Consider the following 57,426-nt stretch of genomic DNA (forward strand, 5'->3'; position numbering starts at 1 on the left):
TTATAAGAAAGCCGATAAATATGATCTTTACGATGGCGGCAAAGATAACTATGAATATAACTTCAGAACTGCCTATATTATTGACCAATGGTCGCCATTCGTTGAGGTAGGTAATGTTTCCGTCAATAGCAACAGCGATGAAAGACAAACCCGTTTCCGCGTGGGTATAGGCTACACATTCTAATCATTATCCCTGTTTATTATTTATTCCCTTTTCCGGCTACTTTATAGGTAGCCGGTTTTTTTTACCTGGTGATGACCTGCGGATAATTATTATCGTGCGTTGGCCGGATAAGACGCGAATCGCCATCCGGCCAACGAGATGTGCAGGAAACTATGCGCTTACATGATGCCCAGTAGACGGGGTAAGAACAGTGTGATTTCCGGAATGTAGGTAATTAATAACAGAACGCCGATAATCGCGCCGTAAAAAGGCAGCAACGGTTTAATCACTTCCTCAACTTTGACCTTACCGACGCTCGCCCCGACATATAAACCACTGCCAACTGGCGGCGTAATGGTGCCAATCGCCAGGTTATAGATCATGATAATGCCGAAATGCACCGGATCGACGCCCAGTTTAGCCATGATCGGCAGCAGAATCGGGGTAAAAATCAGAATGGCCGGACCGATATCCATAAATGCGCCGATAATCAACAAAAAGACGGTAATGACTAACAGGATAACCAGTTTATTGGCGGAAATACCGAGGATCATATCGCTCAGCGCCGCAGGAATATTGGTGATCGACATCGAGAAGGACATCGCCGAAGAGGTTGCCAGCAGGAACATGATGACCCCGGTCATTACCACTGTCTGGAGCAAAATCGAAGGCAAATCCTTAATTTTCAGCGTGCGGTAAAACACCATCGTCAACAATAATGTATACACCACGGCAATCGCGGAGGCTTCAATGGCGGTGAAAATCCCCTGCACAATGCCGCCGACGATAATCACGATCAGCAGCAGGCTGGGAATGGCCTCAACGGCAACTTTTAGCGCCATGCCTTTTTGGACGGTGAAGAAAACCCGATAATTTCGACGCTTAGCGACCACCAGCGTGACCAGCATACAGCCAACGCCCCACAGCACTCCCGCGACCAGACCGCCGGCGAACAGAGCGGCAATCGATGTTCCCCCGCTTGCCAGCGCATAAAGGATAAAAGCCGTGGTGGGCGGAATTAACATTCCCGTCGGCGCGGAGGCGATATTCACCGCGGCCGCAAAGCCGCGATCGTAACCTTCGCGCGCGCTCATCGGCACCATCACGCCGCCGATGGAGGTTGAGGCGGCAATCGCCGATCCGGAAATTGCACCGAACATCATATTGCCGACGATGTTGGTATAAGAGAGCGAGCCGGGCAGTTTGCCAGTAAACAGTTTGGCAAAATTGACCAGCCGGGCGGCAATTCCCCCGCTATTCATGATCACCCCGGACAAAACGAAGAACGGCACGGCCAGCAAGGCAAAACTGTCCAGGCTGGAGAACATTTTTTGCGCGGTGGCGAACATCGAAATATCGAAAGGCAGTACCAGCATCATGGTGCTGAAAGAGGCGATAACGATGCAGATCCCAATAGGCGCGCCCATGGCCAGTAAAACAACAAAGACGGCAATTAGCGTACAGGACGCAAAAATAGGGTCAATCATGTGATTTCTCCAGAGTGTGCTCAGTGGTATCCGTGGCGGAATGGATAGCTTTCAGGGCGTCAACGATATTCAGCAGCCCATAGAGGATGATCAGTACGCCTGCGCAGGGGAGCGCGTAATAAATTTTCCCCATCGGAATGCCCAGCGCAGGGGAGATTTGCAGCATAGAAATCGCAGAAATCTTTAAGCCGCCGATAATCAATACCCAAATGGAAAACGCGATAAAAATGACCTGCAGAATAATATCCCACCAGCCACGAATCGTCGGCGACACCTTATCCAGTAAGAGAGTCAGGCTGATATGCTGTTTCTGACCGGCGACAAAAGCCATGCCCAGCATTGATACCCACACCAGGAGAAATCGCAGCATCTCTTCGGTAAGGGTGCTGGGAACGCCCAGAATGTAGCGGCTCACCACCTGCCAGCAGGCGATGCCAACCATTATCGCCAGCACCAGGCAACAGATAGCGCCCAGCAATAAATCAAGTCCTTTTCTGAATGTGTTCATCTTAATTTCCTGATTAGATTAATTTTTTGCTGTCTGGATACGTTGATACAGCCCGTAAAGCCGCGGTTTGTTTTTCAGGCCGTCGTAAATAGGCTGTACTGCCTTCTGGAAGGGTTTTTTGTCGATCTCGTAGAATTCAACGTTGAAATCTTTTACCGCCGCCAGCCTGGTTTTCTCTATTTCCTTGTCCCATGCGGCTTTCTCAAATTCGATCGACGCCTTGATGGCGGCTTCGACGATGCGCTGCTGTTCCGGCGTCAGCTTTTCCAGCGTGAGGGTACTCATTAGCAGGATATCGGGAATGCGGGTGTGCATATCGTAGGTGTAATAACGGGCGACTTCGCCGTGGCGGGCGATGGTGAGAGCGAACTCATTGTTTTCCGCGCCGTCGAGAATGCCTTGTTGTAACGAGGTATAGACCTCCGCCTGGCTCATGGCGATGGGCGAAGCGCCCAGCAGTTTGAGAGTTTGGATCGCCGTCTCACTCTGCATGACGCGGATCTTCTTCCCGCGTAAATCCTCAATGCGTTTAACCGGCGCTTTGCTCATATAAAAATTACGCGCGCCGGAATCATACCAGCCTACGCCGACAAACCCCTGTGCGGCGGTGGACTGATAAACAGGCTCCATCACCTGTGGGTTATCCATTACGCGGTAGTATTCATCGACGGTGGCAAACAGGTAGGGAAGTGAGAACACGCCGTACTCAGGCGAAAAACTTTCCATCAGCCCGGACGACACTTTAGTGATGTCGACGACGCCGACCTGCGTCAACTCCACCAGTTCGCGCTCGCCGCCAAGCTGTCCGTCCGGGAAGTACTGTACTTTGATATCGCCGCCCGTTTTCTCTTCAACTTGCTGCCCCAGGAAGTGCAACGCATCTTTTACCGGCTGGCTATTTTCAGCGTAGGCCAGGCGCAAAATGGTTTCGCCGTGGGAGAAGAAAGAGAGTGTGGAGAGTAAGGCCAACGTAGCCAGACGTATAAAACCAGGTTGCTTCATAATTCCCTCGCAATTGTAATAATTTACCGGGAATGTAATTGCATGGTGAAATTATAACCTTCTTGATTTTGCCACCGCTGACAAAAATTGGCACCAAAAGAAAGATTTTGAAACCCTGTTTCACATTTCATGATTTCCAGGAATTCATCAACAGGCGGTTTCGGTTGGAGGCGTAAAAAACGATTTTTTTCAGCGGATGCCGTAACGTTTATAACCCTGGAAAAAGTACGGCATTGATAATCATTTTCAATATCATTTAATTAACTATAATGAACCAACTGCTTACGCGGCGTTAACACTGTGCCGCTCGACAATAATGGAGATGATTATGAGTTATACACTGCCATCCCTGCCGTACGCTTATGATGCACTGGAACCGCACTTCGATAAGCAGACGATGGAGATTCACCACACCAAACACCATCAAACCTATGTCAACAACGCTAACGCGGCGCTGGAAAACCTGCCTGAGTTTGCTGACCTGCCGGTTGAAGAACTGATTACTAAACTGGATCAGGTGCCAGCGGACAAAAAAACCGTGCTGCGTAACAACGCTGGCGGCCATGCTAACCACAGCTTCTTCTGGAAGGGCCTGAAAAAAGGCACCACCCTGCAGGGTGATCTGAAAGCGGCTATCGAGCGTGACTTCGGTTCCGTTGACAACTTCAAAGCTGAATTCGAAAAAGCAGCAGCAACCCGTTTCGGCTCCGGCTGGGCGTGGCTGGTGCTGAAAGGCGACAAACTGGCTGTGGTTTCTACCGCAAACCAGGATTCCCCGCTGATGGGTGAAGCCATTTCCGGCGCTTCCGGCTTCCCGATCCTGGGTCTGGACGTGTGGGAACACGCTTACTATCTGAAATTCCAGAACCGCCGCCCGGACTACATCAAAGAGTTCTGGAACGTGGTGAACTGGGACGAAGCAGCAGCGCGTTTCGCCGCTAAAAAATAATTTGCATTGCACGTCTGTAGAAGCGAGTCTGATGACTCGCTTTTTTTGTATCCGCGTAAGGAGCAGCAGATGCATTATCCGGTTGACGTGTTTATTGGCAAAATTCGTGACTATGACGGCAGCCGCCCGAGCGCTATCGCCAAGGTGCAAATCGACGGCGAACTCATGCTGACCGAGCTGGGTCTGGCAGGCGATCAGCAGGCCGAAAAGAAAATCCACGGCGGCCCCGACCGCGCGCTATGCCATTACCCCCGCGAACACTATGCTGATTGGATTCGCCAGTTCCCCGAGCAGGCGACGCTGTTTTGCGCCCCGGCGTTTGGCGAGAATCTGTCGACGAACGGAATGACCGAACACAACGTGTTTATTGGCGATATCTACCGCTGGGGCGAGGCGTTGATCCAGGTCACTCAGCCGCGCTCTCCATGCTTTAAACTTAATTTCCACTTTGCCATCAGCGACATGGCCCTCCTTATGCAGAACAGCGGAAAAACCGGCTGGCTGTATCGGGTCATTGCGCCAGGTAAGGTCTCCAGCGATGCGCCGCTGGAACTGGCGTCGCGTCTGAGCGATGTCTCGGTTCATGAAGCGGGTGTTATCGCCTGGTCTATGCCGTTTGATGACGAACAATATCACCGGCTGTTGAGCGCCGCCGGGCTGTCGGCGAGCTGGAGCCGCACCATGCAAAAGCGTCGTTTGAGCGGCAAAATTGAAGATAGCGCCAGACGACTGTGGGGGGATAAAACTCCGCCAAAATGAAAGGAAGGATTATGACTGAAGCTGAAAATGCGGTGGCGATCGTAAAAGAATTTTTGGTGGCCTCGATGATTCCCGATGCTGAACGTGCCGCAACGTATATGCACCCGGAGGTGAAAATTACCTTCACCGGAGGCCGGGCGATGGCGGGCGCGGCAGATATCGCGCAGTTTAACGGCGCTCGCTACAAGTGGGTGAAGAAGGCGCTGGGCGAGTTTGATGCGGTGCAGCATGATGATTACGTTGTGATTTATTCCAACGGTACGTTGTATGGCGAATGGCCCGACGGTCGCCCGTTTGCCGATAACCGCTTTATCGACCGCTTCGAAGTGCGCGATGGCAAAATTACCCGGATGGACGTGTGGAACGACAGCGCCGAGTGGATTCTGGCGCCAGACATTTCCCGGTAAATCTCGACGGCGAGATAAAAAATCGGCCTGCATTCGCAGGCCGATGGTTTTTAGGTTCGCTTGTACAGCGGTAGCCACAGCGTGAGCCGCAACCCACCCAGCGGGCTATCGTCAGCCTTAACCCAGCCGCGGTGCTGCTGCATGGCGCTTTCGACAATCGCCAGCCCCAGCCCGGTGCCGCCAGACTCGCGGTCGCGCGCCTCATCAGTGCGATAGAACGGACGGAAGATCTGCTCGCGGTCTTCAGGGCTGACGCCCGGCCCGTCGTCATCGACCGTGATCGTAATACCGTCTTTATCCACCGAGAAGCCGACTTCAATCTTCGTATGTGAATAGCGCAGCGCATTACGAACTATATTTTCCAGCGCGCTTTCCAGCGCGTTTGGGTTGCCATAGAGCGGCCACGGCCCTGGCGGATAATTTACCGTTAACGACTTGCCCATCTGTTCGGCTTCAAAGGCGGCGTTATCCAGCACTTCGCCCCATAGTTGATTGGCTTTCATCGTTTCGCTGACCAGCGCGTTTTTCTGTTGGTTACGCGACATCACCAGCAGGTCATTGATCATGCTGTCCAGACGCTGCGCTTCGGTTTCAATACGCTCCAGCTCTTTGCTTTCGCCGCCACGACGACGCAGCAGCGCGGTACCCAGTTGCAGGCGCGTAAGGGGCGTTCGCAGCTCATGGGAGATGTCTGACAGCAAACGCTGCTGCGAGGTCATCATCCGTTCCAGCGCCGTCACCATCTGGTTAAAACTGGCGCCAGCGGCGAGGAACTCCTGCGGACCCGCCTCCAGCTCCGGATGCTGACGCAGGTTGCCTTGCGCCACTTCATCAGCCGCGTTTTTCAACTTACGCGCCGGTTTCGCCAGACTCCATGCCAGCCATAGCAAGAGCGGCGAACTGACCAGCATCGTGACAATGAGCAACAGGAGCGGGCGGTCAAACAGCAGATTAATAAAATCGGATTGCGAACTGCTGGCCGGTCGAATCAGGTAAAGCTGGTAATTATCCTCTCCGTCGCGAACGGAGAACGGCCCCACCATCTCTACGCGGCCATATTTTTTCTTCTGCGGATGATCGGCGTTATCCGCCTGACCAATGAAGTTACGAATGATCTGCATTTCGCTGCGTTCAGCGCCGATCACGCGTCCTTCAGAGGTCACCAGTAATAACCGCTGTCCAGGCGGCGCCCACTTATCGATCGCGCGGAACAGGCGACGCCACCACATCAGGTCGTTGGGCGGATCGTTCGCAAGTTCAGCTTCTACATGTTGCTCTATCATCAATCCCTGGCGCTGTTCGCTGTCCAGCAGCTCGGTCATCTGGCGTGAATCGAGCTTGGGCAACATCAGGACCAGCATTAGCACCAGCGCCAGCGTCAACCAGAAGATGGCGAAGATGCGCGCGGTTAAACTTCCTATCATGAAGCGGAAACCATCAGATAGCCGCGACCACGCAATGTTTTAAACCACGGGTGACCGTCTTTGCGTTCCGGCAGTTTGCGGCGCAGGTTAGAAATATGCATATCAATGGCGCGATCGAACGGCGTCAGGCGCTTACCCAGCACTTCCTGACTTAAATGTTCACGGGAAACCACCTGGCCGAGGTGTTGCGCCAGCAAATAGAGCAGGGTGAATTCCGTACCGGTCAGCTCCAGCGTTTGGCCATCGAAACTGGCTTCCTGGCGACCCGGATTAAGGCTTAGCGCATCGACTTCCAGCGTCGGCGAGCCGTTGTCGCTGCTCTGCTGCTGCTCGCTCCAGTGGGAACGGCGCAAAATAGCCCTGATACGCGCTACCAGTTCGCGGTCGTTAAACGGTTTGGGTAAATAGTCGTCCGCGCCCAGCTCAAGGCCGAGAACGCGATCCAGCTCGCTGCCGCGCGCGGTCAGCATAATGACAGGCGTCTGGTGTGTCTGGCGAAGCGCTTTCAACGTATCGATACCGTTTTTCTTCGGCATCATGACGTCAAGCAAAAGTAAATCGATGCTGTCATCCAAAAGCTCAAGCGCCTGCTCGCCGTCGTGGGCCACCAGGACATTAAAACCTTCCATTTCGAGGAGCTCTTTTAACAGGGAAGTCAGCTCTCGGTCATCATCAACTAACAGGATTTTATTCATTGTTTACGTACCTCCGAGGCAGAAATTACGTCATCAGGCGTCGCTAATCCATGACTTTACGTTGTTTTACACCCCCTGACGCATGTTTGCAGCCCGAATCGTAAACTGTCTCTCGTTGAATCGCGACAGAAAAGATTTTGGGAGCAAGCGATGCGCAAAGTTACCGCTGCTGTTATGGCCTCAACGCTGGCATTCAGTTTTTTAAGCCACGCAGCTGAAGTTGTTACAAGCGATAACTGGCACCCCGGTGACGGGGCCACGCAGCGTAGCGCGCAAAATCATATGTTTGACGGCATAAGTTTAACCGAACATCAGCGTCAGCAGATGCGAGATCTTATGCAACAGGCAAGGCATGAACAGCCTCCTGTTAATGTTAGCGAAATGGAGACAATGCATCGGCTTGTCACCGCAGAAAAATTTGATGAAAGCGCTGTGCGCGCTCAGGCAGAAAAAATGGCGCAAGAGCAGGTTGCCCGCCAGGTCGAAATGGCCCGCGTGCGTAACCAGATGTATCGCCTGTTAACGCCGGAGCAGCAAGCGGTTTTGAATGAAAAGCATCAGCAACGAATGGAGCAACTGCGCGACGTGGCGCAATGGCAAAAAAGTTCATCGTTGAAATTATTGAGTAGTAGCAACTCACGTTCCCAGTAACAACCCTGTTTTCCTTGCCATAGACACCATCCCTGTCTTCCCCCACATGATGTGGGGGTTTTTTTTATCTCCAGTTTGTCATTCTGTTATTAGCTTACTGTTTTAAACCATCCGTTATACTACCGGCAGAAGATAGCGGGAGTATTTATGAATCAAACCTATGGACGGCTGGTTAGCCGGGCGGCTATCGCGGCAACGGCGATGGCATCAGCGTTACTTTTGATCAAAATTTTTGCGTGGTGGTATACGGGATCGGTGAGTATTCTGGCGGCGTTGGTGGACTCGCTGGTGGATATTGCCGCGTCATTGACGAATTTGTTGGTCGTGCGTTATTCGCTGCAACCCGCAGATGATGAACACACGTTTGGGCACGGTAAAGCGGAGTCGCTGGCGGCGCTGGCGCAAAGTATGTTTATTTCCGGTTCGGCGTTGTTTCTGTTTTTGACCAGTATTCAGAATCTGATTAAGCCGACGCCAATGAACGACCCCGGCGTGGGGATTGGCGTTACCGTCATCGCTCTGATATGCACTATTATACTGGTCACGTTTCAGCGCTGGGTGGTACGCAAGACCCAAAGTCAGGCGGTACGGGCGGATATGCTTCATTATCAGTCTGATGTTATGATGAACGGAGCGATTCTTATCGCGCTGGGGTTATCCTGGTACGGTTGGCATCGTGCGGATGCCCTGTTTGCGTTAGGTATCGGCATCTATATTTTGTATAGCGCGTTACGTATGGGGTATGAGGCGGTGCAGTCATTATTGGATCGCGCGCTGCCCGATGCGGAACGACAGGAAATTATTGATATCGTGACGTCATGGCCGGGAGTCAGCGGCGCGCACGATCTCCGCACGCGGCAGTCAGGGCCGACTCGCTTTATTCAGATTCATTTGGAAATGGAAGATAATCTGCCGCTCGTTCAGGCGCATTTTGTGGCTGACCAGGTAGAGCAGGCGATTTTACAGCGTTTTCCGGGTTCAGATGTCATTATTCATCAGGATCCCTGTTCAGTCGTTCCCAGGGAAGGCAGGAAGTTCGAGCTTGTATAATTGATTGTTAAAAAGTGAGCCAGGCCAGCATTTTGTGTATAAATTACCGCCATTTGGCCTGACCTGAATCAATTCAGCAGGAAGGGATTGTTATACTATCTGTATATTCGTTGGATCGTTTCGAAGTGCGAAATCGGCTTCCGGCAATAGATTTCATTTTGCATTCCAAAGTTCAGAGGTAGTCATGATTAAGAAAATCGGTGTGTTGACAAGCGGCGGTGATGCGCCGGGCATGAACGCGGCAATCCGCGGTGTTGTGCGCGCAGCGTTGACGGAAGGGCTGGAAGTCATGGGCATTTATGACGGCTATCTGGGCCTGTATGAAGATCGTATGGTTCAGCTTGACCGTTACAGCGTATCTGACATGATCAACCGTGGCGGTACTTTCCTCGGTTCTGCCCGTTTCCCGGAATTCCGTGACGAAAATATTCGCGCTGTCGCGATCGAAAACCTGAAAAAACGCGGTATCGATGCGCTGGTAGTTATTGGCGGCGACGGTTCTTATATGGGTGCAAAACGTCTGACTGAAATGGGCTTCCCGTGCATCGGTCTGCCAGGCACTATCGATAACGACATCAAAGGCACCGACTACACTATCGGCTATTTCACTGCTCTCGGCACTGTAGTGGAAGCGATTGACCGTCTGCGTGACACCTCCTCTTCTCACCAGCGTATCTCTATCGTTGAGGTGATGGGCCGTTATTGCGGCGACCTGACGTTGGCGGCGGCTATTGCTGGCGGCTGTGAGTTTATCGTGGTGCCGGAAGTTGAATTTAATCGCGAGGATCTGGTGGCGGAAATCAAAGCCGGGATCGCGAAAGGGAAAAAACACGCTATCGTCGCTATCACCGAACATATGTGTGATGTTGACGAGCTGGCGCACTTTATTGAAAAAGAAACGGGCCGTGAAACGCGTGCGACGGTGCTCGGCCACATTCAGCGCGGTGGTTCCCCGGTACCTTACGATCGCATTCTGGCTTCCCGTATGGGCGCGTATGCTATTGACCTGCTGCTGGAAGGCCATGGCGGTCGTTGTGTCGGTATCCAGAACGAGCAGCTTGTTCATCATGACATCATCGATGCGATTGAAAACATGAAGCGTCCGTTCAAAAGCGACTGGATGGAGTGCGCGAAAAAACTGTACTGATTGTTTTTGCGCGCCTGATGGCGCTACGCTTATCAGGCCTACAGGTTGCAGAAACGTGTAGGCCGGATTAGGCGCTAGCCGCCATCCGGCAATCCCTCAGATTTATTCCTCGAAGTTATAGCCAATCTTTTTTTATTCTTTAATGTTTGGATCTCTTTCTGGCACGCTTTGCTCATCACAACACAACATAAGCGAGTCGGGCGATGAAAAAGTGGGGCGTGGGGTTCACATTATTGCTGGCGTCAACCAGCATTCTGGCAAAGGATATTCAGTTACTTAACGTATCATACGATCCAACGCGTGAGCTGTACGAGCAGTACAACAAAGCGTTTAGCGCGCACTGGAAGCAGGAAACCGGCGACAACGTCGTGATCCGTCAATCGCACGGCGGTTCGGGTAAACAGGCGACTTCCGTTATTAACGGCATTGAAGCCGATGTCGTGACGCTGGCGCTGGCTTACGATGTGGACGCTATTGCGGAACGTGGTCGTATCGATAAAAACTGGATTAAGCGTCTGCCGGATAACTCAGCACCTTACACCTCCACCATCGTTTTCCTGGTCCGTAAAGGCAATCCAAAACAAATTCATGACTGGAACGATCTGATTAAACCCGGTGTGTCGGTGATTACGCCAAACCCGAAAAGCTCTGGCGGCGCACGCTGGAACTATCTGGCGGCATGGGGCTACGCCCTGCACCACAACAATAACGATCAGGCCAAAGCGCAGGACTTTGTCAAAGCCCTGTTTAAAAACGTTGAAGTGCTGGACTCCGGCGCGCGCGGCTCAACCAATACTTTCGTTGAACGCGGTATCGGTGATGTGCTGATTGCCTGGGAAAACGAAGCGCTACTGGCGACGAATGAACTGGGTAAAGATAAATTCGAGATAGTGACCCCGAGTGAATCTATTCTCGCAGAGCCGACCGTTTCCGTGGTCGACAAAGTGGTGGAAAAGAAAGACACCAAAGCGGTAGCGGAAGCCTACCTGAAGTATCTCTACTCGCCGGAAGGGCAGGAGATAGCAGCGAAAAACTTCTACCGTCCGCGCGATGCTGACGTGGCGAAAAAATACGACGATGCGTTTCCGAAGCTGAAGCTGTTCACCATTGACGAGGTGTTTGGCGGCTGGGCGAAGGCGCAAAAAGATCACTTCGCTAATGGCGGTACGTTCGACCAAATCAGCAAACGCTAAACCGTTTATAAACCCGGTAACGTATTATGTTACCGGGTTTTTTCTTTGCCACAATTTTGCGTTACTCTTCCCCGTCTATGGGTCACAGGGAACGCATATCATGAAAAAAACAGGCTACTTTTTACTGGCGGTGATAGTGATTGTCGCCGCGGCGGGCGTCGGTTACTGGAAATTTTCCGGCAACCCTGATGCATTACGGGAAATCGTGCTTGAACAATGCCTGCCCGATCAGTTACAGCATCAAAACCCAGCGCCGTGCGCGGAAGTCAAACCTCGCGCTGGCTATGTCGTCTTTAAAGATCGTCACGGTCCGTTGCAATATTTATTGATGCCCACCTACCGTATCAACGGTACAGAAAGCCCGCTATTGCTGGAACCCGCTACGCCCAACTTTTTCTGGCTGGCCTGGCAGGCTCGCGGCTATATGAGTAAAAAATACGGGCATGATATTCCGGATAGCGCGGTCTCGCTGGCGATTAATTCGCGGCTTGGTCGTTCACAGGACCATTTGCATATCCATATTTCTTGCATCCGTCCTGACGTTCGGGAACAACTGGATAACGATCTCACGCGCATCAGCACTCGCTGGCTTCCGCTGCCGGGTGGCCTGATGGGGCATGAATACCTGGCGCGCCGGGTAACCGAGAGCGAACTGGCGCAGCGTAGTCCGTTTATGATGCTGGCGGAAGAGGTGCCGGAAGCGCGCGATCATATGGGACGCTATGCGCTGGCGGTGGTACGCCAAAGCGACGACTCTTTTGTTCTGCTGGCGACCGAGCGTAACCTGCTGACGCTTAATCGCGCATCGGCGGAAGAGATTCAGGACCATAGTTGCGCCATTTTGTCTTCCCGCTGATTTTCGTTACACCCCCTGCTCATTATCTTATTGATTCTTATCCCGGTTTAAAACTGGGGTAAGATCGTGTCTATAAAAATATGTGAAACCGATCAAAAGATATAAAGGTATACCTTTATATCTTTTGGTGGTTAGTTACACTCTCTTCATAGCCTCCATAGATTGTCTGGTGGATGGCTTATATAAAAACGTTTTTATTTCATGTAGTGACATCATTAATTGTTCACCAGATTTGCGCTGTTAAGCGTAAAGGAATATCAACATGAAACTTTCTATCGTGGAAAAAATCGGCTTCGGCGCGGGAGATATGGCGATAAACGTTGTGATTATCGCCATGCAGCTGCTCCTCGCCTATTTCTATACCGATATCTACGGCCTGAGCGCCGCTGATGTTGGCGTACTGTTTGTAGTTGTGCGGATGATTGATGCCATTATCGATCCGGCCATGGGGGTTCTTACCGATAAACTGAATACGCGCTGGGGGCGTTATCGCCCGTGGCTGCTGTGGTTTGCTATTCCTTTTGGTTTCGCCGTGTATTTGATGTTTATTACGCCTGATATGGCTTATATGGCCAAGCTGGCGTGGGCCTATGGCACCTATATTCTTATGACCCTGGTCTATACCGCGATCACCATTCCCTATATTTCGATGATTGGCGTGATTACCAGCGACCCCGTCGAACGGTTAAGTGCCAACGGCTATCGTTTTGTGATGACTAAGATTGCCGCTTTCCTGGTGACTATCGTCGTACCGATGCTTGCCGTCTGGCTGGGGCAGGGTAATAAGGCTTTGGGCTATCAGTTTTCGATGGGCTTAATGGGGGCAATGGGTGCGCTGCTGTTTATCTTCTGTTTTCTCACCACGCGTGAACGCAGCGAGCCGGAGATTACCTCGCTATCGGTGGGGAAACAGTTTAAATATCTGTTACGTAACGATCAGTGGATTATTCTCGGCGTTGTTATTCTGCTGCTGATGTGCGGTTATGTTATTCGCGGTTCCGTTGCCGCTTATTACGCCAAGTATTATCTGAACGGCGGAGATAGCCTGATTTCACCCTTCCTGACTACCGGCGTCGTTGCCTCTATTTTAGCGATGATTGCCACCACCTGGATAACCAAGTTCTGGGACAAAATTAAGATGTTCCGCTACACCCAGATTATTACCTTTATTCTGAGCGCGCTGATGTATTTCTCCGTCGGGCGTGAAAATCTTATCCTGGCGTTTGCGTTCTATTTTCTTATTAATTTCTTCTGCGATATGCAAATGCCGGTGTTCTGGTCCTCTATCGCCGAAGCGGTGGATTACGGCGAAAAGAAAACCGGTCTGCGCGTTTCCGGGTTGGCGTTTGGCGGCATCCTCTTCTTCCAGAAGTTTGGGATGGGGATCGCGGGCGGGATACTCGGATTCCTGCTGAGCCACTTTGGCTATCAGGCCGATGTTGAACAGAGCGCGCGTTCGCTCACCGGTATTGCGCTGATGATGACGCTCATTCCGGCACTGTTCCATCTTGCGGTTGGGCTGCTTATGAAAAAGTATCTGATTAATAACGAATATTATCGTGATATTCAGCTTGCCCTGGCGCAGAAGCAGGCATAAGGAGGCGCAAATGAAGGCCATGAATAAGGTTTGGGTTATCGGCGATGCCTCCGTTGATCTGGTGCCGGAAAAACAGAACAGCTATCTGAAATGCCCCGGCGGAGCGTCGGCGAACGTGGGGGTATGCGTTGCCAGGCTGGGCGGAGAGTGCGGTTTTATTGGCTGTCTTGGTGACGATGACGCCGGCCGCTTCCTGCGCCAGGTTTTTCAGGATAACGGCGTGGATGTCACGTTTCTAAGGCTGGATGCGGACCTGACCAGCGCGGTGCTGATCGTCAACCTGACGGCTGACGGGGAACGCAGCTTTACCTATCTGGTGCATCCGGGGGCTGATACCTACGTTTCGCCGCAGGATTTGCCGCCGTTCAGGCAGTACGAATGGTTTTACTTCAGCTCAATTGGCCTCACCGACAGTCCCGCTCGCGAAGCATGTCTGGAAGGGGCGAGACGCATGCGAGAAGCCGGTGGCTACGTGTTATTCGACGTCAACTTACGCAGCAAAATGTGGGGGAATACTGATGAAATCCCTGAACTGATCGCCCGGTCCGCCGCACTGGCTTCTATCTGCAAAGTCTCGGCAGATGAGCTGTGCCAGCTCAGCGGGGCCAGCCACTGGCAGGATGCGCGTTATTACCTGCGCGATCTGGGCTGCGACACCACCATCATTTCGCTGGGGGCCGATGGCGCGCTGTTGATTACCGCCGAGGGGGAATTCCATTTCCCCGCACTGCGCGTCGATGTTGTCGATACCACGGGAGCCGGCGATGCTTTTGTCGGCGGGCTGTTGTTCACCCTTTCCCGCGCAAATTGCTGGAATCATACCCTACTGGCGGAGGCCATCAGCAATGCTAATGCCTGCGGCGCTATGGCGGTGACGGCAAAAGGCGCAATGACCGCTTTACCGTTTCCTGACCAACTCAACACTTTTCTTTCCAGCCATTCGCTGGCACAAGCCATGACCGTGAAATAAGGAGTCATCATGCACGTTGATCAAAACAAAATACTGGGATGCCTGGTGGGCGCCGCCGCCGCGGACGCGATGGGAGCCGCGACGGAAGTACGCGCCCAGCAGCAAATAAAAGACTATTTTGGCGGCTGGGTGACGACCTTTCAAAAACCGCCAGCGGACACGTTTGGCCGCTGCAATGAAGCGGGTATGTGCACGGATGATTTTATTCAGGCGAAGTACATTATGGACGCGCTGCTGCGCCATCAACGCCAGGTCAGCGACGAGGCGATGCGCGAGGCTTTTCAGCAGTGGCTGGATTATCCTTTCTACGCCAACTTTACCGGTCCGACGACGCGTGCGGCAATGAAAGCGATATTTAATGATAATCGCGCCTCTTTGCAGGGCGAGCTGGAAGGCGAAAAACAGTCGGTACAGATTATTAATAAGGGTAACGCGGAGGCAACGAACGGCGCCGCCATGAAGATTTGGCCAGCGGCGGTTCTGCATCCGGGTGATATTGACGCGGCGATTGACTGCGCGCTACAGATTTGCCGTTTTACGCATAATAACGTGCTGGCGATGTCCGGCGCAGCGGCGATGGCGGCGGCAACCAGCGAGGCGTTAAGAGCGCAGACCAACGCAGACAGCATTATTGCCGCTGGTATTTACGGTGCGCAAAGGGGCTATCTGCTGGCGCAGGAGCAAGGGGCGATGATGGTGGCCGGGCCTTCCGTTGCCCGACGCATTGAGCTGGCCGTAGATATCGGTAAACGTCATCGTCATTGGGAAACGGCGATAGTGGATATTGCCGATATTATTGGCTCCGGGCTGCACGTGAGTGAAGCGGTGCCGGCGGCCTTTGGCCTGTTCGCGTGTTGTCCGAATTCTGCCGTAGATGCTATTATCTCCGGCGTTAATATCGGCAATGATACTGATACTGTCGCCACCATGGTTGGGGCGATTTCCGGCGCATTCCATGGCGTGGAGGCTTTTCCCGCCGATTATTTAACGACTTTGGATCGTATGAATCATTTCGATTTGGCAGAACTGGCCAGGCAAATCGCAGGGTAGCGAATTCACCCTGCCGGGGACGGTAAAACGTCCCCTGCTGGCGAAGACGTGAGGTGCGCAGCTTGCAGGTTGATAAAACGAGCTTTACTCCGCTTTATAAGCAACTATTTTTTATCATCTGTCAGCAGATTCAAAATGGATCCCTGCCTTTAGGCAGCCAGCTGCCGACGCAAAAAGAGATTGCCAGAGCCTACAACGTCTCGCTGATTGTGGTTAAACAGGCCTGGAGCGAATTAATCAATGCAGGCATTATTTCGTCGCAGCGCGGGAGTGGTTCTGTAGTGTGCTCGGTACCGGAAGGAGTGAGCTACGGGCACACGTTTCGCGGTATTACCCGCGATCTCCAGGACGCCAGCGTGGCGATTGAGAACCGTATTCTGGAAATCGCGCCGCGCCGCGCGCGCGACGCTCAGGCAGACGGCTTGAGCCTGCCCGCACAGCATCACTATCTCTATATTTCGCGTATTCGTTGCCTGAATAACCGTCCGTTTAACCATGAAAAGATCTATCTTGATCTTAGCTTCTTTCCCGATCTGCAACTCACACCGCAGGCGCTGGAGCATACGTCGCTTTATTCGTTATTAAACGTCACAAGCGACTCGGCGATAGAAAAAGTTGAGGCGATTTTACCTTCCGCTGACCTGTGCGAAAAATTGCAAATCGCCGCCAATAAACCGCTGTTATCCGTCGCCAGACAGACGTTTCAGGCCGGGAAGGACAGCCCTTTTGAGTATTGCCGCTATTACGTGCTGTCTGAATACTTTGGTGAAATTCATTATCACTGATCTGTCCACTTAATCCTGCGATAACCCCACTATATCTGGCGTTTACCTGCCTGACTGTCCGTCGTATTCTTGCTGAAAAAATCGTCAGGAGACAGATATGTCGCTTTGGTTGCCCCATCCTCTGTTCCTCCCTTCCATCATGGTTGGCATTACTATCCTTCTGTGGGCGACTTCGCTACTGCCGGAGTTTATGACCGCACTGCTATTTTTTGCTGCTGTGGTGGCGATGGGACCAGGGAAAGTTCCTGCGCGGGCGGGGATGCTGTGATGTATCGCGCTGGCGGTGGTACGCCAAAGCGATGGCTCTTTTGTCCTGCTGGCGACCGAGCGTAATTTACTGATCTTCAATCGCGCTTCTGCCGAGGAAATTCAGGATCATCAGTGTGATATCTTGAACCAACAGGTCATCAAATGACAGCTTGATATTGCATTAACGAATACCGTTTGGAGGCCGGACAAGGCTCTCGTGGCGCTATCCGGCAAAATCTGGCGATGGCGCGGGCGTTACCAGGCCGGTGGATCTGCGGGGTGGCTGTCATTTTCCAGATGCGGCGATTTAATAAACACGCCTTTCCAGGGTTTATCGCCGTTATTAATGAGGTAATGCGCCTCCCCAGGTTCGCACTGTAAAACATCTCCAGTTTGCAGGATATGAGGTGTTCCTTCCAGATACAGGCACACTTCACCGCTTAGGGTATAAAAAATCTCACAAGCGGTATTATGGCGATGGTTAGGGAATGACTGCCCTGGTTGTAGTATGACGACGCCCATATCGCAGCCCGGCCCACGGATTAAGTATTTAGGGCCATTATCGCCAAAGCGGTATTCATGATTCTTCTCATTCGTTTTTTGCATGCTTATTCTCCTGTTACAGGCCTGGCGCTTTCCAGAGGGATGTCGTTAAGCCACCATCGACCAGCGCGCGTTGATCCTGATAAACGGCCTGCCATTTTTCTCTGGCCTGCTGATAGACAGCGAAATTTTCAGGATTAGGTTTATGCTCCCGATCCCAGCGCACTAGCTTTTCTCCCGTTTCCGCCAGCGATGGCCAGACACCCACGCCAACGCCTGCGGCAATAGCGCACCCTAGCGCGGTAGCTTCTTTGACGACAGGTACGTGAACGGTGAGTCCCGTAACGTCGGCAAGGATTTGGCTCCATAATTTGCCTTTAGATCCTCCGCCGGCAAAAACCAGCGAGTCGGCCTGTACGCCGGAAAACGCGGCAATTTGCTGTAAATTGCAGGCGGAAACAATGGCGGCATTCTCTTCCAGCGCGCGAAATAGGGTCGCTTTATTACACTTTTCAGGATCGATAGACAGATTGATAAACGACGGCGCGGCATGGTACCAGCGTTTAAAACGCATAACGTCAGAGAAGATGGGCATCACACCGTACGCGCCGGGAGGCACCCGGCTGGCCATATCTTCCAGCAGGGAATACGCATCAATACCTAACCTTTCAGCGATTAGTTTTTCCTCGGCGCAAAAGGCGTCGCGGAACCAACGCATCGTTAACCCAGTAAAAAAGCTAATAGACTCGGTTTGTACCATACCGGGGATCACATGAGGATTGATGCGAACGTTCATGTTTGGGTCGGTGACCGGCGCGGGAAGATTGACGACCTGTTGCCAGAAGGTTCCGCCCAGCACGGCCGTTTGCGCCGGGCGTACGACGCCCAGCCCCAGACAGCCTAACTGCACATCGCCGCCGCCAACGATGACCGGCGTACCCGCTTGCAGGTCGCACTGTTCAGCCGCTTTCTGTGAAATGTGACCGAGCAGCGTCCCGGTTTCTTTTACCGGCGAGAGAATGTCAGAACGCAGGCCCGCCATCTGTAACAGACTACGTTTCCAGTTGCGGGTCACCAGATCCAATAACCCCGTCGTGCCTGCGTTGGAGGGATCGACCGCCAGTTCGCCACTGAGCATAAAGGCCATCCAGTCGCTGATCATAGTGACGGTTGACGCGCGATGATAAATATCCGGACGATGGTGGGCAAGCCAGAGCAGACGCGGAATAGCGCTGAGCGCCAGCGTTTGCCCGGAGCAACGATAAACTTCCTCCTCAAAGGTGTTATCGTGCAGCTCTTTTAATTCACTGACTTCGTGCGCCGCGCGGGCGTCAACATTAGCGCAGGCCCAAATTGGTTCGCCGTTACTGTCATAAATAACAATGCCTTCACGCATCGAACAGGCCGATACGGCAGCGATAGCCGTTGCAGGGATGGCGGCTTTCTGTAGTGCCTGACGGATACACTGGCAAGCCAGTTGCCAGTTTTTGGCAAGATCAAACTCCATCGAACCAGGCACATCCGGCACGGCCAGATGCTGCCATTCCGCTTGACCGACAGCTATTTGCTTTCCTTGTAGATCAAAAATTACTGCTCTGACGCTACCGGTACCGGCGTCAAGAGCCATCAGGTAATGTCCTGATTCAGTATGGGTACAGAGTCGAGCCATTTTTTTATCCTCGGCTATTTTTACATCGTTACATAAAATCCTGTCAGTTATTGTTTATTGAATTGAGGTAAGTGTTATTTTATTTTTTATTTTTCAATAAGTTGAATTATTTTCCCTGCGGTTTTCTGATCGGTAACCAGCGCATTGATATAGTTACCGCGCATAGCGGCAATAATAGCTTCTGCTTTTTGTTCGCCGCCGGCGACGCCAATCACGGTTGGGATCGTGGAAAGTGAATTTAACTTCAGGCCAATTAATTCGTTATGGATTTTGATGTCTGGAATAATTTCGCCATGAGCATCAAAAAAATAGCCCAGAATATCGCCTACTGCGCCTTTGCGGCCAATCATGAGTTGTTCACCCTGAGTGATATAGCCGGATTTTAAGATACTGGCTTGATCTTTCTGGTTAATTGCCCCAATCCCCACGATGGCGGCATCGGCAGCTTGCGCTGTGAGCATCACATCCCGCACGCTATTTTCATTGCGCAGCGTGCAGGCAATTTCCTGCGATGATGCGCGCAGCGGCGCGGGCATAATACTTACGCTACAAGCGGCATCAAGCTGGCCTATTCCGGTCATATACGGCCCCACGCCGCCGGATAACGTGACCAGTCGGATTTGTTGCGCCGAGATAAATCCGCTGAGGCGTTTTAATGTGGTCATCGTGGCTTCGCCAAAGCCGACGGCCAGCAGTTGCTGTGGCCGCAGTGACTCCATCAACATATGGGCGGCGCCGATTCCTAAGCGCAGACCAATATCGGCATCGGGTAATGCCGGCAGCACGCGGATATTCTGCAATGCGAAGTGGTTGCGCAAGGCATTTTCATACTCAAGACACCCTTCGAAGCGGGAGTTGATTTGTACGCGAATAATACCGGACTGATGCCCTTTCTCCAGCAGACGAGAAACCTTTAGCCGGGTTAGCCCCAGACGCTCGCTGATTTCACTCTGCGTCAATCCATCGTGATAGTAGAACCAGGCAATACGCGCCACCTGCTCTTCTTCGCACATTCCATAATCAGATACCAACGTATTATCGCTCATTGTCATAACCTGGCTTTACTTTGAACATTTCTAAATCATTAACACAATTGTTCAGTTATCACTCCGAAATAACCGTGATTAACGCCACAAAAACGCGCCAAATCTGAACATTTATCATCTAAAAATTCATTTATTCAGAAAACGTGATCTGGATGAGAGTTTTTTGACCAAATAACTACTACCGTTTTGAACAATTTCTTTTTCAAAAAACATTTGTTCAGTCCCGTCAGTCAACATTGAGGGAGCGGAGGCAACATGCAAATCAGTCACAATACTGCATCCCCTCTGATTTGTGTGCAGAACATTTATAAAAGTTATTCCGGCGTCGAAGTACTAAAGGGAATTGACTTTACTCTGCATGCGGGAGAGGTGCACGCATTGCTTGGCGGCAATGGTGCGGGTAAATCAACATTAATGAAGATTATTGCCGGTATAGTCCCGCCAGATGGAGGGACTATCGATATTGCTGGTGTGCGTTGCAGTCATTTAACGCCTCTGAAGGCGCACCAGTATGGCATTTACCTGGTTCCCCAGGAGCCTCTGTTATTTCCGAGTTTATCTGTGCGGGAAAATATCTTGTTTGGCTTGCAGGGACGTCAGGCCTCCACGGAAAAAATGCAGCAGCTATTAAAGGCGATGGGATGCCAACTTGATCCGGCGAGCGCTGCGGGTACGCTTGATGTTGCAGACCGCCAGATCGTTGAAATTATGCGCGGCTTGATGCGCGACTCGCGAATCTTAATTCTTGATGAGCCCACGGCGTCGTTAACGCCAGCCGAAACTGATCGGTTATTTACGCGTCTGCAAGAGTTGCTGAAAAAGGGTGTCGGAATTGTATTTATTTCTCATAAGCTACCAGAAATTAGACAGTTAGCTCACTGCGTTAGCGTGATGCGTGACGGTAAAATCGCATTATTCGGAAAAACGCATGACCTTTCTACCGACGAGATTATTCAAGCTATCACCCCGGCAACGCAGGGCGTCAGTCTTTCCGCGAATCAAAAGTTGTGGCTGGAATTGCCTGGCAGCCGCCCGCAGAACGAACGCGGCGCGACAGTATTAGCGCTGGAGTCACTGACGGGCGAAGGTTTTATGAATATCAACCTTGAGGTGCGGGCAGGCGAAATCCTTGGTCTGGCCGGGTTGGTCGGCGCGGGACGCACAGAACTGGCTGAAACGCTGTACGGTATTAGACCGGTCAATGCGGGGCGGATGCTGTTCAATGGTCAAGAAATTAACGCCCTGACAACCCAACAGCGGTTGCAGCTCGGCCTGGTCTATTTGCCGGAAGATCGGCAGTCATCCGGGCTGTATCTTGACGCTTCCCTGGCATGGAATGTCTGTTCGCTGACCCACAACCAAAAAGGATTTTGGATAAAGCCCCAGCGGGATAACGCCACCCTTGAACGTTACCACCGCGCGTTAAATATCAAACTCAATAATGCCGAACAGGCGGCGCGTACTTTATCCGGCGGTAACCAGCAAAAAGTATTGATTGCCAAATGCCTGGAGGCCTCTCCGCAATTACTGATTGTCGATGAACCGACCCGCGGTGTCGATGTCTCCGCCCGCAGCGATATTTATCAGCTGTTGCGCAGTATCGCGCAACAAAATGTCGCGGTGCTATTTATTTCCTCCGATCTGGAAGAGATAGAGCAGATGGCCGATCGCGTATATGTCATGCACCAGGGGGAACTGGGGGGGCCTGCGTTATGCGGCGAGGAAATTAACGTTGATACCATCATGCACGTTGCGTTTGGCGAACATGGTGCGTCGGAGGCAACATGTTGAAATTCATCCAAAATAACCGGGAAGCGACGGCACTGCTGGCAATAGTCTGTTTATTCGTGTTTCCTGGCGCGCTGGATAGCCAGTATTTGAGCGTGCAAACGCTGACAATGGTTTTCAGTAGCGCGCAAATTTTGATGCTGTTGGCGATTGGCGCGACGATGGTAATGCTCACCCGCAATATTGATGTATCGGTGGGCTCGACGACAGGCATGTGCGCGGTATTGCTGGGAGTGATGTTAAACGCCGGCTATAGCCTGCCGGTCGCCTGCCTGGCCACACTAATATTAGGAATTGTCGCCGGATTTTTTAATGGCGTACTGGTTGCCTGGTTGAAGATACCCGCCATTGTCGCCACGCTGGGAACGCTGGGCTTGTATCGTGGGATCATGCTGCTATGGACAGGGGGGAAATGGATTGAAGGATTACCCGCAGGCTTAAAGCAACTCTCTGCTCCGGTGTTTCTGGGAATTTCCGCAATCGGCTGGTTTACCCTGGTGTTAGCGCTGCTTATGGCCTGGCTCCTGGCGAAAACCGCCTTTGGCCGCAATTTTTACGCCACCGGAGATAACCTGCAGGGCGCCCGGCAATTGGGTGTCCGTACCGAGATGGTACGCATCATGGCATTTTCACTTAATGGCGGTATGGCGGCATTGGCTGGAATCGTGTTTGCCTCGCAGATTGGCTTCATTCCCAATCAAACCGGCACGGGGCTGGAAATGAAAGCCATCGCGGCCTGCGTATTGGGGGGAATTAGCCTGTTAGGCGGGTCAGGCACGGTCATCGGCGCTATTCTCGGCGCTTATTTTCTTACGCAAATTGATAGTGTGTTAGTGCTGCTGCGTATCCCCGCCTGGTGGAACGATTTTATTGCTGGCCTGGTATTGTTGGGCGTACTGGTATTCGATGGGCGGCTGCGTTGCGCATTACAACGCAATCTGCGCCGCCAGAAATATGCCCGTTTTATATCACCACCCACTCCACTACAGACGGAAGCAAAAACGCACGCACAACAGAATAAAAACAAAGAGGTGGCATGATGAATCCATGGCGACGCTATAGCTGGGAAATTGCGCTGGCAGCCTTATTGATCTTTGAAATTCTGGCTTTCGGTGTGATTAATCCACGTTTATTAGATATTAATGTCTTACTTTTTAGCACTAGCGATTTTATTTGTATCGGTATTGTCGCTTTGCCGCTAACAATGGTTATTGTCAGCGGTGGTATGGATATTTCATTTGGTTCTACAATCGGGCTATGCGCGATTACCCTGGGTGTGCTGTTTCAGCTCGGTATGCCGCTACCTTTAGCGATTATTATTACCCTACTACTCGGCGCAATATGTGGGCTGATAAATGCCGGACTTATTATTTATACCGGCGTAAACCCGTTGGTGATTACCCTGGGAACCATGTATTTATTTGGTGGTAGCGCATTATTGTTATCTGGTATGGCTGGCGCCACGGGTTATGAAGGTATTGGTGGATTTCCCACAGCGTTCACTGACTTTGCCAATATTTCATTTCTTGGTATTCCTATGCCGCTTATTTTTTTTCTTGTGTGCTGTTTGTTTTTCTGGCTGCTCATGCATCGCACGCATATGGGACGCAACGTTTTCCTGATTGGCCAGAGCGCCCGTGTCGCGCAGTACAGCGCGATCCCGGTGAATCGCACGTTGTATACCGTGTATGCCATGACCGGATGCGCCTCCGCTATCGCCGCCGTATTACTGGTTTCTTACTTTGGCTCCGCACGTTCGGATCTGGGCGCCTCTTTCCTGATGCCGGCCATTACGGCGGTTGTGCTGGGAGGCGCCAATATTTATGGCGGCTCCGGGTCGATTATGGGGTCCGCGTTGGCGGCGCTGCTGGTGGGATTTTTACAGCAGGGGCTACAGATGGCCGGAGTGCCGAATCAAATTTCCAGCGCATTGTCCGGTGCGCTTCTCATTGTTGTTGTCGTTGGTCGTTCCGTCAGTTTGCATCGTCACCAAATCCTTGAATGGTACTCACGCCGTCGCAATGCGCATCAGGCATGATTTCCTTTTGAAATTTATGGAGAAAAAAATGGCAAGACACAGCATTAAAATGATCGCCTTACTCACTGCGTTTGGTCTGGCATCTGCGGCAATGACCGTGCAGGCGGCAGAGCGGATTGCTTTTATTCCCAAACTGGTTGGCGTGGGCTTTTTTACCAGCGGCGGCAATGGCGCGCAGGAAGCGGGAAAAGCGCTGGGCATTGACGTAACTTACGATGGCCCTACAGAGCCCAGCGTCTCAGGCCAGGTTCAACTGGTGAATAACTTTGTCAATCAGGGGTATGACGCCATTATCGTTTCTGCCGTTTCGCCTGACGGCCTGTGCCCGGCGTTGAAGCGGGCAATGCAAAGAGGCGTGAAAATATTAACCTGGGATTCCGATACCAAGCCGGAGTGCCGTTCTTACTATATTAATCAAGGGACGCCAAAACAGCTCGGCAGCATGCTGGTAGAGATGGCCGCTCATCAGGTGGACAAAGAGAAAGCGAAAGTCGCTTTCTTCTATTCCAGCCCAACGGTGACCGACCAGAACCAGTGGGTAAAAGAAGCTAAAGCCAAAATTAGCCAGGAACATCCGGGGTGGGAGATAGTCACTACCCAGTTTGGCTATAACGATGCCACGAAATCGCTCCAGACGGCGGAAGGTATCATCAAAGCGTATCCCGATCTGGATGCCATCATCGCGCCTGACGCTAACGCTTTACCTGCTGCGGCACAGGCGGCGGAGAACCTTAAACGCAATAATCTCGCGATTGTTGGTTTTAGTACGCCGAATGTAATGCGCCCTTATGTTCAGCGCGGCACTGTTAAAGAGTTTGGCCTGTGGGATGTCGTCCAACAGGGAAAAATTTCCGTATATGTCGCCAATGCGTTGCTGAAAAATATGCCAATGAATGTCGGTGATTCACTGGATATTCCCGGCATCGGCAAAGTCACCGTTTCACCTAATAGTGAGCAGGGATATCACTATGAGGCAAAAGGTAACGGCATTGTGTTATTGCCGGAGCGTGTCATTTTCAACAAAGACAATATCGACAAATATGATTTCTGATAACTGTTATGTATCGACGGAGTAAAGAATGGCTGATTTAGATGATATTAAAGATGGCAAAGATTTTCACACCGATAAACCACAAACTAACACTTTGTTCGCATTAAAAGGCTGTGGCGCGCTGGATTGGGGAATGCAGTCCAGACTGGCGAGGATTTTTAACCCCAAAACCAGAAAAACGGTCATGCTGGCCTTTGACCATGGATATTTCCAGGGGCCGACAACCGGACTTGAGCGTATTGATATCAATATTGCGCCGCTCTTTGAATATGCTGATGTCTTAATGTGTACTCGCGGCATATTACGCAGTGTGGTACCTCCGGCAATCAATAAACCAGTCGTTTTACGCGCGTCCGGGGCGAATTCTATTCTCACTGAATTAAGCAATGAGGCGGTTGCGGTGGCGATGGATGACGCTGTGCGGTTGAATAGCTGTGCTGCTGCCGCACAGGTTTATATTGGTAGTGAGCATGAACATCAGTCGATTAAAAATATTATTCAACTGATTGATGCCGGGTTACGCGTCGGGATGCCAATAATGGCAGTGACCGGGGTGGGTAAAGATATGGCTCGCGACCAGCGTTATTTTTCACTGGCAACGCGTATCGCTGCGGAAATGGGGGCGCAAATTATCAAAACGTATTATGTCGATAAAGGTTTTGAGCGTATTGCGGCAGGTTGTCCGGTGCCGATTGTCATCGCCGGCGGTAAAAAACTGCCTGAACGTGAAGCATTGGAAATGTGCTATCAGGCGATTGACCAGGGGGCTTCTGGCGTAGATATGGGGCGTAATATATTCCAGTCAGAAGATCCGGTAGCCATGATTAAAGCGGTACATGCTGTCGTTCATCATAACGAAACAGCAGAGCGTGCTTATGAGCTGTTTTTGAGTGAGAAAGGTTAAATGAGATCGCTTCCCCATCTTTTACCGATGCGAGGAGATGGGGATGACTGTTATTTTATTTGGAATAATCAGGGGGGTAATGATGCACGTTACGCTGGTTGAAATTAACGTTCATGATGACAAGGTTGAACAATTTATCGATGTTTTTCGGCAGAATCATCTGGGCTCAATTAAAGAGCCGGGTAACTTGCGTTTTGATGTTCTGCAGGATCCGCAGGTGCCTACGCGATTTTATATTTATGAAGCCTACGTTGATGAACAGGCCGTCGCTTTTCACAAGACAACGCCACACTACAAAACTTGCGTGGAGCAGCTTGAACCGTTGATGACCGGTCCGCGGACAAAAAAAGTTTTTATGGGTTTGATGCCTTAAGGAGCGCTCATGAACAGCCAGTTTGCCGGATTAACGCGCGAAGCATGTGTGGCATTGTTAGCGTCATATCCGCTTAGTGTGGGTATTCTGGCAGGGCAGTGGATTGCGTTGCATCGCTATCTGCAACAGTTGGAAGCGCTAAACCAGCCGCTGTTGCATTTGGATTTGATGGATGGTCAATTTTGCCCGCAGTTTACCGTTGGGCCATGGGCAGTTGGGCAACTGCCGCAAACCTTTATCAAAGATGTTCATTTGATGGTAGCGGATCAATGGACGGCGGCGCAAGCCTGCGTGAAGGCGGGCGCACACTGCATCACGCTTCAGGCTGAAGGCGATATTCATCTGCATCATACGCTAAGCTGGCTTGGTCAGCAGACCGTGCCCGTTATTGGCGGTGAAATGCCGGTGATCCGGGGGATTAGTTTATGCCCGGCAACGCCTCTGGATGTCATTATCCCCATTCTGAGCGACGTTGAGGTTATTCAACTACTGGCAGTGAACCCTGGATACGGCAGTAAAATGCGCTCCAGTGATTTGCATGAGCGCGTGGCACAGCTTCTCTGTCTACTTGGTGATAAACGCGAAGGTAAAATTATCGTTATTGATGGGTCGTTAACGCAGGATCAGTTGCCTTCGCTGATTGCACAGGGCATCGATCGTGTTGTTTCTGGTAGTGCGTTATTTCGTGATGATCGGCTGGTTGAGAATACGCGGAGCTGGAGGGCGATGTTTAAGGTTGCCGGGGATACTACTTTCTTACCCTCCACAGCATAAATGCCGGATGGCGGCTTTACCTTATCAGGCCTACATAAGCACTCGGCTGGTAGGCCTGATAAGCGCAGCGCCATCAGACATTGATTGGCAATTAAGCCTGTTTAGCAGCTTCTGCTGCTTTCACGATCACCGCGAAGGCGTCAGCTTTCAGAGAAGCGCCGCCTACCAGTGCGCCGTCGATGTCCGGCTGCGCGAACAGTTCGGCGGCATTGGAGGCATTAACAGAACCGCCGTACTGGATAATAACCTGTTCAGCGATTTTCGCGTCAGCTTTAGCAATGTGGTCACGGATGAATTTGTGCACTGCCTGAGCCTGCGCAGGAGTTGCAGATTTACCGGTACCGATCGCCCATACGGGTTCGTAAGCGATAACCGCGCCTTCAAAGGCTGCCGCGCCCTGCGTTTTCAGTACCGCGTCGATCTGACGTGCGCAGACTTCTTCAGTTTTGCCCGCTTCGTTTTCTGCTTCGGTTTCACCGATGCACAGAACTGGAGTCAGACCCTGCTCTTTCAGCACAGCGAATTTCTTCGCGATCAGCTCGTCAGACTCTTTGTGATAAGTACGACGCTCAGAGTGACCGATAATGATGTACTGCGCGCCGATATCTTTCAGCATTTCAGCACTTGTTTCACCGGTGAATGCGCCAGACAGGTTCAGATCAACGTTCTGCGCGCCCAGCATAATGTGGCTACCGGCAGCAGCGCGTTTCGCCAGATCGATATACATTTCCGGCGGAGCGATTGCCACGTCGCAGCCTGCTACGCCCGTCAGTTCTTTACGCAGGTTAGCCACCAGTTCGTTTACCATGTGGCGGCTGCCGTTCAGTTTCCAGTTACCCATCACTAAAGGATGTCGCATTTCATTTCTCCACGCTTAGTCAGCGAATTAAGGAAGATGGCCGCTCGTCAGAGCAGCATGGTCTGTGAAACAGTATAGAGATTCATCCCCGGAAAGGCTTTGCTTTTTGTCATCAATTCGCCCCTTCCAGATTTTCAGATAACGTCAGCTTAATCGGTTCAACCGCGAAGGTCAGCCCCTTTTCGCCGTTATCTGCGACAACATAACGTACCGCGCCTTCGGTCTCGGCGTAATAGTGTTTACCTTTACCGGCGATAAGCATCTTTTGCAGTTTTTTCTGGCTTTGCTCTTTTGTCAGTAACGGGGCGACAGTGCGAATAATGGCGGCCATATATTCCAGCGCTTTCGCTTTCGCCGCTTTCTGTTCCGGCCCCTGAATGGGCAGCCAGGTAATCTGCATACTTTTCACTTTGAGCGTACCGCGCTCCAGCGCCGTGGAGGCATACAGATTTTCGTTAATCTTACTGGCGGCGCGGGTCAGATTCGCCTTATCGCGGCTATTCTCAATGGCGCGAAATTCATTGAGCGGCAGATCGGGATTCTGGCGGTTAAAGTTCTCACGAAACTGGCTAATAGAAAGATCAAAGGTTGGCGAGCCCGCCAGCAGATAGGGCGCTGTCGTGGTCGATGAAGAGAGCTGCGCGTGCGCCGTTATGCTGGCGGTGAGAGCAGAAAACAACAGTAAAAACAGAGTACATCCTGGCTTCATCAATCTTACCTTTCGTTAGGACTGCTCACGATTAAAACGATAACTGTCGGGCTTGTCAAAAGGGTAAACTGTAGCGGAAGGCAAAATATAAGGAACTTACATGACCATACAGCAATGGTTATTCTCATTTAAAGGGCGTATCGGACGCCGTGATTTCTGGATTTGGATCGGCCTCTGGTTTGCCGGGATGCTGGCGCTATTTTCGCTGGCGGGGAAAAACCTGCTTGATATCCAAACGGCGGCATTTTGCCTGGTGTGCCTGCTGTGGCCGACCGCCGCCGTCATGGTCAAACGTCTGCATGACCGGGGGCGATCCGGCGCGTGGGCGTTGCTGATGATTCTGGCGTGGATGCTGCTGGCCGGAAACTGGGTGATGCTGCCGGGGATGTGGCAGTGGGTCGTCGGGCGATTTATTCCGACGCTGATCCTGGTGATGATGCTTATCGATCTGGGCGCGTTTGTCGGTGTTCAGGGGGAAAATAAGTTTGGGAAAGCGACACAGGACGTGAAGTTTAAAGCAGAACCGTGAACGGGCGGTAAACCGTAATTTGCCCGGTGGCGCTGACGCTTACCGGGCCCACAGATTGGTGATGATTTGCAGGCCGGATAAGCCCCAGCCGCCATTCGGTAAAACATCACCAGTAATGTTCAGCCGTCATCTGCCCCGGTCGGCGGCGCAGATGTTTAGTCATCTGTCTGGTCTCTTTCAGCAGTTGCTGCGTATCGCGCACCATCTGCGGGTTCCCGCACAGCATGACATGGCTGGTCTCTTTATCCATCGGCAATCCAACGGCTTTTTCCAGCTCGCCGTTTTCAATGAGCGCAGGCACGCGCCCGGTAAGCGAGCCTGGCACGCTCTCCCGGCTGACCACCGTTTGGATGCGCAGCTTGCCTTCATAACGCTGTTGCAGATCCAGCATTAGCGGCAGATAGCTTAAATCGGCGGCGAAGCGTGCGGCGTGGACCAAGACCAGATTTTTAAAGCGCGCGACATCCTGGCCATATTGCAGAATAGACAAATACGGGCCAATAGCGGTTCCGGTCGCCAGCATCCATAGCGTCTCGCAGTCAGGCACTTCATCCAGTACAAAGAAACCCGACGCGTCGCTGACCACTTGCACCTCATCGCCAGGTTTTAGCGCCGCCAGCCGCGGGCTGAGCTTTCCTTGCGGCACCGTCACCAGATAAAACTCTAAATTCGGATTGTCAGGCGCATTCACATAGGAATACGCGCGCTGAACGCGCTCGCCATCGATCTCCAGTCCGAGTTTGGTAAATTGGCCTGCAGTAAAAGGATTAATGGGGGCGTGAACGGTCAGGCTGAACAGTGCGTCAGTCCAGTTTTGCACCTTAGTGACTTTACCTGTTACCCAATCGGCCATGGTTTTCTCCTGTTCTGAATCGCTAACCTTATCTTCGTTCGTCAGGAGAAAGATTTCCAGCCCCGCGAGGCTGGAAGGCTCTAACTAACAAATGCGCTAGAGGATATGCGCCTGTACATCCGGATCTTTACGATCAAGATAGTGGATCGACTGAATGCGGCGGATGGTGCGTGATTTGCCGCGGATCAGCAGCGTTTCCGTCGTGGCAATATGGCCTTTCCGGCTAATTCCTTCCAGTAGATCGCCTTTCGTGATGCCGGTCGCGGAGAAAATAACGTTATCGCTACGCGCCATGTCGCCCAGGCATAACGCCTTGCCCGCTTCAATGCCCATTGCTTTGCAGCGCGCCAGTTCCTGTTCGCCAATGCGGCGGTTTTCTTCGCTGTTGCCTTTCACGTCATGGCGCGCCAGCAGACGCCCCTGCATATCGCCGTCCAGCGCGCGGATCACCGCTGCGGATACCACGCCTTCTGGTGCGCCGCCAATCCCGTACAGCACGTCGACTTCGCTATCCGGCATACAGGTCAGAATGGAGGCCGCGACGTCGCCGTCAGGAATGGCAAACACGCGTACGCCCAGTTTGGCCATCTCTGCGATGACCTCGTCATGACGCGGTTTTGCCAGAATGGTCACGGTCAAATCGCCAAGCGGTTTACCCAGCGCATCCGCGATGTTGTGCAAATTATCCGCCAGCGGCAGATTGAGATCGATCGCCCCTTTGGCGCCCGGACCGACAATCAGTTTTTCCATATACATATCGGGCGCATTCAGGAAACAGCCTTTATCGCCGACCGCCAGCACCGCCAGCGCGTTCGCCTGACCCATCGCCGTCATGCGCGTGCCCTCAATCGGATCGACGGCGATATCTACCGCATCGCCGTGGCCGGTACCGACTTTTTCGCCGATATAGAGCATCGGGGCTTCGTCGATTTCGCCTTCGCCAATCACGATGGTGCCGTCAATGTTGACCTGGTTGAGCATGATACGCATGGCGTTGACCGCCGCGCCGTCCGCGGTATTTTTATCGCCGCGTCCCAGCCATTTGTAGCCAGCCAGCGCCGCCGCTTCGGTCACACGGGAAAATTCGATGGCAAGTTCTCGTCTCATAACAAACTCGTAGCAAAAAGGAGTGGCGCGCAGTGTAGCACAGGGGAAGGAGGGAATAATTGATGTGTGTGCGGAGTTGCCTCCGCACAAAGATTTTGCCGGATGGCGACCTTACTTGTCGTGCTCTTCCCACGCCATTGCGCGTTTAACCGCTTTCTTCCAGCCGCTGTAACGGTAGTTACGCTCGGTGGTTTCAATGCCGGGGCGGAATTCTCGCTCAATGACGGCTTTTTCCTGCAGCTCGTCCAGGTTCTGCCAGTAACCGACGGCCAGGCCAGCCAGATAGGCGGCGCCCAGCGCGGTCACTTCGCGCACTTCCGGGCGTTCCACCCGCGTGCCGAGAATATCTGACTGGAACTGCATCAGGAAGTTGTTGGCCACTGCGCCGCCGTCCACACGCAGAGCGTGCAGGCGGATACCGGAGTCGGCCTGCATCGCTTCCAGTACGTCGCGGGTCTGGTAAGCGATGGATTCGAGCGTCGCGCGGATAATGTGATTAGAGTTCACGCCGCGGGTCAGGCCAAAAATGGCGCCGCGGGCATACGGGTCCCAGTACGGCGCGCCCAGACCGGTGAAGGCCGGAACCACGTAGACGCCGTTGGTATCTTTCACTTTCGTGGCGAAATATTCGGAGTCGAACGCGTCGCTGATGAGCTTCATTTCATCACGCAGCCATTGAATGGACGCTCCCGCCATAAACACCGCGCCTTCCAGCGCATAGTTGACTTCGCCGCTTGGGCCGCAGGCGATGGTGGTCAGCAGGCCGTTTTCCGATTTTACCGCTTTCTCGCCGGTGTTCATCAGCATAAAGCAGCCGGTGCCGTAGGTATTCTTTGCCATTCCTTCCTTTACGCACAGTTGACCGAATAACGCGGCCTGCTGATCCCCGGCAATCCCGGCGATAGGAATACGTGTACCGCCTTTACCGCCAATATTGGTCTGGCCGTAGACTTCGGAGGACTTACGTACCTGGGGCAGCATCGCGCGTGGGATATCCAGCACGTCCAGCATCTTATCGTCCCAGTCCAAATCATGGATGTTGAACAGCATGGTTCGTGAGGCGTTGGTATAATCCGTAACGTGGACGCGGCCCTGCGTCATCTTCCAGATAAGCCAGGTATCCACCGTACCGAACAGCAGCTCGCCACGCTTCGCGCGTTCGCGCGAACCTTCCACATGGTCAAGGATCCATTTCACTTTAGTGCCAGAGAAGTACGGGTCGACGACCAGACCGGTATTGTCGCGGATGTAATCTTCCAGGCCGTCGCGTTTAAGCTGTTCGCAAATATCGGCGGTACGACGGCACTGCCAGACAATAGCGTTGTATATCGGTTTGCCGGTTTCACGTTCCCAGACGATCGCGGTTTCACGTTGGTTGGTGATACCGATAGCGGCAATCTGATCGGAACTGATATCGGCCTTAGCCAGCACTTCTACCAGCGTTGAGCTTTGGGACGCCCAAATTTCCATCGGGTCGTGTTCTACCCAGCCTGGCTTAGGATAAATTTGCTCAAATTCACGCTGTGATACGCTGACGATATTCGCGTCATGATCCATAACGACCGCGCGGGAGCTGGTGGTACCCTGGTCGAGCGCAACGATATATTTTTTTTCAGTCATAATTTTGTCCCGTAATCAGATTACAGCGAAGCATTTTGTTGTGTGGTCGCGGTGGAGTCCTTCTCTTCCACGACGCAGGTATCGCACGGCAAATGACGGCCAATAAATTTGCGATAAGCAAACGCGCCCAGAATGGCGCCGACGATGGGGCCAAACAGTGGCACCAGGAAGTAAGGAATGTCTCTACCGCCGGTAAACGCAATTTCACCCCAGCCGGCAAGCCCGGCGAACATTTTGGGGCCAAAGTCACGCGCCGGATTCATCGCAAACCCGGTCAACGGCCCCATAGAGGCACCGATAACGGCGATCAGTAAACCAATGAGCAGTGGCGCAAGCGGACCGCGAGGTACGCCGTTTCCGTCGTCGGTCAGCGCCAGAATCAGCCCCATCAGAATAGCGGTAATCACCATTTCAACCGCGAAGGCCTGCACAAAATTGATATGAGGATTCGGGTAAGTTGAGAAAATGCCTGCGAGATCGAGACTTTCAACGCTGCCACGGACGATATGGTGGGTTTGTTCGAAGTCCACAAAAAGATTGTAATAAAGCCCGTAAACTAACGCCGCTGCGCAAAAGGCGCCGGCAACTTGAGAAATAATAAAAGGAACAACTTTACGTTTGTCGAAACAGGCAAATAGCCAGAGTGCGATGGTCACTGCCGGGTTCAGGTGTGCGCCAGAAACACCTGCCGTCAGGTAGATAGCCATCGCTACCCCCAGACCCCAGATGACGCTGATTTCCCACTGTCCAAAAGTAGCTCCGGCAACTTTAAGCGCAGCGACACAACCCACACCGAAAAAAATCAACAACCCGGTACCGAGGAATTCAGCAATGCACTGGCCTTTTAAGGTTGATGTTTGACTCATAATCGGATCCTGAAGAGTATGTAATGATTATTGGTATGCGAGGAGGTCATGGACATCCACGATGCCCTGTAGGCACACTGTTAATTTATCGTTAACGAGCAAAAACGAGAAATATCGAAATCAAAATGTGTGTACTGCGTCAATAAAATGAGCGTTATCGCGCCATGAAGCGCATTTTGAGACAGCAGAAGAGAGTGAATTGAATCATTTCATTAACCAATATGTTAACACTTTTAAGTTATTGAATGAATGTTACCAGGAGATGGATGAAAATTGCTGCAAACCGCGATCTACGCGGTATGTCGCTGGACAGCGAGAGCGGGGCTTCATACAATCGACACTATATATTGTGCGCGTTTACGTGAAGCGTCGCCTTGCAATTCAGGAGAGGTAAGATCATGTCTTTAGAAGTGTTTGAGAAACTGGAAGCAAAAGTACAGCAGGCGATTGACACCATCACCCTGTTACAGATGGAAATTGAAGAGCTGAAAGAAAAGAACAACAGCCTGACGCAGGAAGTGCAGTCTGCACAGCATCAGCGTGAAGAACTCGAGCGTGAAAATAATTCTCTGAAGGAACAGCAGAGCGGCTGGCAGGAACGTTTGCAGGCGCTGCTTGGTCGTATGGAAGAAGTCTAATCCTCGTCATATTTCACGTTATGGCGGCGTTGGCTGCGTGCGTTCACCCCAGTCACATAGTGGCCTATGCTCCTGGGGATTCACTTACTTGCCGCCTTGCCCTGACGCGAAATCTATAGAGGATTTAGAATGCGGATACCGGTGGGCCGGATAAGGCGTAAGCTGCCATCCGGCAATCAGCGACAACGCATAAAAAAGGCGCCTTACGGCGCCTTTTTTGATCACTCGATATCAAGCGGGTCTTCGGAAAGGATAATCCCGGTGTTGTCGGCATAGAGATGATCGCCGGAGAAGAACGTCACGCCGCCGAAATTGACGCGCACATCGCTTTCCCCAATGCCTTCACCTGCGGCGCCAACCGGAATGGCGGCGATCGCCTGAATGCCGATATCCAGCTCTTCCAGATCGTCCACCTGACGCACCGCGCCATAGATAACCAGCCCTTCCCATTCATTTTGCGTGGCCAGACGCGCCAGCTCCGCATCGACTAATGCACGACGGACAGAACCGCCGCCATCGACCAGCAGAACCCGACCACGGCCATTTTGTTCGAGCAGATCGTACAGCAACCCGTTGTCCTCGAAACATTTTACCGTGATGATTTGTCCGCCAAACGACGACCGCCCTCCAAAATTAGAGAACAGCGGTTCCACGACGTTGACATCTTCCTGATAGATGTCACAAAGCTCGGAAGTATCGTATTTCATAGGCTTAACGTTCAGTTGCTGCGAGAATTTTTAGTATATCGCGCTAAGTATACTGTTGGCAAAATCATCAATTGTTAATTGATATTTGTCAGTTAAACGGCCCACTGACTTAAGAGTATCCCAATCACAAATAACAGGTTGGTTAACAACGCGCCTTTAACGGTACGTTCAAGCATCGGGCGCATTGCCGCAGGCTCCCTTTCGCGCATTACGTAGCGCGCTTGTTTAATGAGCAAGGGCGCGGCCAGAATAAACAACCATCCCCACGGACTGTGTAGCGAGAGCAGATTAAACAGCGCCAGACAGAGCAGCGCGCCTAGCAACAGGCAGGCGTGATAACGACGCGCGTTGACATCGCCCAGTCGTACCACAAGGGTGTTTTTACCGTTCTCTCTGTCGCTATTAATATCGCGCAGGTTATTAATATTCAGCACCGCCGTCGCCAGTAAACCGCAGGCGGTGGCCGGGAGAATCAGCGCCGGAATCAGCGTATGCGCCTGGAGATACCAGCTCCCCATGACACTTAGCCAGCCAAAGAATACCAGGACAGAGATATCACCCAGCCCGATATAGCCGTAGGGCCGATTACCCACGGTGTAGGTGATGGCGGCGATAATCGACAGTCCGCCCAAAATCAGGAAGCCGACAAAATCGGTTAACGTATGGCACGCGACCGCCACCAGCGCCAGTCCGGAGATACAGATCAGCACGACGGTAATGATTAACGCCCGCTTCATCTCTTGCCGGGTGATGACGCCTTTTTGCATCCCCCGCAGCGGCCCGATGCGATCCGGTTTATCGCTGCCTTTGACAGCGTCGCCATAATCGTTGGCGAGGTTGGATAAAATTTGCAGCAGCCCGGCGGTGATAAGGGCCAGCAGCGCGACCAGAGGATCGAAATAGCCTTGCCACCATGCCAGGGCCGTACCGACGATAATCGCCGCGAAGGCGAGGGGTAAGGTTTTGGGTCGTAAGCTTTCCAGCCAGGCCTGGGTGCGGCTAATTTGTTGTTGTTCAGTCATATTTAGCGCCAATAAAAATGGGGCTTTTCAGCCCCATCAACAGTGATGAAAATGCATTGGACGCGATTATAAGATAAAACGGCTTAGATCTTCATCTGCGACCAGCGCATCCAGATGTTTGCTCACATATTCCGCATCAATTGTGATGTTTTGGCCGTGCAGATCGCTGGCGTTATAGGAAATTTCTTCCATCAGACGCTCTAGTACGGTATGCAGACGGCGCGCGCCGATGTTTTCGGTGGTTTCGTTAACCTGCCAGGCGGCTTCGGCAATACGTTTAATACCGGAATCGGTGAACTCGATATTGACGCCTTCAGTTGCCATCAGCGCTTTATACTGCACGGTGACGGAGGCGTTTGGCTCGGTCAAAATGCGTTCGAAATCGCTGGTGGTCAGCGCCTGAAGCTCAACGCGAATCGGCAGGCGGCCCTGCAGTTCCGGGATCAGATCAGACGGCTTCGCCACCTGGAACGCGCCAGAGGCGATAAACAGAATATGATCCGTTTTGACCATCCCGTGTTTGGTCGAAACCGTGCAGCCTTCTACCAGCGGCAGTAAGTCGCGCTGTACGCCTTCGCGTGAAACATCCGGGCCGGAGGTTTCGCCACGCTTACAAATTTTGTCAATTTCATCGATAAACACGATGCCGTGCTGTTCAACCGCGTCGATAGCGTCCTGTTTCAGCTCTTCCGGGTTGACCAGCTTAGCAGCCTCTTCTTCAACCAACAGTTTCATCGCGTCTTTAATTTTCAGCTTACGCGGTTTCTGTTTCTGACCGCCCAGGTTCTGGAACATAGACTGCAACTGGCTGGTCATCTCTTCCATGCCCGGAGGCGCCATAATCTCTACGCCCATCGGCGCGGCGGCGAGGTTAATCTCGATCTCTTTATCGTCGAGCTGGCCTTCGCGCAGTTTTTTGCGGAACGTTTGACGGGCGGCAGAAGGCTCCTGCTGCTGTTCGGCCTGGCCCCAGTTATTTTTTGCGGGTGGGATCAGTACGTCGAGAATACGTTCTTCCGCCAACTCTTCCGCACGATAGCGGTTTTTCTCGATAGCCTGTACGCGAACCATTTTCACCGCGGCATCGGTCAGATCGCGGATGATAGAGTCCACTTCTTTCCCGACATAGCCCACTTCGGTGAATTTGGTGGCTTCGACTTTAATGAACGGCGCGTTGGCGAGTTTTGCCAGACGACGGGCGATTTCGGTTTTACCGACGCCGGTCGGGCCAATCATCAGAATATTTTTCGGCGTTACTTCGTGGCGCAGCTCTTCATCAAGCTGCATACGACGCCAGCGGTTACGCAATGCAATCGCCACGGAACGCTTTGCGTTATCCTGGCCGATAATGTGTTTGTTCAGTTCGCTGACAATTTCGCGTGGGGTCATTTCAGACATGAGAGGTCCTTACGCTTTGGCGGTCAATTCTTCAATGGTGTGGAAATGGTTGGTGTAAATGCAGATATCGCCTGCAATATCCAACGCCTTTTCAGCAATTTCGCGCGCGCCGAGCTCGGTATTTTCCAACAGAGCGCGAGCGGCAGCCTGGGCATAAGGACCGCCGGAGCCGATAGCAATTAAATCGTTTTCAGGTTGCACGACATCGCCGTTACCCGTGATGATGAGCGAGGCGGTTTCATCCGCGACGGCCAGCAACGCTTCCAGTTTGCGTAGCATACGGTCGGTACGCCAGTCTTTCGCCAGTTCAACGGCGGCTTTGACCAGGTGCCCCTGATGCATTTCCAGTTTACGTTCAAACAGCTCGAACAGCGTGAATGCATCCGCAGTACCGCCTGCAAAGCCCGCAATGACCTTGTCGTTGTAGAGGCGGCGGACTTTCTTCACGTTGCCTTTCATTACTGTGTTACCCAGTGTGGCCTGACCATCACCGGCGATTACCACGTGGCCGTTACGGCGTACGCTTACTATTGTTGTCACGAGCAGACCCCTTGGTTACTAATGCTGAATTGCGGCCCCGTACGGCGTACGGGGCATAATGCAAGTATAGATGGGGGAGATTTTGAGGGTTTCAACCCCCGGTGGCGAGTCGAATGCAGTTTGTATGGCCCGCCATCTTCAGACGGTTAATGGTGCTGTCGGCATTTTCTTTACCCTTAACCGGCCCGATAACCACGCGATTCCAGCCGTTATTGGTGGTAATTTTGGAGTCAAAGCCTTCAAACGCCAGCTGAGCGCGGACGCTTTCTGCCTGCTCGGCGCCTTTGAATGAACCGCATTGCACCATCCAGCGACGTTCATCTTTTTTCTCTGCTGTCGCCTTCGGCGCTTCAGGCGCGCGCGTAATTGGCGCGGCTTTCGGCGCTGCCGCGCTGGTATGCGCCGGCGTTTGCAGCAAATCCTGATAAGGTTGCTGCGAGGCCGTCTGCTTCGGCGGCTGACTTTGGCGCGCAGGTTGCGCTGGGGCGGATTGTACCGTGCGCGTTTGCGGCTGTTCGTTTACCCGCGGCTGCGTGCGTGGTTGCTGAACAGGCTGCGTTTGAGCCCACTGCTGCTGCTGCTGCTGCTGCTGCTGCTGCGCCTGACGCTGGCGCTGTAGCGTTTGCTGGCGTTGTTCTGGCGTCTGCTCGTTCCACGGCACTTCGTTAAGTTGCGTTGGCTGCTGACGCATATCCGCCTGCATCTGCTCCAGGAGTTGACGCTGCTCGCTGGTGAGCTGATTCGGGTTCATGACTTCGCCGCCGGCGGACGGTTCCGTTGGCGTACGCACGCCCGGCTGGCGACTTTCCAGCTCTTTGATGTAACGCCAGCGCTCTTCCGGTTTTGGCGGAAGCCCATTGCCGGTGACTTTCTGGTTTTGTAGCGTTTCGGACTCTTCTTTCTTATGGTGAGTAATGAAGTACAGACCGCCGATAAAGGTCACAAGGACGGCTGCCGCAATCGCGACCATTGCCGGCGAGACGGCAGGCATGTTGCTTTGCTTCTTCCGTGAGTTCCGTGAGGTGCTCTTTTTGCGCCGCGAAGGAGCCGGTTGGCCGCGACGTACATAATCTCGTTGTGCCACTATCGTTTCGCTGTATTTATTCGTTCGTCAGCCCGTCATGTTACTGAAGCGGCGGGCCTTTGACCAGACAGGTGAGTCTTAAAGCTATTTACTTTAGGGTAAAGCGCGCGTAGAACCGCGAATAATCAGCTCGCAATCCATTAAACGCGAGCCGCTGCTCACATTTTGCCCCTGCATCTGATCGAGCAACAGCAGCATCGCCTCGCGACCAATGTCAAAACGCGGCTGCGCCACGGTTGTCAACGGAGGGTCGCAAAACTCGGCCAGCGCGATATTGTCAAAGCCGATAATCGACAGATCGTCAGGTACTTTCAGACCCTGGCGCTTGGCCCAGGAGAGCGCGCCCAGCGCCATTACGTCGCTATGACAAAAGACGGCGGTAGGCGGCAACGGTTGCTCAAGCAGCTGCTTTAATGCGTTTGCCCCGGCTTCAAAGGTAAAGTCGCCACGGGCGATGTAATGCGGATCGACCACAATGCCACTGCGTCTTAATGCCTGTACGTAACCTTGTAAGCGATAGTGACAGAGCGGCATATCTTCCGGCCCCGCAATACAACCAATCCGCTTGTGGCCCAAATCCAACAGGTAGTTCATGGCGTTGAACGCGGCGGTCAGGTTATCGATATGTACCGTCGGCAGTTCAAGCTCCGGCGCAAACTCATTCGACATCACCATCGGAGGCAAATTGCGCTGCTCCTCAACGCTGGCGTCAAAGGGCAGCCGGGAACTGAGAAGTACCATGCCGTCGATCTGTTTGGTGATGATGAGATTAAGAAAGGTTTTTTCTTTCTGGTTTTGATGGGCGCAATCGCCAATCAGCACCAGATACCCCTGTTCTGCCGCGGTCACTTCGATACCGCGGATAATTTCACTGAAGAAGGGATCGCAAATATCCGGGACAATCACCAGAATCGTACGGGATTCATTGCGTTTTACATTTCGCCCCATCGACTGCGGGAAATAACCCACTTCAAGCGCGGCCTGTTCAACCCGGCTACGGGTCGACTGGGAGACTTTATCGGGGTTCATTAACGCGCGGGATACGGTTGCCGTAGAGACTTTCGCCTTCAACGCAACATCCTTCATCGTAGCGGCAGTAACCTGCTTGTTCGATTTCACTCTTTCTCCTCGCCTGGGAACTGCTGGCGCAGATCTATCCCTGGTAACACTCATCGAAAACATTTTTATCAGATAGTGCGTGGAAGCGGTTACAGAATTTTCATAAAAAGTGTGATGGATCTTTAATTTTACGATCCGCCTCGCATCGTGAGGACTATCCTTCAATCGGATCGACGTCCAGAACCCATTTAACTTTCCGCGCTTCCGGGAGCGTATTGATCAACGCCAGCGTGCCGCTGATGATGTGTTGCAGGCGAATCCGTGAAGGATGCTGAAGTAAAATTTGCCAGCGATAGCGGCCGCCGCGTTTTGGCGCGAGAGCCGGAACCGGACCTAAGATCCACAGCTTATCGTCTGATAGCGGGCTGGCCTGAATCAGATTACGCAACTGCTGGAGAAAGACGGGGGCCTGCTGATTGTTGTGATCCTCTGCGCGAATAATGACGTGGCTGGTCCACGGCGGAAGCTGGAGCGTTTGCCGTTCCGCCAGCGCCTGCTCCGCAAACGCATCATAGCCTTTATACAGTAACGTTTGCAGCAGGGGATGCTCAGGATGGTGCGTTTGGAGCACCACTTCGCCCTGTTTGCCCGCGCGCCCGGCGCGGCCGGAAACCTGAGTGTAGAGCTGGGCGAAGCGTTCCGCCGAACGAAAATCTGCGGAAAAAAGCGCGCCATCGACATCCAGCAACGCCACCAGCGTGACGTCCGGGAAGTGATGACCTTTCGCCAGCATTTGTGTGCCTATCAGGATGCGTGCTCCGCCGCGGTGAACTTCCGCCAGATGCTGCTCCAGCGCGCCTTTACGACTGGTGGTATCACGGTCGATTCGTGAGATCGGCACGCCGGGGAAGAAGGGCGCCAGCACCTGCTCCAGCTGTTCCGTCCCTAACCCAACCGGTAGCATATGTGTGGAGCCGCAGGAGGGGCACTGACGCGGTACCGGACGCTGGCTGTCGCAGTGATGACAGCGTAAATGATGCTGCGCCTGGTGCAGCGTGTAGTAGTGATCGCAACGCGGGCACTCTGCAATCCAGCCGCAGTCGTGGCAAAGCAGCGCGGGCGCGAATCCCCGGCGGTTAAGAAATAAAATTACCTGATTGTCGGCCTGGAGATGTTGGCGCATACGGGCGATAAGGGCGGGCGCCAGTCCCGCCTGAAGACGCTGGCCTTTTAAATCCAGCACATGCTGCAGAGCTGGGCGGGCGTTGCCTGCGCGCCGCGTCAGACGCAGCATCCGGTATTTTTTCTGCCGCACGTTACATAGCGTTTCCAGGGCTGGGGTGGCGGAGCCGAGAATAATCGGGATCTGCTCGCTATGGGCGCGATACACAGCCAAATCGCGGGCATGGTAGCGCCACCCTTCCTGCTGTTTATAAGAGCTGTCGTGCTCTTCGTCGATGACAATTACGCCAAGATTTTTAAACGGCGTAAACAGCGAGGAGCGCGTGCCGATGACAATCGCCGCTTCGCCGTTTTTCGCTTTCAGCCATGCCGAAAGACGCTCGCTGTCGTTTAGCCCGGAATGCAGCACTTCCACCGGCGCGTTAAAACGTTCGCGAAAACGGGCGATCGTTTGCGGCGTCAGGCCGATTTCCGGCACCATCACCAGCGCCTGTTTGCCCTGGGCGAGGACGTTTTCCAGCACGCTCAGATACACTTCGGTCTTGCCGGAGCCGGTTACGCCTGCCAGCAACCAGGCGGAGAAACCGTCCGACGCGCTGTGAATCGCGCCGACTGCTGTCGCCTGTTCGGTATTCAGCCGCAGGCGCTCTCCTGCGACGGCATAATGCTCCCGCCAGTCGGTAAACGCGGGCGCTTCACTGGCAAGCTCACAAAGCCCCTTACGCCGCAGCGTTTGCAGCGTGGCGTCAGTAAAATCAAGCTCGGCTACCTGATAGCGCCAGATCTTTCCTTGCCGTAGCGCCGCCAGCGCCTGTTGTTGTTTGGCGGAGCGTTTCAGGCTGTTGATGTCGACGGCTTGCCCCTCTTCGGTGGCGAACCAATACCACAGGGGCGCGTTGCTGGCTGGTTTTCCCTGACGTAATAAAACCGGCAGAGCGTGAAACAGAACGTCGCCGAGGGGATGGTGGTAGTAATCCGCCGCCCAGAGGAGTAAGCGCCAGATGGAGGGAGAAAAGATTGGCTCGTTATCCAGGATTTCAATGACCGATTTTAATTCATCAAGCGGCAATTCGCTGTGGTCGCTAACCGAGACGACAATGCCCACGCGCTCTTGCTGCTTGCCGAACGGCACGCGCACGCGGCACCCGGCTTTGGCGACCCCGCCTTCCGGCAGCAGGTAATCAAAGGTTCGGGGAAGCGGAACGGGCAAGGCAACGTGCGCGACGGACATAGCATCTTCCTGACTTGAAATTTCGTCGGGTAGTATACACATTACGATAAGGGAGCGCGGATCAGTTTGCATACGGTGGTCAAATTCTGTATGATTCGCCGCCTTTGGTGCGTGTTGTGAGCATCAAACCCTTTACTATTAACTTCGCGTGGTGTCTGGCGTTAGGGCTGGAAGAGCGACGCGGCCTTACACTGAGGTTCCCCATGAAAAAAGGTATTCACCCGAATTACGTAGAAATTACTGCAACCTGTTCTTGCGGTAATGTTATCAAAACCCACTCTACCGTGGGTCACGACCTGAACCTGGACGTGTGCGGCAAATGCCACCCGTTCTTCACTGGTAAGCAGCGTGTTGTTGATACCGGTGGTCGTGTTGAGCGCTTCAACAAGCGCTTCAGCATCCCTGGCAGCAAATAAGTTACCGCCAGAAAAAAAAGCGCCGCAGGGCGCTTTTTTTGTTTTCTAGGGATAACAGTATTTGTTCAGACACATTCTGTGATCCGTAATCGCTTTCATTACGCTTCCTGCCGTGAGTTTTAACGAAGGATTTATAGTCAGTCCCGCGCTTTCCAGCCCCTTCGCTGTCCATTTATTGCAGGTATTGAGTATGCCGTAGCGGCCATTCGCGGCGTAAAACTGGCTATCGCCGTAAATTCCTTGTTTTAACGGAATCAGATTACCCCCTTCGTCACGCGCAAAGCTGCGGCCCAGATAGCGCATCAGACTGTTACGCTGGTTTGTGTGCAGGAGCAGTGATTTTATCTCGCTACCGACGAAATAGCGTTCTGGTTGACCGGAAAAGGCGACGATGTGCATAACCGCGCCGGATGACCAGAACATGGCCTGGAGCGTAAGCGCGGTGGTTATTTCTTGTGACTGATAAAAGCCCTTATCGCCCCAGCCGATTTCATACCACTGCGTCTCCTGAGCGAACCGTTTTTTAAGCTGTGGCAGAACGGTATTAACATCATGGGCCGGCGCAATAATTCCCGTGTGCCAGCCATGACTGACGATATAGATTTCCGTCGGGGAGGGCTGTCCGCCTGTCGTAGGTTTTACGGCTTGTGGAAAGGTTGTGCAGCCATATAGCAATAAACTTATCCAGGCGATAAAGAGATTTTTCATGACATATCACCAGCAAAGGCGCGGTATGTTGTGGCGTTTGTCTAATGACGCTGCGCTTATCGGGTCGGTGCCGGATTGGTAATTCATTGATATTTTTGCATTCCTCTTCGAGGGTAATAAAGCGAATGTCATAACTACAATACGTTTTAACCATTCAGGCGGAAGTTAGCTTCCGCCTGTTTTACTTTTACTATCTCGCTTTATTTTTTAAACATCTGCTCTGGATCGATAATCAGCGCCCGATAACCCAGCATACCGGCACGGTTACTGTGTACTTTTAGCTCCAGCATCACATCCTGAGTACCGTCTTTGACTTCATCCAGAACGGAAACGATCGGTTTTGTACCGCTCATTCCCGCTGTGGCCGAGTACATGAACATCGTTTTGGTTTCCGGGCGATATTCCGTGACGGAAGTAATGGCGCTGTACCAGTCAAAACCGCGCTCTTTACCATATTCCCACATTTGGGAAACCGTCATATTTTTTTCGTCAATTTGATATTCCACGCCGCGGGAATATTTCATTGACGGCATGGCCGGTTGTTCCATGCCGCGCGCATCGCCGTTATCAAAGGCGGTCACGACGGTTTTACCTCCGGTGCTTTTGGATGGCACTAACCAACCGGTATGTTGTGTCCATGTCCAGTCAAATCCACCGTCGCAGTGGTGCGCTTCGCAGGTTAGCGGTTTACCGTTGCTGTCTACGGGTTTCAGCACTTTTTTCGCCAGTTCGCCTTTCCAGCCGGATGGATCGGAAAGTATCCATTTCACTTTTTTATCGCGACCAATTTTGATGATGGCAGACTGGTGGCGCGAGCTAATGATAATGCTGTCGTCGCGAGGATCGTAGCTGACGGAGTTAACATGCGCCCAGTTGCGGCCCGGGCCGGAGCCCGCGATATCGCCGAAGGGTTGTTTTGCAAGCTGCTCTTTGGTCATGACCTGACCGGAATGTTCGGCATCGACGCTCAAACATACCGCTCCCTGATCCATCGCCAGAATAACGTCGTCACGATAGGGGTCGAGGATTTTTGGCAGATCCCAGTAATCGACGGTATCGCCGTTCTGGTCAACTTCAAGAATATGATCACGCACAGTATTGATGGTGTATTTACCATTTAATGGATAATTTTCTTTTGCGACACGCAGCAGGTAGGTGCCTTTCGGCGTTTCGGTAATGGCGTGCGAAAAATCAATAAATCCTTTTGGCAATCGTTTATCGGAAATAACGCGGCCTAAGAAATCATATTTAAAGTAACGTTGACCCTGGCCAAAAATAAGATTGCCATCGTTAACCTGGTGGAAGCTCATCATGGAACCAAAGCGCGTTATATCATCCTGGTTACGGAATTTATCAATATTCATATAGCCGCGAACATCGCCATTCGTATCGCTAATCCAGTTGATACCGGTATAATCCCAGTTCGCCGCGCCGCCTGCGACATGCATAATGTGGCCGGCTCTTGGCATCCCTGTTATATGGTTAAAAAGATATAAGCGTTTTTTAAGCGAGCTATCGACTTTAACCGGTTCTACCGTAGGAAGAACGGCAGTTTGCCCGGTAGTAGAGGGTAATGATACCGGTGCGGCGTAAATGGACCACGTATAAGTTTGTTTTTTACCTTCTTCAGTCCAGTCAACTTTAACCTTATTGACATAATCTGGATACAAGCCAAACACAGGTATGCCGTCATGGGTATTTATAGCCTGCGGGCCGACATCATAACTGATCGGGATACCTTTTTCCCCTTTCCCTAAAACGGTAACCTTCACGTCCTGTACATTATGATTGGCTTTATTAATGATTGCTGTTAATGGGAAAACGCCGCCGTAGGGAGCGACATCGACCATACCTAATGGCCCTTCATGTACTGGAATGACATCTGCTGATGCGACCATTGGCCTGTTTGGGTCTAAAACGCCTGAGGCCAAAACGCTGCCGCTCAAACACAGGCAGCATAATACAGGTAAGACTTTCCTTGTAAATAACATATTTATTTCCCCATTCGATATTATCGATAAAATGAATGTATATTAACCTTCTTATTTATCGGAGATGAAAAAACATTTAAAAAAGTAAAACAATCCGCGGAGGGGAATAATGATGTTGGTCACAAATATGAGGTGTCCATGGTCTTTTTAACAATACTTATCGTTATACTATTTGTTCAGTAAATATATGGCGGTGTATTATTATTCATGTACGCTTTGCTACGTGAAACATTAAATAAATATTGGAAGTTTAAATATAATAAAATTATATCGGTTATGGCATGTCGGGAATTTTTTGCAGGAAAATAACGAAGAGAAACTTATCATGTCTGACAAATTTATCCACCGAGGGCTATTCGGGAAGATAAACGTTTAGAACAATGTCGGAGATAGCCGCGTACAGGGGGAATCGTTAAAAAAGCGCGGCCAGAGGCGTTCTGACCGCATGCTTTGCTATCAGTATTCCCACGTTTCCGGGTCAATCCCCATCTCACGCATGATCTCTTTTGCCGCTTCCGGGATTTCATCGCTGCGCTCTTTTCGCAGATCGGCATCATCCGGCAAGGGTTGCCCGGTAAAGGCGTGCAGAAATGCTTCACACAACAGCTCGCTGTTGGTGGCGTGGCGCAGGTTGTTCACCTGACGACGCGTACGTTCATCGGTGAGGATTTTTAACACCTTCAGAGGAATGGAAACCGTAATTTTTTTGACTTGCTCACTCTTCTTACCGTGCTCAGCGTATGGGCTGATATATTCGCCGCTCCATTCAGCCATGAGATACTTAATCCTCTTCGTCATTAATATTGAGGTCTGAACCTGAGCCCGGACCATAATCGCGCGTAGTTTACCGTAGTGGCGCGGCCCTGACACGAAGTTAGCGGTCGCAGATGTGCGCTAATGCATATAATTTTAACGGCTATTTGCGGTTTGCTCAATCTATACGCAAAGAAGTTTAGATGTCCAGATGTATTGACGTCTATTGTGGTAGTGGTTAATCTGTGGCCTGACTTTCACCGACTCAGCCAGGAATATCTTCATATGACGCGTAAACAGGCCACTATCGCAGTGCGTAGCGGATTAAACGACGACGAGCAATACGGCTGCGTTGTGCCGCCAATCCACCTCTCCAGTACCTATAACTTTACCGGTTTCAATGAGCCGCGCGCGCATGATTATTCCCGCCGCGGTAATCCCACGCGTGATGTGGTTCAGCGCGCATTAGCGGAACTGGAAGGCGGCGCGGGCGCGGTATTGACGAATACCGGCATGTCGGCGATTCATCTGGTCACCACCGTTTTCCTCAAACCGGGCGATCTGCTGGTCGCGCCGCATGATTGCTACGGCGGCAGTTATCGTCTGTTTGACAGTCTGGCGACACGCGGCTGTTATCGTGTGCGGTTTGTCGATCAGGGCGATGAACGCGCCTTACAGGCGGCGCTGGAAGAAAAACCGAAGCTGGTACTGGTAGAAAGTCCAAGTAATCCATTGTTACGCGTGGTGGATATTGCGAAAATCTGTCGGCTGGCGCGCGAGGCGGGCGCAGTGAGCGTCGTTGATAACACGTTTTTAAGCCCAGCGCTGCAAAATCCGCTGGCGTTGGGTGCCGATCTGGTGTTGCATTCATGCACGAAATATCTCAATGGTCATTCGGATGTTGTGGCCGGCGTGGTGATTGCTAAAGATCCGGAAATGGTCACTGAACTGGCGTGGTGGGCGAATAATATTGGCGTGACCGGCGGGGCGTTTGATAGCTATCTGCTGCTGCGCGGTTTGCGAACTCTGGTGCCGCGTATGGAGCTGGCGCAGCGCAACGCGCAGGCGATTGTGAAATATCTGCAAACCCAGCCGTTGGTGAAAAAACTGTATCACCCGTCGCTGCCGGAAAATCAGGGGCATGAAATTGCCGCGCGCCAGCAAAAAGGCTTTGGCGCAATGTTGAGTTTTGAACTGGATGGGGATGAGGAGACGCTGCGTCGTTTTCTGGGCGGGCTGTCGCTGTTTACGCTGGCGGAATCTTTAGGGGGAGTGGAAAGTTTGATCTCTCACGCCGCCACCATGACGCATGCCGGTATGTCGCCGCAGGCGCGTGCCGCCGCCGGGATCTCCGAAACGCTACTGCGTATCTCCACCGGTATTGAAGATGGCGAAGATTTAATTGCCGACCTGGAAAATGGCTTCCGGGCTGCAAACAAGGGGTAAACATGAGTGTGATTGCGCAGGCAGGGGCGAAAGGTCGTCAACTGCATAAATTTGGCGGCAGTAGTCTGGCGGATGTGAAGTGTTACCTGCGTGTCGCAGGCATTATGGCGGAGTATTCGCAGCCTGACGATATGATGGTAGTGTCCGCTGCAGGCAGTACCACCAACCAGTTGATTAGCTGGCTCAAGTTAAGCCAGACCGATCGCCTTTCTGCGCATCAGGTATTACAGACGTTACGCCGCTATCAGTGCGATCTGATTAGCGGGCTGCTTCCCGCCGACGCGGCAGATGATTTAACCAGCGCTTTTATTAGCGATCTGGAACGTCTTGCCGCCTTGCTCGACGGCGGCGTAACGGATGCCGTCTATGCTGAGATCGTCGGACACGGCGAAATTTGGTCGGCGAGATTGATGTCCGCCGTCCTGAATCAGCAGGGGCTGGATGCCGCCTGGCTGGACGCGCGCGCATTTTTACGCGCCGAACGCGCCGCACAGCCGCAGGTTGATGAAGGACTATCTTATCCTTTATTGCAACAGCTACTGGCGCAGCATCCTGGCAAACGTCTGGTCGTGACCGGCTTTATCAGCCGCAATCATGACGGCGAAACAGTCCTGTTAGGCCGGAACGGTTCCGACTATTCCGCCACGCAAATCGGCGCGCTGGCGGGCGTTTCCCGCGTGACCATCTGGAGCGATGTCGCGGGCGTTTATAGTGCCGACCCGCGCAAAGTGAAAGATGCCTGCCTGCTGCCGTTGCTGCGTCTGGACGAAGCCAGCGAGCTGGCGCGTCTGGCGGCGCCTGTTCTGCACGCCCGCACACTGCAGCCAGTGTCCGGCAGCGATATCGATTTGCAGTTGCGCTGTAGCTACACGCCGGATCAAGGGTCAACCCGAATTGAACGGGTGCTGGCTTCCGGGACGGGCGCGCGTATCGTGACCAGTCACGATGATATCTGTCTGATTGAGTTTCAGGTGCCTGCCAGCCAGGATTTCAGGCTGGCGCATAAAGAGCTCGACCACATTTTAAAACGGGCGCAGGCGCGTCCGCTGGCAGTGGGCGTGCATCGCGATCGCCAGTTATTACAGTTCTGCTATACCGCCGAGGTAGCGGATAGCGTACTGAAACTCCTCGACGATGTCGGGCTGCCGGGCGAATTGCGCCTGCGGCAGGGGCTGGCGCTGGTGGCGATGGTCGGTGCGGGCGTCACTCGCAATCCGCTACACTGCCATCGCTTCTGGCAGCAGTTGAAAGGTCAGCCAGTGGAGTTTACCTGGCAGTCGGAGGAGGGCATTAGTCTGGTGGCGGTGCTGCGTACCGGCCCGACTGAGAGCCTGATTCAGGGGCTGCACCAGTCTGTTTTCCGCGCCGAAAAACGCATTGGCCTGATGCTGTTCGGTAAGGGGAACATCGGCTCCCGTTGGCTGGAACTATTTGCCCGTGAACAAAGCACGCTTTCCGCGCGTACTGGTTTTGAATTTGTGCTGGCGGGCGTGGTGGATAGCCGCCGTAGCCTGTTGAATTATGAAGGGCTGGACGCCAGCCGCGCGCTGGCATTCTTTGATGATGAAGCCGTTGAGCAGGACGAAGAGTCGCTATTCCTGTGGATGCGTGCGCATCCGTATGATGATTTAGTGGTGCTGGATGTGACAGCAAGCGAGCAACTGGCCGATCAGTATCTTGATTTCGCCAGCCACGGTTTTCATGTGATTAGCGCCAATAAACTGGCGGGCGCAAGCGCCAGCGATAAGTATCGCCAGATTCATGACGCGTTTGAAAAAACCGGGCGTTACTGGCTGTATAACTCCACCGTGGGCGCGGGATTGCCGATCAACCACACGGTGCGGGATCTGATTGACAGCGGCGATACGATTCTCTCGATCAGCGGGATCTTCTCCGGGACGCTATCCTGGCTGTTCCTGCAATTTGACGGCACGGTGCCGTTTACCGATCTGGTGGATCAGGCCTGGCAGCAGGGGCTGACCGAACCCGATCCGCGCGTCGATCTTTCCGGAAAAGATGTCATGCGTAAGCTGGTGATTCTGGCGCGCGAGGCGGGATACGACATCGAGCCGGATCAGGTGCGTGTAGAATCGTTGGTGCCGGCGCACTGTGAAGAAGGGTCTATCGATCACTTTTTCGAAAACGGCGACGCGCTGAATGAACAGATGGTGCAGCGTCTGGAGGCAGCCCGCGAACTGGGGCTGGTGTTGCGTTACGTGGCGCGTTTCGACGCCAATGGCAAAGCGCGCGTCGGCGTTGAAGCGGTGCGTCCGGAACATCCGCTGGCGGCGCTGCTGCCGTGCGATAATGTCTTTGCTATTGAAAGCCGCTGGTATCGCGATAACCCGCTGGTGATCCGTGGGCCGGGCGCGGGTCGAGATGTGACCGCCGGGGCGATTCAGTCGGATATCAACCGCCTGGCGCAGTTGCTGTAATAAAGGCAAGTTCGTGAGCGAAGCGCCGGGTTGCGCTTCGCTCCCTCATCAATACGTTATGCAGTCATTCTGTAGATACTGATATACGAAGCGCCATCCGATTGCTGACGAAACATTATGGCGTGATGCTTTTTACATTCTCAACCCGGACATCCATCCGGGGGTAAGGAATATTGATGCCGTTTTCATCCATTGCTTCCTTGATATTTTCCAGAAGATCGTAGTAAGTACTCCAGTACTGAGCGTTGGGCACCCATACGCGAACATAGAAATTCAGGCTAGAGGGCGCAAGTTCGCCCAGGCGGACCGTAATATCGCGGGTTTTATCAATGCGATGATCTTGTTCAATAATACGATGTATCACGCTTTTTACGTCAGCAATACGGCTTTGGTAATCCACGCCAATAATCAGATCAATACGTCGATAGGGGTGTCGTGAATAGTTGATAATATTATCAGCAATAATTTTACCATTCGGGATGACAACTTCTTTGCTATCCGCAGTGAGCAGAGTGGTGGAGAAAATATGGACCTTTTCTACTGTGCCGATAACCAGGCCAATTTGTACAATTTCCCCGGCGCGGAAAGGACGCAGGGAGACAAGCAGTACGCCTGCGGCAAAGTTGGAAAGTGACCCTTGCAGCGCCAGGCCAATGGCTAAACCCGCCGCGCCGATAACGGCAATAATTGAGGAGGTTTCTATACCGACACGGCCAAGAGCGGCTACTGCCGTGAAAGCTATCGTGATGTAGCGAACCAGCGCGGAGAAAAAGTGGACAATAGTGGCATCCACTTGCCGCCTGAGAAGTAATTTTTCCAGCCCCCTCGATAGTAAGCGAGCTATTAACTTACCGATGAAAAGTAGAATGATGGCGGCAACAACATTCCAGCCAAAATGGATTACCGAGTCACTGTGCTCGGCCATCCATTTGATCGCGCCTTTAATTTTTGGAAATAACTCAAAACCTTCCATGTTTATCCTCTGTCAGCAGTATCCGCGGTATTAGCAGTAATAAAACGGTTCATTTTTGCCTGGATAATCGCCGCGCCGACGGGTGGCAGCAGTAACGCCCAGAATAGTGTCCAGCCGGTTCGTATTCCGCCATCTTCGTTTTTATTCGCCAGCAGAGCGCGGATTTCATCGCTAAGCGTCAGACACAATATGGCTGTGCCAAACGGCATAATGGCTGACAGCCATCCCGCGCCACATGCGGTCATGAGTCGGGGCGAAGGCGCCACAAATTGCATTTCCCGGTGAATTCTGAAGAGCCAATAAATAATATAAAATGGAATGAAAAAGGCCAATAATGCGACGACAAGGGGTTCTGCGCACTCAGGTCGCTGGGTTGATGAGAACCTTTTGGGCGGTGCAATATAGAAAAGTTCTTTTTTGAGCGGTAATAGTAGCAAAAGCGCGATAACCGCTAAAGTAATTACGATTATTCCTATATAAGGAATTGAGTATATAAATATAGACAGATAGCCAGCGATGATAAATTTGAACAGTAAGCAGAGGCTAAATAAAATAACAAATGTCTGAGCACTGCCGATAGCGCTGAAAAGCAGCATGGGGACTAACAGCGTTACGATCCCCATACCCAGATTAATTAAAAACTGCGCTATGATAAGCCTGACTACGTCAGACGGGCCATTTATGCAGAAGGAACAGACCACGCCAATGATTAACAGGAGCGCAACAAAGTAGAAGGGGTAACAATTTTTTATACGGCAGACAAACCAGCTGGCAACCATACCCAGGAGGTATCCCAGTTGGCCGCCAACGAGAATAACACCAATACGATCGGCTGGAATAGACAGTGATTTACTCCAAAAATAAACACCATACGACGATCCCAGCGAACTGATAAAAGAGAGCACCAAAAAGAAAAAAGTGATCCCCCAGAATCGATAGCTACTCAGGAGATCGGCGCAGGTCCATTTTTTATCTGACATTGACGGTAAAGTAATTTCCATATTTATCCCTTGTTTTCCATAGAAAATAAGAATGTATAGAACTATTTAAATTGATAATAAATATTGATTATGTGAATAACGTTTATAGCCGATCTTAACTTAAAACGAAGGGCCATTTTATAAAATAGTTCTATTCTTTTTCAGCGTATAAAAGCAGGATGTGAGGTGATTAAATCTATAGCGCCTTCTGAATGATAATCTGTGATTTTTTATGCGTGGCATTACATCATTGGGTTAAATGTGATTCCATTGTGAGTTATATTTTTCCGTCAGCAAATACAGAATTTGCGTGACGCGTTTGGCGGAATAGTGGGCGCTTTGCTGGAATTCAGGTTGTTGCCATAGCCAGGTAACAAAGCGGCGACTGGCCGCCAGATTAACGGCGACACCTTGTTCTAAGTGGGAACCGGTTAACGAACAGACCATTTTGCGGTTGTGACCTTGCCCCCAGAGTTGCCACTGATTTTGCCACCATCCCTGCCATGTTTTGCCTAACAGTTGCCACTCTGCGCGGCAATCGTCATCGTTTATCTCTTCCTCAACGAACCACAGCGAGGAGAGACGCTGGCGAAACCGCTCCGCCCATGCCGTAATGACCGCGCCGCGCAAAAAACACTCATGGGCAATGATGTGTGTCGCGACATCAGGAAAGCGGTTTTTCAGCACCCGAAAATGACCATGCGCCGTAATGACCGGGCGAAGTATTGTTCCTTGCGCGTTACGTTTAAGCGCCGCCGGGCCATACTGAATCTCATCGAACTGACTGCGCTGTAAAAATTGCCGTTCTTTAATGGCGATACGGTGAATAATATCGCCCTTCTCGCCCTCGGGCGGCGCAATTCCTTTCCAGTGGTAATGCAAACTTTTTCCGGCAGACAGTAACGTGAAATTGCTGGAAAGGTGAAGAATATTGCCGCGAACAGCATCAAAACTGAATAAAAAGTACAATTGCTGGAAGGCATTCGCTCCCTGAAACGGTACGAGCAGCGGAATACTGCAAATCTGTTCCGGCGTTTCGGCGACATTCAGCGCGTGCTGTTTTGGCGTCCAGACTTTCTTACAGTACTGGCACTGAAGTCGCTGCGTTCCGCCGGGATTACGTCCATAACGAATCCATGTTTTTTGATAGCAGTCGGGGCAAAAGTGACCATGCTCTTTGGCATATTGCGCGATATAAGCAGACGCCCAGCGGCGAAATTCCCCCTCGTTGAAGAGCGGCGGATAACTGCCGCAGGCTCGACAATGCAATGCCGGATAACCCAGGCGATAGTCCGGCCACACATAATCCGGCGAGTCAGGCAGCCCAAGATTGCGACAACCAGCGCTTTTGCAGGCATTAATGGTGAACAGAGGCGGCATACATTTTACCAACGATTTTGGCAGGTCGTTGATTCTGCCTTCATAAAACGGTACGCGGGTGTGAGGACTCTCACATAAAAAAACCTTTCAGAACGTAACGTAGCGAATCTTTATATGACTGAAAGGGACTTATTTATGAAAGTAAAACTGCTTGCTGCCGGTATTTTGTTCACGCTGCCGTTCTGGGCCTGCGCCAAAGATGTCACCATTATTTACACTAACGATCTACACGCCCATGTGGAGCCTTATAAAGTGCCGTGGATTGCTGACGGTAAACGCGATATTGGCGGTTGGGCCAATATCACTACGCTGGTGAAGCAGGAAAAAGCCAAAAATAAGGCGACGTGGTTTTTTGATGCCGGAGATTACTTTACCGGACCGTATATCAGCAGCCTGACGAAGGGTAAAGCGATTATCGATATTTTGAATACCATGCAGTATGACGCTGCCACTATCGGTAATCATGAGTTCGATCATGGCTGGGACAATACATTGTTGCAACTGAGCCGGGCGAAATTCCCTATCGTACAGGGCAATATTTTTTATGAGGACAGCAGTAAATCCTTCTGGGATAAGCCGTACACCATTGTTGAAAAAGATGGCGTCAAGATTGGCGTAATCGGCTTACACGGTGTCTTTGCTTTTAATGATACGGTATCCGCCGCGACGCGCGTGGGCATTGAGGCACGCGATGAAATTAAGTGGCTGCAACGTTACATTGATGAACTTAAAGGTAAAGTCGATCTGACCGTCGCGCTGATCCACGAAGGCACCCCGGCCCGCCAGTCCAGCATGGGGAATACCGATGTGCGACGCGCGCTGGATAAAGATATTCAGACCGCAAGTCAGGTAAAAGGGCTGGATATTTTGATTACCGGCCACGCGCATGTCGGTACGCCAGAACCGATTAAAGTCGGTAATACGCTGATTCTTTCAACGGACAGCGGCGGCATTGATGTGGGTAAACTGGTGCTGGACTACAAAGAGAAACCACACCACTTTACGGTGAAGAACTTCGAGCTGAAGACCATTTTTGCTGATGAGTGGAAGCCCGATCCGCAAACGAAACAGGTGATCGACGGCTGGAATAAAAAGCTCGATAAAGTCGTGCAGCAGACGGTGGCGCAATCGCCGGTTGAGCTGACCCGCGCGTATGGCGAATCGTCGTCGCTGGGGAATCTGGCGGCGGATGCGCTGCTTTTTACGGCGGGGAAAGACACCCAGTTAGCGCTTACTAACTCTGGCGGTATCCGCAACGAAATCCCGGCTGGCGCGGTGACGATGGGGGCGGTAATCAGTACCTTCCCGTTCCCTAATGAACTGGTCACGATGGATTTAACCGGTAAACAATTGCGCAGCCTGATGGAGCATGGCGCTGGATTAAGCAACGGCGTATTGCAGGTGTCTAAAGGGCTGGAGATGAAGTATGACAGCAGCAAACCTGTCGGCCAGCGGGTTACCGTGCTGACGCTCAATGGCAAACCGATTGACGATGCTACGGTTTATCATATTGCCACCAACAGCTTCCTTGCCGACGGCGGCGATGGTTTTGCGGCGTTCACGGAAGGCCAGGCGCGGAATACCTCCGGCGGCTACTATGTGTCGAATGCGATAGTTGATTACTTTAAGGCGGGCAACACCATCACGGATGAGCAGCTCAAAGGGATGCGCGTTGCGGATGTGAAGAAGTAATTTCCCCTGCCGCGGCGCGTTCAGTGCCGCGGCGTGACATGAAGAAAATTCAACTTTGCTGAATATTCCTCATTCTTTGGCGTGATTTTTCAGTTGACGTCCTTCTGCTTTTCCGTCATTTTTACATCTGGACGTCTAAACGGATAGATGTTTACAGCACAACAAATAATAACATGCGATTGATGAGGTAAGGTATGAGCTTTTTTCACGCCAACCAGCGGGAAGCCCTGAATCAGAGCCTGGCGGAAGTACAGGGTCAGATTAACGTTTCGTTTGAATTTTTCCCGCCGCGCACCAGTGAAATGGAGCAAACCCTGTGGAACTCCATCGATCGCCTGAGCAGTCTGAAACCGAAGTTTGTTTCGGTAACGTATGGCGCCAACTCCGGGGAACGCGACCGCACCCATAGCGTTATTAAAGGCATTAAAGAGCGTACTGGGCTTGAGGCCGCGCCGCACCTTACCTGTATTGACGCCACGCGCGATGAACTGCGCACCATCGCCCGCGACTACTGGAATAACGGTATCCGCCACATTGTCGCTTTGCGCGGTGATTTGCCGCCGGACAGCGGTAAGCCGGAGATGTACGCCGCCGATCTGGTTGGTTTGCTCAAAGAGGTGGCCGATTTCGATATTTCAGTAGCGGCCTATCCGGAGGTACATCCGGAAGCGAAAAGCGCGCAGGCCGATCTGCTTAATCTGAAGCGTAAAGTGGATGCTGGCGCTAACCGCGCGATAACCCAATTTTTCTTCGATGTGGAAAGCTACCTGCGTTTTCGCGACCGCTGTGTTTCTGCCGGTATCGACGTAGAAATTATTCCCGGCATTTTACCGGTGTCTAACTTTAAACAGGCGAAAAAATTTGCCGATATGACCAATGTCCGCATTCCGTCCTGGATGTCACTGATGTTTGAGGGGCTGGATGATGACGCAGAAACCCGCAAGCTGGTGGGCGCTAACATTGCGATGGACATGGTGAAAATTTTAAGTCGCGAAGGAGTAAAGGATTTCCACTTCTACACGTTGAATCGTGCGGAAATGAGTTATGCCATTTGCCACACACTGGGCGTAAGACCGGGTTTATAACCTCCAGCTCCCTGCCGGGAGCTTTATTACACCTCATATTGATCTACATCTCTGTAACTAAAAATATAAAAGGTATTAGCTATCGAATCTGTGGATTAATTCAACTATATCTATTTGCTCCTGGTGTATATCGTAACGGTAACACTTTAAAAGGGAGCTGAGATATGAGCACGACCGACGATACCCATAACACGTTATCCACTGGAAAATGTCCTTTCCATCAGGGGGGGCATGACCGAAGCGCAGGCGCAGGGACTGCCAGCCGCGACTGGTGGCCGAACCAGCTTCGCGTGGATCTTTTGAATCAACATTCCAACCGTTCTAACCCGCTGGGTGAAGACTTTGACTACCGCAAAGAGTTTAGCAAGTTAGACTACTCCGCCCTGAAAGGGGATCTCAAGGCGCTGCTGACCGATTCACAACCATGGTGGCCCGCCGACTGGGGCAGCTATGTCGGTTTGTTTATTCGTATGGCCTGGCATGGCGCTGGCACCTACCGTTCTATTGATGGTCGTGGCGGCGCGGGTCGTGGTCAACAGCGTTTTGCGCCGCTTAACTCCTGGCCGGATAACGTCAGCCTGGATAAGGCGCGTCGTTTGTTGTGGCCGATTAAGCAGAAATATGGCCAGAAAATTTCCTGGGCCGACCTGTTTATTCTGGCGGGTAACGTGGCGCTGGAAAACTCCGGCTTCCGTACCTTCGGTTTTGGCGCCGGGCGTGAAGATGTCTGGGAACCGGATCTGGATGTGAACTGGGGCGATGAAAAAGCCTGGTTGACTCACCGACACCCTGAAGCGCTGGCAAAAGCGCCGCTGGGCGCGACCGAGATGGGCCTTATCTACGTTAACCCGGAAGGGCCGGATCACAGCGGCGAACCACTTTCTGCCGCCGCCGCCATTCGCGCCACCTTTGGCAATATGGGGATGAACGACGAAGAAACCGTGGCGTTGATCGCTGGCGGGCATACCCTCGGTAAAACCCACGGCGCGGCAGCGGCATCCCATGTAGGGGCCGATCCGGAAGCCGCGCCGATTG

55 protein-coding genes and 2 pseudogenes (2 of these 57 only partly in view) are annotated in these 57,426 nt (G+C 52.3%); 30 read left to right on the forward strand and 27 right to left on the reverse strand.

The genetic code is table 11. The features are described from left to right. Nucleotides 1-184, forward strand: the 3' portion of a protein-coding gene (locus tag ACLJRS_RS20710) for an oligogalacturonate-specific porin KdgM family protein (protein WP_000378721.1). 500 nt of this gene lie to the left of the window's left edge; 184 of the gene's 684 nt are visible here — the last part of the coding sequence; its start codon lies beyond the left edge, outside the window; it ends in the stop codon at nt 182-184. Between the two features lie 158 nt (nt 185-342). Here ACLJRS_RS20710 and ACLJRS_RS20715 read toward each other — a convergent pair whose 3' ends face one another. Genes ACLJRS_RS20715 through ACLJRS_RS20725 form a run of 3 tightly spaced genes read right to left on the reverse strand, consistent with a single transcriptional unit; the run spans nt 343 to nt 3,160 of the window. Then, on the reverse strand, nt 343-1,650 hold the full coding sequence (locus tag ACLJRS_RS20715) for a TRAP transporter large permease (protein WP_000566800.1): 1,308 nt from the start codon (nt 1,648-1,650) through the stop codon (nt 343-345). Further along, entirely contained in the window at nt 1,643-2,158 is a 516-nt protein-coding gene (locus ACLJRS_RS20720) for a TRAP transporter small permease (RefSeq protein ID WP_001091413.1), read from the reverse strand. Before ACLJRS_RS20720 ends, ACLJRS_RS20715 begins: the two co-directional genes overlap by 8 nt. 18 nt (nt 2,159-2,176) lie before the next feature. Then, nucleotides 2,177-3,160 carry a TRAP transporter substrate-binding protein gene (locus tag ACLJRS_RS20725; RefSeq protein ID WP_000812816.1) on the reverse strand — a complete coding sequence of 328 codons (984 nt, stop codon included), beginning with the start codon at nt 3,158-3,160 and terminating at the stop codon, nt 2,177-2,179. 328 nt (nt 3,161-3,488) lie between these two features. Between ACLJRS_RS20725 and sodA the strand changes: the two genes are divergently transcribed. From sodA to ACLJRS_RS20740, 3 genes are all read left to right on the forward strand, one after another. Next, a complete protein-coding gene (sodA, locus tag ACLJRS_RS20730; RefSeq protein WP_000122629.1) occupies nt 3,489-4,109 on the forward strand; it encodes a superoxide dismutase [Mn] in 621 nt (206 codons plus the stop codon). A gap of 69 nt (nt 4,110-4,178) precedes the next feature. Beyond that, the gene (gene yiiM / locus ACLJRS_RS20735; protein WP_000559229.1) at nt 4,179-4,868 is read left to right on the forward strand and encodes a 6-hydroxyaminopurine reductase; all 690 of its coding nucleotides are present in this window, start codon (nt 4,179-4,181) and stop codon (nt 4,866-4,868) included. Between the two features lie 11 nt (nt 4,869-4,879). After that, nucleotides 4,880-5,275, forward strand: coding sequence for a nuclear transport factor 2 family protein (locus ACLJRS_RS20740; RefSeq protein WP_000133441.1), 396 nt, complete (start codon nt 4,880-4,882; stop codon nt 5,273-5,275). 50 nt (nt 5,276-5,325) lie between these two features. Here the strand turns inward: ACLJRS_RS20740 and cpxA are convergent, their stop codons facing one another. After that, nucleotides 5,326-6,699: an envelope stress sensor histidine kinase CpxA gene (cpxA, locus tag ACLJRS_RS20745; protein WP_000580402.1), complete on the reverse strand. Its 1,374-nt coding sequence runs from the start codon at nt 6,697-6,699 to the stop codon at nt 5,326-5,328. Next, a complete protein-coding gene (gene cpxR, locus ACLJRS_RS20750) occupies nt 6,696-7,394 on the reverse strand; it encodes an envelope stress response regulator transcription factor CpxR (RefSeq protein ID WP_001033731.1) in 699 nt (232 codons plus the stop codon). The genes cpxA and cpxR overlap by 4 nt, the downstream gene beginning before the upstream one ends. Nucleotides 7,395-7,544: 150 nt before the next feature. On the opposite strand from cpxR, the gene cpxP reads away from it, so the two are divergent. From cpxP to ACLJRS_RS20805, 11 genes and pseudogenes are all read left to right on the forward strand, one after another. Continuing rightward, entirely contained in the window at nt 7,545-8,045 is a 501-nt protein-coding gene (gene cpxP, locus ACLJRS_RS20755; protein WP_001233463.1) for a cell-envelope stress modulator CpxP, read from the forward strand. Between the two features lie 147 nt (nt 8,046-8,192). After that, nucleotides 8,193-9,095, forward strand: coding sequence for a CDF family cation-efflux transporter FieF (gene fieF, locus ACLJRS_RS20760; protein WP_001077320.1), 903 nt, complete (start codon nt 8,193-8,195; stop codon nt 9,093-9,095). Between the two features lie 184 nt (nt 9,096-9,279). Next, the gene (gene pfkA / locus ACLJRS_RS20765) at nt 9,280-10,242 is read left to right on the forward strand and encodes a 6-phosphofructokinase (protein ID WP_000591793.1); all 963 of its coding nucleotides are present in this window, start codon (nt 9,280-9,282) and stop codon (nt 10,240-10,242) included. 203 nt (nt 10,243-10,445) lie between these two features. Beyond that, nucleotides 10,446-11,435: a sulfate ABC transporter substrate-binding protein gene (locus tag ACLJRS_RS20770; protein WP_000758711.1), complete on the forward strand. Its 990-nt coding sequence runs from the start codon at nt 10,446-10,448 to the stop codon at nt 11,433-11,435. Between the two features lie 100 nt (nt 11,436-11,535). Further along, nucleotides 11,536-12,291, forward strand: a complete 756-nt coding sequence (locus tag ACLJRS_RS20775) for a CDP-diacylglycerol diphosphatase (RefSeq protein WP_000750762.1) — start codon at nt 11,536-11,538, stop codon at nt 12,289-12,291. 262 nt (nt 12,292-12,553) lie between these two features. Further along, nucleotides 12,554-13,888 (forward strand): MFS transporter, encoded by a 1,335-nt coding sequence (locus ACLJRS_RS20780; RefSeq protein WP_000777314.1) that lies wholly within the window; start codon nt 12,554-12,556, stop codon nt 13,886-13,888. 10 nt (nt 13,889-13,898) lie between these two features. Then, the gene (locus ACLJRS_RS20785; RefSeq protein WP_000646502.1) at nt 13,899-14,858 is read left to right on the forward strand and encodes an aminoimidazole riboside kinase; all 960 of its coding nucleotides are present in this window, start codon (nt 13,899-13,901) and stop codon (nt 14,856-14,858) included. Between the two features lie 9 nt (nt 14,859-14,867). After that, entirely contained in the window at nt 14,868-15,908 is a 1,041-nt protein-coding gene (locus ACLJRS_RS20790) for an ADP-ribosylglycohydrolase family protein (RefSeq protein ID WP_000557871.1), read from the forward strand. Nucleotides 15,909-15,970: 62 nt separating this feature from the next. Continuing rightward, complete coding sequence (locus ACLJRS_RS20795; RefSeq protein WP_001535809.1) at nt 15,971-16,693, forward strand: GntR family transcriptional regulator; 723 nt, start codon at nt 15,971-15,973, stop codon at nt 16,691-16,693. A gap of 97 nt (nt 16,694-16,790) precedes the next feature. Beyond that, nucleotides 16,791-16,916, forward strand: a pseudogene (locus ACLJRS_RS20800) (hypothetical protein); the annotation flags it as partial. 51 nt (nt 16,917-16,967) lie between these two features. Continuing rightward, nucleotides 16,968-17,108, forward strand: a pseudogene (locus ACLJRS_RS20805) (CDP-diacylglycerol diphosphatase); the annotation flags it as partial. A gap of 89 nt (nt 17,109-17,197) precedes the next feature. Here ACLJRS_RS20805 and ACLJRS_RS20810 read toward each other — a convergent pair. From ACLJRS_RS20810 to lsrR, 3 genes are all read right to left on the reverse strand, one after another. After that, nucleotides 17,198-17,548, reverse strand: a complete 351-nt coding sequence (locus ACLJRS_RS20810) for a cupin domain-containing protein (protein WP_001173080.1) — start codon at nt 17,546-17,548, stop codon at nt 17,198-17,200. Nucleotides 17,549-17,561: 13 nt separating this feature from the next. Further along, nucleotides 17,562-19,154 (reverse strand): autoinducer-2 kinase, encoded by a 1,593-nt coding sequence (gene lsrK / locus ACLJRS_RS20815; protein WP_000113085.1) that lies wholly within the window; start codon nt 19,152-19,154, stop codon nt 17,562-17,564. An 86-nt stretch (nt 19,155-19,240) separates the two neighbouring features. Beyond that, entirely contained in the window at nt 19,241-20,200 is a 960-nt protein-coding gene (lsrR, locus tag ACLJRS_RS20820) for a transcriptional regulator LsrR (RefSeq protein ID WP_001283049.1), read from the reverse strand. Between the two features lie 255 nt (nt 20,201-20,455). On the opposite strand from lsrR, the gene lsrA reads away from it, so the two are divergent. The 7 genes from lsrA (at nt 20,456) to ACLJRS_RS20855 (ending at nt 27,128) form a co-directional block, all read left to right on the forward strand. Then, nucleotides 20,456-21,991 (forward strand): autoinducer 2 ABC transporter ATP-binding protein LsrA, encoded by a 1,536-nt coding sequence (gene lsrA, locus ACLJRS_RS20825; protein WP_001167250.1) that lies wholly within the window; start codon nt 20,456-20,458, stop codon nt 21,989-21,991. Then, nucleotides 21,985-23,028: an autoinducer 2 ABC transporter permease LsrC gene (gene lsrC, locus ACLJRS_RS20830; RefSeq protein WP_000911134.1), complete on the forward strand. Its 1,044-nt coding sequence runs from the start codon at nt 21,985-21,987 to the stop codon at nt 23,026-23,028. Before lsrA ends, lsrC begins: the two co-directional genes overlap by 7 nt. Next, entirely contained in the window at nt 23,025-24,026 is a 1,002-nt protein-coding gene (gene lsrD, locus ACLJRS_RS20835) for an autoinducer 2 ABC transporter permease LsrD (protein WP_000981831.1), read from the forward strand. The genes lsrC and lsrD overlap by 4 nt, the downstream gene beginning before the upstream one ends. A 28-nt stretch (nt 24,027-24,054) precedes the next feature. Next, complete coding sequence (lsrB, locus tag ACLJRS_RS20840; protein ID WP_000090737.1) at nt 24,055-25,077, forward strand: autoinducer 2 ABC transporter substrate-binding protein LsrB; 1,023 nt, start codon at nt 24,055-24,057, stop codon at nt 25,075-25,077. 28 nt (nt 25,078-25,105) lie between these two features. Next, nucleotides 25,106-25,981: a 3-hydroxy-5-phosphonooxypentane-2,4-dione thiolase gene (lsrF, locus tag ACLJRS_RS20845; protein WP_000774146.1), complete on the forward strand. Its 876-nt coding sequence runs from the start codon at nt 25,106-25,108 to the stop codon at nt 25,979-25,981. 82 nt (nt 25,982-26,063) lie between these two features. Then, nucleotides 26,064-26,354 (forward strand): (4S)-4-hydroxy-5-phosphonooxypentane-2,3-dione isomerase, encoded by a 291-nt coding sequence (gene lsrG, locus ACLJRS_RS20850; RefSeq protein ID WP_001543603.1) that lies wholly within the window; start codon nt 26,064-26,066, stop codon nt 26,352-26,354. A 9-nt stretch (nt 26,355-26,363) separates the two neighbouring features. Further along, complete coding sequence (locus tag ACLJRS_RS20855) at nt 26,364-27,128, forward strand: epimerase (RefSeq protein ID WP_001088049.1); 765 nt, start codon at nt 26,364-26,366, stop codon at nt 27,126-27,128. A gap of 91 nt (nt 27,129-27,219) precedes the next feature. Here ACLJRS_RS20855 and tpiA read toward each other — a convergent pair whose 3' ends face one another. Both tpiA and ACLJRS_RS20865 read right to left on the reverse strand, forming a co-directional pair. Then, complete coding sequence (gene tpiA, locus ACLJRS_RS20860; protein WP_001216339.1) at nt 27,220-27,987, reverse strand: triose-phosphate isomerase; 768 nt, start codon at nt 27,985-27,987, stop codon at nt 27,220-27,222. 112 nt (nt 27,988-28,099) lie between these two features. After that, the gene (locus tag ACLJRS_RS20865; protein WP_000802242.1) at nt 28,100-28,696 is read right to left on the reverse strand and encodes a YiiQ family protein; all 597 of its coding nucleotides are present in this window, start codon (nt 28,694-28,696) and stop codon (nt 28,100-28,102) included. Between the two features lie 100 nt (nt 28,697-28,796). Here ACLJRS_RS20865 and ACLJRS_RS20870 point away from each other — a divergent pair, with 100 nt between their 5' ends. Further along, nucleotides 28,797-29,225, forward strand: a complete 429-nt coding sequence (locus ACLJRS_RS20870; protein WP_000155237.1) for a DUF805 domain-containing protein — start codon at nt 28,797-28,799, stop codon at nt 29,223-29,225. Nucleotides 29,226-29,331: 106 nt separating this feature from the next. Here the strand turns inward: ACLJRS_RS20870 and fpr are convergent, their stop codons facing one another. The 4 genes from fpr to ACLJRS_RS20890 all read right to left on the reverse strand — a co-directional run bounded on the left by fpr (nt 29,332) and on the right by ACLJRS_RS20890 (nt 33,671). Further along, nucleotides 29,332-30,078 (reverse strand): ferredoxin--NADP(+) reductase, encoded by a 747-nt coding sequence (gene fpr, locus ACLJRS_RS20875; protein ID WP_000796297.1) that lies wholly within the window; start codon nt 30,076-30,078, stop codon nt 29,332-29,334. A 96-nt stretch (nt 30,079-30,174) separates the two neighbouring features. Next, nucleotides 30,175-31,185, reverse strand: coding sequence for a class II fructose-bisphosphatase (glpX, locus tag ACLJRS_RS20880; RefSeq protein ID WP_001250619.1), 1,011 nt, complete (start codon nt 31,183-31,185; stop codon nt 30,175-30,177). 111 nt (nt 31,186-31,296) lie between these two features. Next, nucleotides 31,297-32,805, reverse strand: a complete 1,509-nt coding sequence (gene glpK / locus ACLJRS_RS20885; RefSeq protein ID WP_000136809.1) for a glycerol kinase GlpK — start codon at nt 32,803-32,805, stop codon at nt 31,297-31,299. A 20-nt stretch (nt 32,806-32,825) separates the two neighbouring features. Then, nucleotides 32,826-33,671, reverse strand: a complete 846-nt coding sequence (locus ACLJRS_RS20890) for an MIP/aquaporin family protein (protein ID WP_000084285.1) — start codon at nt 33,669-33,671, stop codon at nt 32,826-32,828. Nucleotides 33,672-34,069: 398 nt separating this feature from the next. On the opposite strand from ACLJRS_RS20890, the gene zapB reads away from it, so the two are divergent. Further along, entirely contained in the window at nt 34,070-34,309 is a 240-nt protein-coding gene (gene zapB, locus ACLJRS_RS20895; RefSeq protein WP_000051370.1) for a septal ring assembly protein ZapB, read from the forward strand. A 221-nt stretch (nt 34,310-34,530) separates the two neighbouring features. Here the strand turns inward: zapB and rraA are convergent, their stop codons facing one another. The 7 genes from rraA to priA form a co-directional block, all read right to left on the reverse strand. Continuing rightward, on the reverse strand, nt 34,531-35,016 hold the full coding sequence (gene rraA / locus ACLJRS_RS20900) for a ribonuclease E activity regulator RraA (protein WP_000872918.1): 486 nt from the start codon (nt 35,014-35,016) through the stop codon (nt 34,531-34,533). Between the two features lie 92 nt (nt 35,017-35,108). Then, nucleotides 35,109-36,038, reverse strand: a complete 930-nt coding sequence (gene menA / locus ACLJRS_RS20905) for a 1,4-dihydroxy-2-naphthoate polyprenyltransferase (RefSeq protein WP_000139639.1) — start codon at nt 36,036-36,038, stop codon at nt 35,109-35,111. Between the two features lie 66 nt (nt 36,039-36,104). Continuing rightward, entirely contained in the window at nt 36,105-37,436 is a 1,332-nt protein-coding gene (hslU, locus tag ACLJRS_RS20910; protein ID WP_001293360.1) for an HslU--HslV peptidase ATPase subunit, read from the reverse strand. A 9-nt stretch (nt 37,437-37,445) separates the two neighbouring features. Continuing rightward, nucleotides 37,446-37,976, reverse strand: a complete 531-nt coding sequence (gene hslV / locus ACLJRS_RS20915; RefSeq protein WP_000208240.1) for an ATP-dependent protease subunit HslV — start codon at nt 37,974-37,976, stop codon at nt 37,446-37,448. A gap of 91 nt (nt 37,977-38,067) precedes the next feature. Beyond that, nucleotides 38,068-39,060 (reverse strand): cell division protein FtsN, encoded by a 993-nt coding sequence (gene ftsN / locus ACLJRS_RS20920; protein ID WP_000068798.1) that lies wholly within the window; start codon nt 39,058-39,060, stop codon nt 38,068-38,070. A 93-nt stretch (nt 39,061-39,153) separates the two neighbouring features. After that, nucleotides 39,154-40,179 (reverse strand): DNA-binding transcriptional regulator CytR, encoded by a 1,026-nt coding sequence (cytR, locus tag ACLJRS_RS20925; protein ID WP_000841337.1) that lies wholly within the window; start codon nt 40,177-40,179, stop codon nt 39,154-39,156. A gap of 154 nt (nt 40,180-40,333) precedes the next feature. After that, nucleotides 40,334-42,532 carry a primosomal protein N' gene (priA, locus tag ACLJRS_RS20930; RefSeq protein ID WP_000109389.1) on the reverse strand — a complete coding sequence of 733 codons (2,199 nt, stop codon included), beginning with the start codon at nt 42,530-42,532 and terminating at the stop codon, nt 40,334-40,336. A gap of 203 nt (nt 42,533-42,735) precedes the next feature. Here priA and rpmE point away from each other — a divergent pair, with 203 nt between their 5' ends. Further along, complete coding sequence (rpmE, locus tag ACLJRS_RS20935; RefSeq protein ID WP_000715284.1) at nt 42,736-42,948, forward strand: 50S ribosomal protein L31; 213 nt, start codon at nt 42,736-42,738, stop codon at nt 42,946-42,948. Nucleotides 42,949-42,993: 45 nt separating this feature from the next. Here rpmE and ACLJRS_RS20940 read toward each other — a convergent pair whose 3' ends face one another. The 3 genes from ACLJRS_RS20940 to metJ form a co-directional block, all read right to left on the reverse strand. Next, entirely contained in the window at nt 42,994-43,656 is a 663-nt protein-coding gene (locus tag ACLJRS_RS20940; RefSeq protein WP_000792788.1) for a TIGR02117 family protein, read from the reverse strand. 200 nt (nt 43,657-43,856) lie between these two features. Further along, on the reverse strand, nt 43,857-45,647 hold the full coding sequence (locus ACLJRS_RS20945) for an aryl-sulfate sulfotransferase (protein WP_000899635.1): 1,791 nt from the start codon (nt 45,645-45,647) through the stop codon (nt 43,857-43,859). 456 nt (nt 45,648-46,103) lie between these two features. After that, entirely contained in the window at nt 46,104-46,421 is a 318-nt protein-coding gene (gene metJ, locus ACLJRS_RS20950; RefSeq protein ID WP_000852811.1) for a met regulon transcriptional regulator MetJ, read from the reverse strand. Between the two features lie 264 nt (nt 46,422-46,685). Between metJ and metB the strand changes: the two genes are divergently transcribed. Continuing rightward, complete coding sequence (metB, locus tag ACLJRS_RS20955) at nt 46,686-47,846, forward strand: cystathionine gamma-synthase (RefSeq protein WP_000197213.1); 1,161 nt, start codon at nt 46,686-46,688, stop codon at nt 47,844-47,846. 2 nt (nt 47,847-47,848) lie between these two features. Then, nucleotides 47,849-50,281 (forward strand): bifunctional aspartate kinase/homoserine dehydrogenase II, encoded by a 2,433-nt coding sequence (locus ACLJRS_RS20960; RefSeq protein WP_410957895.1) that lies wholly within the window; start codon nt 47,849-47,851, stop codon nt 50,279-50,281. Nucleotides 50,282-50,396: 115 nt separating this feature from the next. Here ACLJRS_RS20960 and mscS read toward each other — a convergent pair whose 3' ends face one another. The 3 genes from mscS to ACLJRS_RS20975 all read right to left on the reverse strand — a co-directional run bounded on the left by mscS (nt 50,397) and on the right by ACLJRS_RS20975 (nt 53,614). Beyond that, nucleotides 50,397-51,254: a small-conductance mechanosensitive channel MscS gene (gene mscS / locus ACLJRS_RS20965; RefSeq protein WP_000398251.1), complete on the reverse strand. Its 858-nt coding sequence runs from the start codon at nt 51,252-51,254 to the stop codon at nt 50,397-50,399. A gap of 2 nt (nt 51,255-51,256) precedes the next feature. Further along, nucleotides 51,257-52,255 (reverse strand): hypothetical protein, encoded by a 999-nt coding sequence (locus ACLJRS_RS20970; RefSeq protein WP_000406828.1) that lies wholly within the window; start codon nt 52,253-52,255, stop codon nt 51,257-51,259. Between the two features lie 234 nt (nt 52,256-52,489). Continuing rightward, the gene (locus tag ACLJRS_RS20975; protein ID WP_001134808.1) at nt 52,490-53,614 is read right to left on the reverse strand and encodes a hypothetical protein; all 1,125 of its coding nucleotides are present in this window, start codon (nt 53,612-53,614) and stop codon (nt 52,490-52,492) included. Nucleotides 53,615-53,749: 135 nt separating this feature from the next. Here ACLJRS_RS20975 and ACLJRS_RS20980 point away from each other — a divergent pair, with 135 nt between their 5' ends. The 3 genes from ACLJRS_RS20980 to katG form a co-directional block, all read left to right on the forward strand. Next, nucleotides 53,750-55,306, forward strand: coding sequence for a bifunctional metallophosphatase/5'-nucleotidase (locus ACLJRS_RS20980; protein WP_000865252.1), 1,557 nt, complete (start codon nt 53,750-53,752; stop codon nt 55,304-55,306). A gap of 194 nt (nt 55,307-55,500) precedes the next feature. Beyond that, entirely contained in the window at nt 55,501-56,391 is an 891-nt protein-coding gene (gene metF, locus ACLJRS_RS20985; protein ID WP_000007504.1) for a methylenetetrahydrofolate reductase, read from the forward strand. A gap of 164 nt (nt 56,392-56,555) precedes the next feature. Beyond that, on the forward strand, nt 56,556-57,426 hold the 5' portion of the coding sequence (gene katG, locus ACLJRS_RS20990) for a catalase/peroxidase HPI (protein WP_000108112.1). Its footprint extends 1,310 nt past the window's final position; the window shows 871 of its 2,181 coding nt (coding positions 1-871); the start codon lies at nt 56,556-56,558; its stop codon lies off the right edge, out of view.

Source organism: Salmonella sp. SAL00670 (assembly GCF_046552235.1).
GTDB lineage: Bacteria > Pseudomonadota > Gammaproteobacteria > Enterobacterales > Enterobacteriaceae > Salmonella > Salmonella enterica.

Bases quoted from the DNA above. Each gene is read 5' to 3' on its own strand.
- metB (WP_000197213.1), top strand. From the start codon at position 46,686: ATGACGCGTAAACAGGCCACTATCGCAGTGCGTAGCGGATTAAACGAC.
- ACLJRS_RS20810 (WP_001173080.1), bottom strand. From the start codon at position 17,548: ATGCAAAAAACGAATGAGAAGAATCATGAATACCGCTTTGGCGATAAT.
- fieF (WP_001077320.1), top strand. From the start codon at position 8,193: ATGAATCAAACCTATGGACGGCTGGTTAGCCGGGCGGCTATCGCGGCA.
- ACLJRS_RS20785 (WP_000646502.1), top strand. From the start codon at position 13,899: ATGAAGGCCATGAATAAGGTTTGGGTTATCGGCGATGCCTCCGTTGAT.
- ACLJRS_RS20960 (WP_410957895.1), top strand. From the start codon at position 47,849: ATGAGTGTGATTGCGCAGGCAGGGGCGAAAGGTCGTCAACTGCATAAA.
- ACLJRS_RS20725 (WP_000812816.1), bottom strand. From the start codon at position 3,160: ATGAAGCAACCTGGTTTTATACGTCTGGCTACGTTGGCCTTACTCTCC.
- ACLJRS_RS20775 (WP_000750762.1), top strand. From the start codon at position 11,536: ATGAAAAAAACAGGCTACTTTTTACTGGCGGTGATAGTGATTGTCGCC.
- metF (WP_000007504.1), top strand. From the start codon at position 55,501: ATGAGCTTTTTTCACGCCAACCAGCGGGAAGCCCTGAATCAGAGCCTG.
- lsrB (WP_000090737.1), top strand. From the start codon at position 24,055: ATGGCAAGACACAGCATTAAAATGATCGCCTTACTCACTGCGTTTGGT.
- lsrA (WP_001167250.1), top strand. From the start codon at position 20,456: ATGCAAATCAGTCACAATACTGCATCCCCTCTGATTTGTGTGCAGAAC.
- metJ (WP_000852811.1), bottom strand. From the start codon at position 46,421: ATGGCTGAATGGAGCGGCGAATATATCAGCCCATACGCTGAGCACGGT.
- cpxA (WP_000580402.1), bottom strand. From the start codon at position 6,699: ATGATAGGAAGTTTAACCGCGCGCATCTTCGCCATCTTCTGGTTGACG.
- cpxR (WP_001033731.1), bottom strand. From the start codon at position 7,394: ATGAATAAAATCCTGTTAGTTGATGATGACCGAGAGCTGACTTCCCTG.
- rpmE (WP_000715284.1), top strand. From the start codon at position 42,736: ATGAAAAAAGGTATTCACCCGAATTACGTAGAAATTACTGCAACCTGT.
- ACLJRS_RS20870 (WP_000155237.1), top strand. From the start codon at position 28,797: ATGACCATACAGCAATGGTTATTCTCATTTAAAGGGCGTATCGGACGC.
- mscS (WP_000398251.1), bottom strand. From the start codon at position 51,254: ATGGAAGGTTTTGAGTTATTTCCAAAAATTAAAGGCGCGATCAAATGG.
- fpr (WP_000796297.1), bottom strand. From the start codon at position 30,078: ATGGCCGATTGGGTAACAGGTAAAGTCACTAAGGTGCAAAACTGGACT.
- hslU (WP_001293360.1), bottom strand. From the start codon at position 37,436: ATGTCTGAAATGACCCCACGCGAAATTGTCAGCGAACTGAACAAACAC.
- ACLJRS_RS20945 (WP_000899635.1), bottom strand. From the start codon at position 45,647: ATGTTATTTACAAGGAAAGTCTTACCTGTATTATGCTGCCTGTGTTTG.
- ACLJRS_RS20720 (WP_001091413.1), bottom strand. From the start codon at position 2,158: ATGAACACATTCAGAAAAGGACTTGATTTATTGCTGGGCGCTATCTGT.
- tpiA (WP_001216339.1), bottom strand. From the start codon at position 27,987: ATGCGACATCCTTTAGTGATGGGTAACTGGAAACTGAACGGCAGCCGC.
- cpxP (WP_001233463.1), top strand. From the start codon at position 7,545: ATGCGCAAAGTTACCGCTGCTGTTATGGCCTCAACGCTGGCATTCAGT.
- lsrR (WP_001283049.1), bottom strand. From the start codon at position 20,200: ATGAGCGATAATACGTTGGTATCTGATTATGGAATGTGCGAAGAAGAG.
- ACLJRS_RS20890 (WP_000084285.1), bottom strand. From the start codon at position 33,671: ATGAGTCAAACATCAACCTTAAAAGGCCAGTGCATTGCTGAATTCCTC.
- lsrF (WP_000774146.1), top strand. From the start codon at position 25,106: ATGGCTGATTTAGATGATATTAAAGATGGCAAAGATTTTCACACCGAT.
- ACLJRS_RS20740 (WP_000133441.1), top strand. From the start codon at position 4,880: ATGACTGAAGCTGAAAATGCGGTGGCGATCGTAAAAGAATTTTTGGTG.
- menA (WP_000139639.1), bottom strand. From the start codon at position 36,038: ATGACTGAACAACAACAAATTAGCCGCACCCAGGCCTGGCTGGAAAGC.
- ACLJRS_RS20980 (WP_000865252.1), top strand. From the start codon at position 53,750: ATGAAAGTAAAACTGCTTGCTGCCGGTATTTTGTTCACGCTGCCGTTC.
- ACLJRS_RS20940 (WP_000792788.1), bottom strand. From the start codon at position 43,656: ATGAAAAATCTCTTTATCGCCTGGATAAGTTTATTGCTATATGGCTGC.
- ACLJRS_RS20790 (WP_000557871.1), top strand. From the start codon at position 14,868: ATGCACGTTGATCAAAACAAAATACTGGGATGCCTGGTGGGCGCCGCC.
- ACLJRS_RS20855 (WP_001088049.1), top strand. From the start codon at position 26,364: ATGAACAGCCAGTTTGCCGGATTAACGCGCGAAGCATGTGTGGCATTG.
- lsrG (WP_001543603.1), top strand. From the start codon at position 26,064: ATGCACGTTACGCTGGTTGAAATTAACGTTCATGATGACAAGGTTGAA.
- priA (WP_000109389.1), bottom strand. From the start codon at position 42,532: ATGTCCGTCGCGCACGTTGCCTTGCCCGTTCCGCTTCCCCGAACCTTT.
- glpX (WP_001250619.1), bottom strand. From the start codon at position 31,185: ATGAGACGAGAACTTGCCATCGAATTTTCCCGTGTGACCGAAGCGGCG.
- ACLJRS_RS20715 (WP_000566800.1), bottom strand. From the start codon at position 1,650: ATGATTGACCCTATTTTTGCGTCCTGTACGCTAATTGCCGTCTTTGTT.
- sodA (WP_000122629.1), top strand. From the start codon at position 3,489: ATGAGTTATACACTGCCATCCCTGCCGTACGCTTATGATGCACTGGAA.
- ACLJRS_RS20770 (WP_000758711.1), top strand. From the start codon at position 10,446: ATGAAAAAGTGGGGCGTGGGGTTCACATTATTGCTGGCGTCAACCAGC.
- pfkA (WP_000591793.1), top strand. From the start codon at position 9,280: ATGATTAAGAAAATCGGTGTGTTGACAAGCGGCGGTGATGCGCCGGGC.
- rraA (WP_000872918.1), bottom strand. From the start codon at position 35,016: ATGAAATACGATACTTCCGAGCTTTGTGACATCTATCAGGAAGATGTC.
- yiiM (WP_000559229.1), top strand. From the start codon at position 4,179: ATGCATTATCCGGTTGACGTGTTTATTGGCAAAATTCGTGACTATGAC.
- glpK (WP_000136809.1), bottom strand. From the start codon at position 32,805: ATGACTGAAAAAAAATATATCGTTGCGCTCGACCAGGGTACCACCAGC.
- lsrK (WP_000113085.1), bottom strand. From the start codon at position 19,154: ATGGCTCGACTCTGTACCCATACTGAATCAGGACATTACCTGATGGCT.
- lsrD (WP_000981831.1), top strand. From the start codon at position 23,025: ATGATGAATCCATGGCGACGCTATAGCTGGGAAATTGCGCTGGCAGCC.
- ACLJRS_RS20865 (WP_000802242.1), bottom strand. From the start codon at position 28,696: ATGAAGCCAGGATGTACTCTGTTTTTACTGTTGTTTTCTGCTCTCACC.
- zapB (WP_000051370.1), top strand. From the start codon at position 34,070: ATGTCTTTAGAAGTGTTTGAGAAACTGGAAGCAAAAGTACAGCAGGCG.
- ACLJRS_RS20975 (WP_001134808.1), bottom strand. From the start codon at position 53,614: ATGCCGCCTCTGTTCACCATTAATGCCTGCAAAAGCGCTGGTTGTCGC.
- lsrC (WP_000911134.1), top strand. From the start codon at position 21,985: ATGTTGAAATTCATCCAAAATAACCGGGAAGCGACGGCACTGCTGGCA.
- ACLJRS_RS20780 (WP_000777314.1), top strand. From the start codon at position 12,554: ATGAAACTTTCTATCGTGGAAAAAATCGGCTTCGGCGCGGGAGATATG.
- ACLJRS_RS20970 (WP_000406828.1), bottom strand. From the start codon at position 52,255: ATGGAAATTACTTTACCGTCAATGTCAGATAAAAAATGGACCTGCGCC.